At 65.0% G+C, this 53,060-nt stretch carries 49 protein-coding genes and 1 tRNA gene (2 of these 50 only partly in view); 22 read left to right on the top strand and 28 right to left on the bottom strand.

Annotated features, from left to right (window positions below):
* The 4 genes in view from pqqB to pqqE are tightly spaced (at most 8 nt apart) and all read left to right on the top strand, a layout consistent with a single transcriptional unit that may run on beyond the window.
* Positions 1–219: the 3' end of a pyrroloquinoline quinone biosynthesis protein PqqB gene (pqqB, locus tag HN018_RS00265; RefSeq protein WP_171834292.1), read on the top strand. The gene continues 708 nt to the left of window position 1, outside the view; the window shows 219 of its 927 coding nt (coding positions 709–927); its start codon lies off the left edge, out of view; its stop codon occupies positions 217–219.
* A gap of 8 nt (positions 220–227) precedes the next feature.
* Positions 228–944, top strand: a complete 717-nt coding sequence (gene pqqC / locus HN018_RS00270; protein ID WP_171834293.1) for a pyrroloquinoline-quinone synthase PqqC — start codon at positions 228–230, stop codon at positions 942–944.
* A 4-nt stretch (positions 945–948) separates the two neighbouring features.
* Positions 949–1,218: a pyrroloquinoline quinone biosynthesis peptide chaperone PqqD gene (pqqD, locus tag HN018_RS00275; RefSeq protein ID WP_171834294.1), complete on the top strand. Its 270-nt coding sequence runs from the start codon at positions 949–951 to the stop codon at positions 1,216–1,218.
* Complete coding sequence (gene pqqE, locus HN018_RS00280; protein WP_171834295.1) at positions 1,215–2,312, top strand: pyrroloquinoline quinone biosynthesis protein PqqE; 1,098 nt, start codon at positions 1,215–1,217, stop codon at positions 2,310–2,312. Before pqqD ends, pqqE begins: the two co-directional genes overlap by 4 nt.
* Positions 2,313–2,381: 69 nt before the next feature.
* On the opposite strand, the gene HN018_RS00285 is transcribed toward pqqE, so the two are convergent.
* From HN018_RS00285 to HN018_RS00295, 3 genes are all read right to left on the bottom strand, one after another.
* Positions 2,382–2,528 carry a hypothetical protein gene (locus HN018_RS00285; protein WP_171834296.1) on the bottom strand — a complete coding sequence of 49 codons (147 nt, stop codon included), beginning with the start codon at positions 2,526–2,528 and terminating at the stop codon, positions 2,382–2,384.
* A 129-nt stretch (positions 2,529–2,657) separates the two neighbouring features.
* Positions 2,658–2,951: a hypothetical protein gene (locus HN018_RS00290; RefSeq protein WP_171834297.1), complete on the bottom strand. Its 294-nt coding sequence runs from the start codon at positions 2,949–2,951 to the stop codon at positions 2,658–2,660.
* Between the two features lie 30 nt (positions 2,952–2,981).
* Positions 2,982–3,338, bottom strand: coding sequence for a hypothetical protein (locus tag HN018_RS00295; RefSeq protein WP_171834298.1), 357 nt, complete (start codon positions 3,336–3,338; stop codon positions 2,982–2,984).
* 298 nt (positions 3,339–3,636) lie between these two features.
* On the opposite strand from HN018_RS00295, the gene HN018_RS00300 reads away from it, so the two are divergent.
* A complete protein-coding gene (locus HN018_RS00300; RefSeq protein WP_171834299.1) occupies positions 3,637–3,783 on the top strand; it encodes a hypothetical protein in 147 nt (48 codons plus the stop codon).
* Between the two features lie 337 nt (positions 3,784–4,120).
* Here the strand turns inward: HN018_RS00300 and HN018_RS00305 are convergent, their stop codons facing one another.
* Complete coding sequence (locus tag HN018_RS00305) at positions 4,121–4,873, bottom strand: bestrophin-like domain (protein ID WP_171834300.1); 753 nt, start codon at positions 4,871–4,873, stop codon at positions 4,121–4,123.
* Positions 4,874–5,176: 303 nt separating this feature from the next.
* On the opposite strand from HN018_RS00305, the gene HN018_RS00310 reads away from it, so the two are divergent.
* Positions 5,177–6,388 carry an acyltransferase family protein gene (locus tag HN018_RS00310; protein ID WP_171834301.1) on the top strand — a complete coding sequence of 404 codons (1,212 nt, stop codon included), beginning with the start codon at positions 5,177–5,179 and terminating at the stop codon, positions 6,386–6,388.
* A 51-nt stretch (positions 6,389–6,439) separates the two neighbouring features.
* On the opposite strand, the gene HN018_RS00315 is transcribed toward HN018_RS00310, so the two are convergent.
* Complete coding sequence (locus HN018_RS00315; protein ID WP_172443410.1) at positions 6,440–7,768, bottom strand: ATP-grasp domain-containing protein; 1,329 nt, start codon at positions 7,766–7,768, stop codon at positions 6,440–6,442.
* A gap of 183 nt (positions 7,769–7,951) precedes the next feature.
* Here HN018_RS00315 and HN018_RS00320 point away from each other — a divergent pair, with 183 nt between their 5' ends.
* On the top strand, positions 7,952–9,145 hold the full coding sequence (locus HN018_RS00320; protein ID WP_172443411.1) for an NAD(P)-binding domain-containing protein: 1,194 nt from the start codon (positions 7,952–7,954) through the stop codon (positions 9,143–9,145).
* Positions 9,146–9,487: 342 nt separating this feature from the next.
* Here HN018_RS00320 and HN018_RS00325 read toward each other — a convergent pair whose 3' ends face one another.
* Positions 9,488–10,894: an ATP-grasp domain-containing protein gene (locus HN018_RS00325; RefSeq protein ID WP_172443412.1), complete on the bottom strand. Its 1,407-nt coding sequence runs from the start codon at positions 10,892–10,894 to the stop codon at positions 9,488–9,490.
* A gap of 180 nt (positions 10,895–11,074) precedes the next feature.
* On the opposite strand from HN018_RS00325, the gene HN018_RS00330 reads away from it, so the two are divergent.
* Together HN018_RS00330 and HN018_RS00335 are read left to right on the top strand one after the other, a co-directional pair.
* A complete protein-coding gene (locus tag HN018_RS00330) occupies positions 11,075–12,268 on the top strand; it encodes an NAD(P)-binding domain-containing protein (protein ID WP_172443411.1) in 1,194 nt (397 codons plus the stop codon).
* A 354-nt stretch (positions 12,269–12,622) separates the two neighbouring features.
* Positions 12,623–13,762, top strand: coding sequence for a glycosyltransferase (locus HN018_RS00335; RefSeq protein WP_171837194.1), 1,140 nt, complete (start codon positions 12,623–12,625; stop codon positions 13,760–13,762).
* A gap of 145 nt (positions 13,763–13,907) precedes the next feature.
* On the opposite strand, the gene HN018_RS00340 is transcribed toward HN018_RS00335, so the two are convergent.
* Complete coding sequence (locus HN018_RS00340) at positions 13,908–14,303, bottom strand: YidB family protein (protein WP_171837193.1); 396 nt, start codon at positions 14,301–14,303, stop codon at positions 13,908–13,910.
* 486 nt (positions 14,304–14,789) lie between these two features.
* On the opposite strand from HN018_RS00340, the gene HN018_RS00345 reads away from it, so the two are divergent.
* Both HN018_RS00345 and HN018_RS00350 read left to right on the top strand, forming a co-directional pair.
* Positions 14,790–19,751, top strand: coding sequence for an alpha-2-macroglobulin family protein (locus tag HN018_RS00345; RefSeq protein ID WP_171837192.1), 4,962 nt, complete (start codon positions 14,790–14,792; stop codon positions 19,749–19,751).
* Positions 19,748–21,721, top strand: coding sequence for a transglycosylase domain-containing protein (locus tag HN018_RS00350; RefSeq protein ID WP_171837191.1), 1,974 nt, complete (start codon positions 19,748–19,750; stop codon positions 21,719–21,721). Before HN018_RS00345 ends, HN018_RS00350 begins: the two co-directional genes overlap by 4 nt.
* Positions 21,722–21,990: 269 nt before the next feature.
* Here HN018_RS00350 and HN018_RS00355 read toward each other — a convergent pair.
* The 6 genes from HN018_RS00355 to HN018_RS00380 form a co-directional block, all read right to left on the bottom strand.
* A tRNA-Leu gene (locus tag HN018_RS00355) sits at positions 21,991–22,076 on the bottom strand.
* Positions 22,077–22,112: 36 nt separating this feature from the next.
* Entirely contained in the window at positions 22,113–22,889 is a 777-nt protein-coding gene (locus HN018_RS00360) for a M48 family metallopeptidase (protein ID WP_239478902.1), read from the bottom strand.
* Entirely contained in the window at positions 22,886–23,422 is a 537-nt protein-coding gene (locus HN018_RS00365; RefSeq protein ID WP_171837189.1) for a YcgN family cysteine cluster protein, read from the bottom strand. The genes HN018_RS00360 and HN018_RS00365 overlap by 4 nt, the downstream gene beginning before the upstream one ends.
* A 48-nt stretch (positions 23,423–23,470) precedes the next feature.
* Positions 23,471–23,944: an ABC transporter permease subunit gene (locus HN018_RS00370; RefSeq protein WP_171837188.1), complete on the bottom strand. Its 474-nt coding sequence runs from the start codon at positions 23,942–23,944 to the stop codon at positions 23,471–23,473.
* Positions 23,945–23,951: 7 nt separating this feature from the next.
* Complete coding sequence (locus HN018_RS00375; RefSeq protein ID WP_171837187.1) at positions 23,952–25,034, bottom strand: extracellular solute-binding protein; 1,083 nt, start codon at positions 25,032–25,034, stop codon at positions 23,952–23,954.
* A 305-nt stretch (positions 25,035–25,339) separates the two neighbouring features.
* Entirely contained in the window at positions 25,340–26,440 is a 1,101-nt protein-coding gene (locus HN018_RS00380) for an ABC transporter ATP-binding protein (protein WP_171837186.1), read from the bottom strand.
* Positions 26,441–26,527: 87 nt separating this feature from the next.
* On the opposite strand from HN018_RS00380, the gene HN018_RS00385 reads away from it, so the two are divergent.
* Positions 26,528–26,809, top strand: a complete 282-nt coding sequence (locus HN018_RS00385) for a DUF883 family protein (RefSeq protein WP_171837185.1) — start codon at positions 26,528–26,530, stop codon at positions 26,807–26,809.
* Between the two features lie 73 nt (positions 26,810–26,882).
* Positions 26,883–27,266 (top strand): phage holin family protein, encoded by a 384-nt coding sequence (locus HN018_RS00390; protein ID WP_171837184.1) that lies wholly within the window; start codon positions 26,883–26,885, stop codon positions 27,264–27,266.
* A 46-nt stretch (positions 27,267–27,312) separates the two neighbouring features.
* Here HN018_RS00390 and HN018_RS00395 read toward each other — a convergent pair whose 3' ends face one another.
* Together HN018_RS00395 and fliI are read right to left on the bottom strand one after the other, a co-directional pair.
* Entirely contained in the window at positions 27,313–27,735 is a 423-nt protein-coding gene (locus HN018_RS00395; RefSeq protein ID WP_171837183.1) for a flagellar export protein FliJ, read from the bottom strand.
* Entirely contained in the window at positions 27,732–29,102 is a 1,371-nt protein-coding gene (gene fliI, locus HN018_RS00400) for a flagellar protein export ATPase FliI (protein ID WP_408886814.1), read from the bottom strand. Before fliI ends, HN018_RS00395 begins: the two co-directional genes overlap by 4 nt.
* Positions 29,103–29,287: 185 nt before the next feature.
* On the opposite strand from fliI, the gene HN018_RS00405 reads away from it, so the two are divergent.
* Positions 29,288–30,028, top strand: a complete 741-nt coding sequence (locus tag HN018_RS00405; RefSeq protein WP_171837182.1) for a response regulator transcription factor — start codon at positions 29,288–29,290, stop codon at positions 30,026–30,028.
* A 192-nt stretch (positions 30,029–30,220) separates the two neighbouring features.
* Here HN018_RS00405 and HN018_RS00410 read toward each other — a convergent pair whose 3' ends face one another.
* The 13 genes from HN018_RS00410 to HN018_RS00470 all read right to left on the bottom strand — a co-directional run bounded on the left by HN018_RS00410 (position 30,221) and on the right by HN018_RS00470 (position 43,305).
* The gene (locus tag HN018_RS00410; protein WP_171837195.1) at positions 30,221–30,982 is read right to left on the bottom strand and encodes an NAD kinase; all 762 of its coding nucleotides are present in this window, start codon (positions 30,980–30,982) and stop codon (positions 30,221–30,223) included.
* 56 nt (positions 30,983–31,038) lie between these two features.
* On the bottom strand, positions 31,039–31,887 hold the full coding sequence (locus HN018_RS00415) for a carbon-nitrogen hydrolase family protein (RefSeq protein WP_171837181.1): 849 nt from the start codon (positions 31,885–31,887) through the stop codon (positions 31,039–31,041).
* A 76-nt stretch (positions 31,888–31,963) separates the two neighbouring features.
* Positions 31,964–32,101, bottom strand: a complete 138-nt coding sequence (locus tag HN018_RS00420) for a NepR family anti-sigma factor (protein WP_172443413.1) — start codon at positions 32,099–32,101, stop codon at positions 31,964–31,966.
* A gap of 141 nt (positions 32,102–32,242) precedes the next feature.
* The gene (locus tag HN018_RS00425; protein ID WP_171837180.1) at positions 32,243–33,088 is read right to left on the bottom strand and encodes a nucleotide-binding protein; all 846 of its coding nucleotides are present in this window, start codon (positions 33,086–33,088) and stop codon (positions 32,243–32,245) included.
* Positions 33,085–34,149, bottom strand: coding sequence for a flagellar biosynthesis protein FlhF (locus HN018_RS00430; protein WP_171837179.1), 1,065 nt, complete (start codon positions 34,147–34,149; stop codon positions 33,085–33,087). Before HN018_RS00430 ends, HN018_RS00425 begins: the two co-directional genes overlap by 4 nt.
* Before the next feature lie 42 nt (positions 34,150–34,191).
* Positions 34,192–36,306: a flagellar biosynthesis protein FlhA gene (gene flhA, locus HN018_RS00435; RefSeq protein ID WP_171837178.1), complete on the bottom strand. Its 2,115-nt coding sequence runs from the start codon at positions 36,304–36,306 to the stop codon at positions 34,192–34,194.
* Positions 36,307–36,309: 3 nt separating this feature from the next.
* A complete protein-coding gene (locus HN018_RS00440; protein ID WP_171837177.1) occupies positions 36,310–37,692 on the bottom strand; it encodes a sigma-54-dependent transcriptional regulator in 1,383 nt (460 codons plus the stop codon).
* A gap of 40 nt (positions 37,693–37,732) precedes the next feature.
* Positions 37,733–38,056, bottom strand: a complete 324-nt coding sequence (gene fliN / locus HN018_RS00445) for a flagellar motor switch protein FliN (RefSeq protein ID WP_239479365.1) — start codon at positions 38,054–38,056, stop codon at positions 37,733–37,735.
* Positions 38,046–38,732 carry a FliH/SctL family protein gene (locus HN018_RS00450; protein WP_171837175.1) on the bottom strand — a complete coding sequence of 229 codons (687 nt, stop codon included), beginning with the start codon at positions 38,730–38,732 and terminating at the stop codon, positions 38,046–38,048. The genes fliN and HN018_RS00450 overlap by 11 nt, the downstream gene beginning before the upstream one ends.
* 1 nt (position 38,733) lies before the next feature.
* Positions 38,734–39,735 carry a flagellar motor switch protein FliG gene (fliG, locus tag HN018_RS00455; RefSeq protein WP_171837174.1) on the bottom strand — a complete coding sequence of 334 codons (1,002 nt, stop codon included), beginning with the start codon at positions 39,733–39,735 and terminating at the stop codon, positions 38,734–38,736.
* Complete coding sequence (gene fliF / locus HN018_RS00460; protein WP_171837173.1) at positions 39,735–41,378, bottom strand: flagellar basal-body MS-ring/collar protein FliF; 1,644 nt, start codon at positions 41,376–41,378, stop codon at positions 39,735–39,737. Before fliF ends, fliG begins: the two co-directional genes overlap by 1 nt.
* A gap of 145 nt (positions 41,379–41,523) precedes the next feature.
* Positions 41,524–42,273: a flagellar hook assembly protein FlgD gene (locus tag HN018_RS00465; protein WP_171837172.1), complete on the bottom strand. Its 750-nt coding sequence runs from the start codon at positions 42,271–42,273 to the stop codon at positions 41,524–41,526.
* An 18-nt stretch (positions 42,274–42,291) separates the two neighbouring features.
* The gene (locus HN018_RS00470) at positions 42,292–43,305 is read right to left on the bottom strand and encodes a flagellar hook-length control protein FliK (protein WP_239479366.1); all 1,014 of its coding nucleotides are present in this window, start codon (positions 43,303–43,305) and stop codon (positions 42,292–42,294) included.
* 1,089 nt (positions 43,306–44,394) lie between these two features.
* Here HN018_RS00470 and HN018_RS00475 point away from each other — a divergent pair.
* From HN018_RS00475 to clpB, 8 genes are all read left to right on the top strand, one after another.
* Positions 44,395–45,720 (top strand): flagellar hook protein FlgE, encoded by a 1,326-nt coding sequence (locus HN018_RS00475; RefSeq protein ID WP_171837170.1) that lies wholly within the window; start codon positions 44,395–44,397, stop codon positions 45,718–45,720.
* Positions 45,721–45,800: 80 nt separating this feature from the next.
* A complete protein-coding gene (locus HN018_RS00480) occupies positions 45,801–47,336 on the top strand; it encodes a flagellar hook-associated protein FlgK (RefSeq protein ID WP_171837169.1) in 1,536 nt (511 codons plus the stop codon).
* A gap of 7 nt (positions 47,337–47,343) precedes the next feature.
* Complete coding sequence (locus HN018_RS00485; RefSeq protein WP_171837168.1) at positions 47,344–48,417, top strand: flagellin; 1,074 nt, start codon at positions 47,344–47,346, stop codon at positions 48,415–48,417.
* 84 nt (positions 48,418–48,501) lie between these two features.
* Positions 48,502–48,906 carry a flagellar biosynthesis repressor FlbT gene (locus HN018_RS00490; protein WP_172443414.1) on the top strand — a complete coding sequence of 135 codons (405 nt, stop codon included), beginning with the start codon at positions 48,502–48,504 and terminating at the stop codon, positions 48,904–48,906.
* A gap of 60 nt (positions 48,907–48,966) precedes the next feature.
* Positions 48,967–50,253 (top strand): flagellin, encoded by a 1,287-nt coding sequence (locus HN018_RS00495; protein ID WP_171837166.1) that lies wholly within the window; start codon positions 48,967–48,969, stop codon positions 50,251–50,253.
* A 67-nt stretch (positions 50,254–50,320) separates the two neighbouring features.
* A complete protein-coding gene (locus HN018_RS00500; RefSeq protein WP_171837165.1) occupies positions 50,321–50,713 on the top strand; it encodes a flagellar biosynthesis regulator FlaF in 393 nt (130 codons plus the stop codon).
* Between the two features lie 87 nt (positions 50,714–50,800).
* Entirely contained in the window at positions 50,801–51,919 is a 1,119-nt protein-coding gene (locus HN018_RS00505) for a redoxin domain-containing protein (RefSeq protein ID WP_171837164.1), read from the top strand.
* A gap of 288 nt (positions 51,920–52,207) precedes the next feature.
* Positions 52,208–53,060 carry the beginning of an ATP-dependent chaperone ClpB gene (gene clpB / locus HN018_RS00510; RefSeq protein ID WP_171837163.1) on the top strand. It continues 1,745 nt past the right edge of the window, so 853 of the gene's 2,598 nt are visible here — the first part of the coding sequence; the start codon lies at positions 52,208–52,210; the stop codon falls past the right edge of the window.

Genomic DNA, 53,060 nt, shown 5'->3' on the forward strand with positions numbered 1-53,060 from the left:
GCCGGGCTCGGGGTGAAAACCGGACGGCGCATGGGCCATATGTCCATCAGCGGAGCTGGCGGCGTGTTCGACAGTTTCCGCGGCCTGGCGATCGAGCGGAAGATCCTGATCCATATGAACAACTCGAATCCGGTGCTGCTGTCCGACTCTGCTGAGCGCCGGTCCGCCCACGACCACGGTTGGGATGTGGCGCATGACGGCATGGTCGTCAGTCTGTGACTCCCGCGATGTCGCCGGACCAGCTCGAGGCGGCACTTCGACAGATCGGCGCCGAGCGCTACCACAACCTGCATCCGTTCCACCGCGCCCTGCATGACGGACGGCTCGACCGGATCCAGGTTCAGGCCTGGGCGCTGAACCGCTACTATTACCAGAGTCGAATCCCGGCGAAGGACGCCACCCTGCTGGCGCGGCTGCCGACCCCGGAGCTGCGCCGCGAATGGCGGTTGCGGCTGATCGACCACGATGGCGATGCGCCGGGAACCGGTGGCGTAACCCGCTGGCTGGCGCTGACCGACGGGCTCGGCCTCGACCGCGACCTGGTGGTGTCGCTGGATGCGCTGTTGCCGGCGACACGTTTCGCGGTTGATGCCTACGTGTCGTTCGTGCGCGAGCGGTCGATCCTGGAAGCCATTGCCTCGTCGCTGACCGAGCTGTTCTCGTCCAGCATCATCAGCGAGCGCGTGGCCGGCATGTTGCGCCACTATGACTTCGTGAGCCCCGAGACCCTGTCCTATTTCACCCCGCGCCTGCTCCAGGCACCGCGGGATTCGGATTTCGCCCTGGCCTATGTCCGCGAGCATGCCCGCACGTCCGAGCAGCAGGCGGCGGTGCTGGACGCGTTGAGGTTCAAGTGCTCGGTGCTGTGGTCGATGCTGGATGCGCTCGAACATGCCTACGTCACGCCCGGCCATGTTCCCCCCGGCGCATTCCGGCCGACGTGAAGCGATGAACGAGACCAGCATCCCGGTGTTCGTGCGCGGCACGCGCTTCCAGCAGGACAAGGTGCGTGACCAGTGGGTGGTACTGGCGCCGGAGAAGGCTTTCCTGCCCGACCCGATCGCCGTCGAGATCCTGAAGCTGGTGGATGGCAGCCGCAGCATCGGCGACATCATCGACACGCTGACGGCACGGTTCGAGGCACCGCGCGCGACCATCGCCACCGACGTGATCGACCTGGCGATCGATCTGGCGCGCCGGCGGTTGCTGAAGGCATGAACGCGTTCGCTGGCACGCCGCCGGCGCCTATGAGCCTGCTGGCGGAGCTCACCCATCGCTGCCCGCTGCAGTGCCCGTACTGTTCCAATCCGGTGGCACTCGATCGACGCGAGACCGAGCTGGAGACGTCGGAGTGGCTGCGCGTCCTGGATGAGGCAGCGGCGCTCGGGGTGCTGCAGGTGCATTTCTCCGGCGGCGAGCCGATGGCGCGCGCCGACCTTGCCGAGCTGGTGAGGCATGCCGCGGGGCTCGGGCTCTACACGAACCTGATCACTTCCGGCGTCATGATGGATGCGGTCTCGCTGGCGGCGCTGGTGGCGGCAGGCCTAGACCACGTGCAGCTCTCGTTCCAGGATGTCGATCCGGCCGGTGCGGAGCGTATCGGCGGATTGCGCGGCGGCCAGGCGCGCAAGCTCGAGGCAGCCCGGCTGATGGCGGCGGACGGGATACCGCTCACCATCAATTTCGTCATCCACCGGCAGAACTGTGACCGGGTGACGGACATGATCGCGCTTGCCCACAAGCTCGGAGCCGCCCGGGTGGAGATCGCGCATGTGCAGTATCATGGCTGGGCGCAGGTCAATCGCGACGCATTGCTGCCGAATCGCGACCAGCTCGATGCCGCGACGCTGGCGGTGCAGCAGGCCCGGACGCTGTATGGCGATGCGCTGGCGATCGACTACGTGACCCCCGATTATCATGGCACGCGGCCGAAGCCCTGCATGGGCGGATGGGGGCAGCGCTTCCTCAACGTCACGCCGGCCGGAGAGGTGCTGCCGTGCCATGCGGCGCAGAGCATTCCCGGCATGGTGTTCCCGTCGGTCCGGCACGCAGGCCTGCGGGCGATCTGGGAGAGCGCGCCCGCCTTCCAGCGCTTCAGGGGCACAGACTGGATGTCTGAAACCTGCCGGTCCTGCGCCCTGAAGGAGGTTGATTGGGGCGGCTGCCGCTGCCAGGCCATGGCCCTGACCGGCGATCCATCGGCGACCGATCCGGTGTGCAGCCGGTCACCTGCACGCGAGGTGGTCGATCGTATCCTGGCCGGTGTCCCGGATCAGGCGCCCGAACTCGCGTATCGACGGTTCCTCAGCTGAGAAGCCGGTACCTGGCACGCGCAGGGTAGCGTATCGGCTCGCCGCCCCGGCAGCCTCATCGACCATTGCTCAGATAATGCTGATCCAGTGCCGGTCCTCGTCCGTCAACCGCAGCTCCTCCTCGATTTCCGCATCGAGCCGGAAGATCAGCAGGGCGAACAACCCACCCAGCATCGCGACACCGCCGGTGATTGCGGCAACCATCCAGAACGACATCGTGCTTCCTCCGGTACAGAAGCGCCAAGGTAGGGGGAGATGTCCGGAACCGCTCGATCCATCGAGGCTCGTTGTGTTGCGAAGTGCCGCAACGACGTTACCGATCGATAGATCCGGCGATCAGGGGCCTCAGTAGCCAGCCGGGCCACCGAGCGAGGCAGCGCCGCCTGTCGAGCCTGAGAACCCGTTGATGCCGCCGGCTGGTGCGTTATCGCGGAAACCGGGCTCGTTGCCCTGCCCGCCGTCGCCATGCCGGCCACCATTGCCACGCAAGGCCTGATCGGATGATGCCGGAGCCGAACCACGGCTGGCGGGGGCCAGATCGAACGGGCTGCTCGGATGCGGCGGCGCCGGGGAGCAGGCCGCGACGAACCCGAGCGTGCAGAGCCCGAACAGGCTGCGGGCAATCGTTTTCGAGCTCATAGTTCGACTCCAGGACGCTGCGCCGGCCGCTTATTTCCAGCACTTGTGCTGCAGGTAGATAGCCGGATCAATGCCACCGATCAGCAGCGCATTCGGGCCGAACGTGTCGCCGCTCAAATCATCCCGGACGCCATTCACGCTGAAGGTGGCGCCGGGACGTCCGGTAAAGACCTGATCGGCGATTCGGGCGAAGTCGTCGCAGGCAGCGACCACGCCATCGGGCTTCACACCGAGGACCGCAGGCTTGACCGCTGCTATGGGTGACCCTGTCCGCGCCACCAGGGCGAGTGTGAACAGACCCGTTTGAAACCAGCTCATATATTCCTCTGCGCGATCCAGGTCGCGCGATGCGGCATAGCGAATGGTGCCTCCGCTGGAGGCCGTCATGAGCAGTCAACGATCGGGCTGTGGCACCAATTTGCAGTTTTGGACACGAAATGTATCTCGTGCCGAAAGCCGGTATCCGCTCGCCCCATCATACGCCGCTGCCGGCCCAAAGGGGTTAATAATCGTTCAGCTGATCTCCGGAGCAACCTGCCCGGCGTGCCGTCGTTCATGCTGGGCAACGCCGCGGCGAGCTCCAATGCCGGGCTTGAACGAGACGTCGAGGCGTATTCCGGATCGGGCTGTAGCCGAAACCTAAATCGGCTAACATCGAGATGGGATTGAACCATAGGAGAGCCGGATGAACAGGATAATGATCGCAGTCTTATTGCTGGGATCTACGCTGGCGATGTCGGGGTGCGACGTCACGGGTCACGCGAAGCCGATGGGCGCCAGTGCCGCTCAACCGGGGGTCCAACTCGGCTCGCCGGGTAACGGCGCTCCCTGACCCCGTTGCAGGTCGTCTGTCGTATCAGATGAGACAAGGCGGGTCGGCGTTGCTGCGGAGGTTCGTCCAGGCTGGGATCCTCCTCCGTCGCAGGCTGCCTGGGTGGTCCGGCTCGTGCGGGCGGCCGTCTCCGCGTCTTTGATCATCCATCGATGCCGCATCGTCCGACCATTGAATCGGACGGTTGGCAACTCTTCATCCTTCGTTCAATCTCTGCAGTAGCATCAGCGCTTCGTAGATAAGTGGCGACTGGTTCGCGTGTCGGCGCACTCCTGACGTCGCCAGAGTCTATCTGAGCGCGATGCATGAAGCGTCCGCAGAACCGGCGCCTGGAACCTCAATCGTGAAGGCAATGAACGACGAGGTAATTGATCTTGTCTGCTACAGCAATAAAATCGGTCGGGCGCAGGGCAAGCGCACCCTCGAACGGATAATCGAGAAGCCGCGCAATCACCAGAATGCTGACAATGCTTCCGACGAAGCAGGCCGACAGGGCTATGGACATACCCTTGTGCTCGATCGCCGAAAACGCGACGAACAGGCTCAGGATGCAGGTAATTCCGATGAGAACATCCCACAAGGGAACTGGAATACCGTTCGTTGCCTGAAAGATACGTGTTTCCCGTTCCTCGTGAGCCTTGGACAGAAGCGACAGCATCTCGCTTTTCTTGCCGTCGTCCTGGGCGGAGCCGAGCGTCAGGTTCGCAGCTTCCGTGACCAGTGCCGTCAAGCGATCGTCGGTCGTATGGCTCTCCCTGCGCTGCTCGGCCATGACAGGCCATTCATGATCTATGACCGACTTCAGATAGGAGCGCTCGGATTCCAGGATTGTCCTGGCCTGCTCGTGCGGCAGCGTCGCGGCGATCATGGCGGCCCCGTGCATGGCACCGACTTCGAGGTCGATCGCCTGGGCCGCCGCATTGTATTCGTCCCATGCCTCGCTGAACACGAAAGCGAGCAGCACCGCGAACACGACGCCGAGCTGCAGGAAAACGACGGAACCGACATCGTGATGACGGCGGCGAAAAGCGGCAGGAACGTGGCGCTGGATTAGAACAGTGATGATCACGCTCAGGATGGTGGCGACCATGATGACGGCAACGGAAGACGTGTAGCTCATCGATGACCGATCATCCTGGGTGCGATCCGAGGCTATAGTTGAACGTTCGACATCGTTAAGGATTGTCTTGTCGGCAGTCTATCAAGCGAACCGACGAATGGGATCCGGAAAGGCAATATCTTTCTTCAGACTGCCGGTATATTGGCCAAAGCGTGAAACATCTAGACGATATTAGACTTTGTATCGAGTAAATAACGATAGAGGTCAAAAGGAGACTATCGCCGGGCAGTGCTCTTCGCGCATTGATGCCTCCGTTTAACGGATCAGAGATCGATGACGAATATGGCCGGCCTTTCCCCTCAGTCGCAGAGGCTGCACGGCCTCGACGCGATGCGGCTGCTGCTGATGCTGCTCGGGATCCCCTACCATGCCGCGCTGATCTACAACGTCGATCCGGGTTGGATCATCCACTCCAGAGATACGTCGTCGCTGCTGACCAACGTGTCGATCGTGCTGCACAGCTTCCGGCTCGGGGCCTTCTTCATTCTCGCCGGCTTCTTCGCGTCGATCGTCGAGGTCCGGCAGGGTTCCGGCGTCTGGCTCAAGGCAAAGATGATCCAACTGGGTGTTCCGCTGCTGGCCTGTGCGTTGCTCTTGACGCCGCCGCAAATCTTCATCGCCGCGCTGGCTACCCAGAATCAACCGATGCAGCACCTGCGCGAGGCGCTGGATGCGGTCCTGGTGGTGGCATCGCACCCGAGCAAGCTATGGGTGCTGCATCTGTGGTTCCTGATCGATCTGCTGCTGATCTGCGCGGCGTTCGGCTTGTGTGCCCGGGCGGTGGCCTCACGGCCGGTGGCACGCTGGCTGGACTCGGCGGAGCGTTTCGCCGTCCGCCACCCGTCAGCAACGCTGGCAGCACTCCTGTGCGTGTTCCTGGCCATGACGCTCGGCATCCAGCTGTTCCACATGGCGCTGCACGTCCATGAGGTCAGCTTGTTGTCCGGGCTGATCCAGGTCCAGTCCACGCTCTACTACGGTGCTTTCTTCTTGCTCGGCGTCGCCCTGCAGCGCCGGCGGGGTTTGCTGAACTGGTTCCAGAGCTTCAGCGCGGCCAACCTGGTGGTTGCGATCGTCGCGCCGGTGCTGTGCGTCATGGCGGCGCGTAGTGCGTCGCATCTTGCGCAGACCAGCCTGATGTTCTTTCAGTCGATCAGCGCAATCTGCATTGCCCGGGTGCTGTTCTGGGCTGCCATGCGGTTCATGCAGCAGCCGAACCGTGGCATCAAGCGCGGCGCGGATGCCGCCTTCACCGTCTACCTGATCCATCACCCCATCGTCGCGGCACTTGGATTTCTCTGCCTGTGGATGCAGTTCCCTCCCTTGCTGGCGTGGAGCGGTATCGTCGTTCTCACGACCATCCTGTCGCTCGGTTTCCACGACCTCGTGGTGACGCGCAGCAAAATCCTCGGCTTTCTGCTCAATGGCAGGTGGGCGGGGCGTGGCCTCGGTGCAGCTGTCGGTCGGGTCGTCGCCGTGGGGTAAACCCGGACAAACTCCGGGCCGGCAATTCGCGGCTTGAAACCCGGCGACGATCTAGATGGGTGATGCCGGTCTGCGGCCGATGCGATCGGACCGGTCCATTGGTTGGCTTGCGAGTTTTGCGAGCAGGGTTTCGGCCCTGCGCTGGCTGAGGACTTTCCCGTTGGCGTCGTTGTCGCGGAGCCAGCCTTCGATGCGTGCGAGCGGGCTGCGCTTGGTCCAGGGCCGGCGCAGCAGTTCGGCCGTCAGCTGCGGCTGGTCGATGGGGACGTCGATGCGGGTGCGGTTGCGTTCCAGCCAGTCGGCCTCGAAGCGGAGCGCCTGCGGGAACAGGGCGACCACCTGGTCCTCGTCGGTCGGGGTGGCGACGATCCTGGGGGTGCCGCCCAGGGCCGCGACCAGTGCTGCAGCAAGGTCGCGTCCGCGGCGGGCCAGGTGGCCGAGCTGGGTGGCGCGCGGGTTCATCTCGATCAGGTAGTAGAGCCCGGTCGCGGTCTCGATCATGAAGTCGAGGCCGAACAGGCCCGAGGCGCCGACCCGGCGGGCGACGATGGCGGCGGCGGCCTCCATCTCGGGGCAGTCCACCATCCTGACCACGGTGGCGGCGCCGATGCCGTTCTGCGCCCTGAGCACGTCGACGCTGAGTGTGTCCAGCAGGTGTCCGTCCCGGCAGGCGGCCATGATGTTGGCCTGCCTTCCCTCGATGAAGGCCTGCACGGTGACGGTGCGGCGCTCGCGGCGCAGGCACTGCACGAACGGGAACGGGTCGCCGTCGAACAGCAGGATGCGCACGGCGCGGCGCAGGGTCAGCGGCTGCGACATGGCGAGGAAGGCGGCCTCGGCGTCGGCCAGGGTATGCACGACGCTGACCCCGGAGCCGCCCCAGCTGCCCTCGGTCTTGATCACGCAGCGGCCCGGGCGTGCGGCGAACCAGGCGCGCAGGTCGTCCACGCCAGCGATCGAGCGTCCGGCGGGCACGCGGACGCCGTCGGCCTGCACGGCCTGCAGCAGGCGGTCGCGGGTGCCGCTCAGCGAGAAGCCGGCGGGCGCGCCGAGCGAGCGCTCGATCAGCGCGCGCAACGCGATGCTGTCGGGATCGTGGGCGGTGGCGGAGGCGTGCAGCGCATGCAGGTGCGCGACGACGCGATCGTCGGTGGGGACGATGAGATCAGGGGTTTCCTGGCGGATGGCACGTGCCAGCGTGTCGAGCGGGGCGAGGGCGGAATAAGCGTGGACGGCGCGCAGGCTGCGCAGCACCCGCATCGGGTGACCGTGCGGACAGATCGCCGACACCAGGGCACCGTGGCCATGGAACGCCACCGCCAGGCGCGCCGCCGACGGCCACCACGTGGTCGTCGCGATAAGGACCCTGAGCTGGTTCATGGGTGCTGGGTAAGCCTCGGCAACAGTCGGCATCTGAAGTTTCAAGACAAAGGGTCAGCACAAACAAGTGAGTGTTAATCATTAAGTCGTTAAAAAAAGAATTGATGCAGAACATTAGTATTCGACGATGATTTAGATATAATCCAACCCAGTTTACTCGTTCCGACATTGAGAGACCATGCCATGGAGCGCAAGACCGACATCGCCATCATTGGTGCGGGGCCCTACGGATTATCGATTGCGGCCCACCTCAAGGCGAAGGGGGTGGATTTCCGGATCTTCGGAACATCGATGGGTGTGTGGCGTGACAACATGCCGCACGGCATGTTCCTCAAGTCCGAGGGGTTCGCCTCCGACCTGTTCGACCCGAAGGGCGAACTGACGCTCGAGAAATACTGCAAGGCGCACGGATATCCCTACGCCCATATCGGCGTGCCGGTGTCTCGTGAGCTGTTCTGCGAGTATGGCTTGGCGTTCCAGCAGCGGTTCGCGCCCGACCTGGATGCACGCCACGTGATCGAGGTGCAGCCGGCCGAGGGCGGCTTTGTGCTTCGTCTCGAGAATGGCGAGACGGTGCAGGCCGGCCGCGTGATCGTGGCGGTCGGCATCAGCCACTATGCCTATGTCCCGCCCGAGCTTGCCAAGCTTCCGGCCAACGTCATGCGCCACAGCTCGCAGCAGCAGGCGCTTGCCAACTATGCCGGGCAGACGGTGGCGGTGATCGGTGCGGGATCGTCCGCGGTCGACATGGCTGGGCTTCTGCACCAGGCCGGCGCCAGCACGAAACTGCTGACGCGGCGTGCCAAGATCTGGTTCCACCATCCGCCGGTGAAGCTGGGCGGGCTCAAGCGCGTGACCTCGAAGATCACCCGCCCGCGCTCGGGCCTCGGCTTTGGCTGGCGCTCGCGGCTGGCCTGCGACATGCCGATCATCTTCCACCACATGCCGTCGCGGTTCAGGATCCGCGTCACGCGCGGCCATCTGGGGCCATCCGCGAGCTGGATGACCCGCCGGCTGGTGGAGGACAAGGTCGATGTCCGGCTCGAGATGACGCTGCAGGACGCCACGGTCCGCGACGGCCGGCCGGTGCTGACGTTCGGCAAGACCGATGGCCAGGTCGAGGAAGTGGTGGTGGATCACGTCGTCGCCGGCACCGGCTACAAGGTCGATGTCGAGCGCCTGGGCTTTCTCGATGACAGCATCCGGGCCCGCATCACGCAGGAACAGAAGACGCCGGTGCTGACGCGGAACTTCGAGTCGTCCTACCCCGGTCTGTATTTCGTCGGCGTGTCAGCGGCGAACAGCTTCGGGCCGCTGCTGCGCTTTGCCTGGGGCGCACGCTTCACCGCACGCCGCCTCGCCGCTCACCTCGCGTAGGATACAGAGCTACTCGATTCTACATCGGGCTTGTGCTCGCCCCTGAATCACGGAGTGCGTCATCTGGAGAAGTGAACTGATCCAGATGACGCAGACCCGGACATAATTCGTCCATAATCGTCTGGCCTAGTAATCTAATAAGGCTACGGGACAACACGTGTGATCCGCACGGGACGTAAGTATTACGTCGGAAGACTTGCTTTCGGCTGGTGAGCCGATCGAACACTGGTGAATTTACAGTCGTTTCAATGTCTGCGCGAGCCAAGGGTGGACGGTGATGTCATATTTGTCGGTTATCACCTAACGAAGTGGTCAGCAGCTACAGCAGCTACAGCAGGTAGTCTAGGATGTGAATCCACCCTTTTGAGACGAACGCCAACGAGGGATCGAGATCACTGCGCCGCAGGATGACACTGCGTTTCGCCAGCGACGACCCGATATGGTGGTGGAATTACCAGACGCTTCCATTGGTTGGCTTGCGAGTTTTGCGAGCAGGGTTTCGGCCCTGCGCTGGCTGAGGACTTTCCCGTTGGCGTCGTTGTCGCGGAGCCAGCCTTCGATGCGTGCGAGCGGGCTGCGCTTGGTCCAGGGCCGGCGCAGCAGTTCGGCCGTCAGCTGCGGCTGGTCGATGGGGACGTCGATGCGGGTGCGGTTGCGTTCCAGCCAGTCGGCCTCGAAGCGGAGCGCCTGCGGGAACAGGGCGACCACCTGGTCCTCGTCGGTCGGGGTGGCGACGATCCTGGGGGTGCCGCCCAGGGCCGCGACCAGTGCTGCAGCAAGGTCGCGTCCGCGGCGGGCCAGGTGGCCGAGCTGGGTGGCGCGCGGGTTCATCTCGATCAGGTAGTAGAGCCCGGTCGCGGTCTCGATCATGAAGTCGAGGCCGAACAGGCCCGAGGCGCCGACCCGGCGGGCGACGATGGCGGCGGCGGCCTCCATCTCGGGGCAGTCCACCATCCTGACCACGGTGGCGGCGCCGATGCCGTTCTGCGCCCTGAGCACGTCGACGCTGAGTGTGTCCAGCAGGTGTCCGTCCCGGCAGGCGGCCATGATGTTGGCCTGCCTTCCCTCGATGAAGGCCTGCACGGTGACGGTGCGGCGCTCGCGGCGCAGGCACTGCACGAACGGGAACGGGTCGCCGTCGAACAGCAGGATGCGCACGGCGCGGCGCAGGGTCAGCGGCTGCGACATGGCGAGGAAGGCGGCCTCGGCGTCGGCCAGGGTATGCACGACGCTGACCCCGGAGCCGCCCCAGCTGCCCTCGGTCTTGATCACGCAGCGGCCCGGGCGTGCGGCGAACCAGGCGCGCAGGTCGTCCACGCCAGCGATCGAGCGTCCGGCGGGCACGCGGACGCCGTCGGCCTGCACGGCCTGCAGCAGGCGGTCGCGGGTGCCGCTCAGCGAGAAGCCGGCGGGCGCGCCGAGCGAGCGCTCGATCAGCGCACGCAACGCGATGCTGTCGGGATCGTGGGCGGTGGCGGATGCGTGCAGCGCATGCAGGTGCGCGACGACGCGATCGTCGGTGGGGACGATGAGATCGGGGGTTTCCTGGCGGATGGCACGTGCCAGCGTGTCGAGCGGGGCGAGGGCGGAATAAGCGTGGACGGCGCGCAGGCTGCGCAGCACCCGCATCGGGTGACCGTGCGGGCAGATCGCCGACACCGCGGCACCGTGGCCATGGAACGCCACCGCCAGGCGCGCCGCCGACGGCCACCACGTGGTCGTCGCGATGAAGATTTTAAGTTGACCCATTTATCGTGAGTAAACCTGAGGGCGATAATTTCCTAGACATTCAACTGTAAAGTTTAGGTTATCCAACAATAGCAGTATTAAGCCGTTAATCGTGGCCTGATGGTGAGAATATTCTCGTCGTCTACAATCTGTAGTAGTATCGTGCTTGGCCTGGACGCTGAGACATTGAGAGACCATGCCATGGAGCGCAAGACCGACATCGCCATCATTGGTGCGGGGCCCTACGGATTATCGATTGCGGCCCACCTCAAGGCGAAGGGGGTGGATTTCCGGATCTTCGGAACATCGATGGGTGTGTGGCGTGACAACATGCCGCACGGCATGTTCCTCAAGTCCGAGGGGTTCGCCTCCGACCTGTTCGACCCGAAGGGCGAACTGACGCTCGAGAAATACTGCAAGGCGCACGGATATCCCTACGCCCATATCGGCGTGCCGGTGTCTCGTGAGCTGTTCTGCGAGTATGGCTTGGCGTTCCAGCAGCGGTTCGCGCCCGACCTGGATGCACGCCACGTGATCGAGGTGCAGCCGGCCGAGGGCGGCTTTGTGCTTCGTCTCGAGAATGGCGAGACGGTGCAGGCCGGCCGCGTGATCGTGGCGGTCGGCATCAGCCACTATGCCTATGTCCCGCCCGAGCTTGCCAAGCTTCCGGCCAACGTCATGCGCCACAGCTCGCAGCAGCAGGCGCTTGCCAACTATGCCGGGCAGACGGTGGCGGTGATCGGTGCGGGATCGTCCGCGGTCGACATGGCTGGGCTTCTGCACCAGGCCGGCGCCAGCACGAAACTGCTGACGCGGCGTGCCAAGATCTGGTTCCACCATCCGCCGGTGAAGCTGGGCGGGCTCAAGCGCGTGACCTCGAAGATCACCCGCCCGCGCTCGGGCCTCGGCTTTGGCTGGCGCTCGCGGCTGGCCTGCGACATGCCGATCATCTTCCACCACATGCCGTCGCGGTTCAGGATCCGCGTCACGCGCGGCCATCTGGGGCCATCCGCGAGCTGGATGACCCGCCGGCTGGTGGAGGACAAGGTCGATGTCCGGCTCGAGATGACGCTGCAGGACGCCACGGTCCGCGACGGCCGGCCGGTGCTGACGTTCGGCAAGACCGATGGCCAGGTCGAGGAAGTGGTGGTGGATCACGTCGTCGCCGGCACCGGCTACAAGGTCGATGTCGAGCGCCTGGGCTTTCTCGATGACAGCATCCGGGCCCGCATCACGCAGGAACAGAAGACGCCGGTGCTGACGCGGAACTTCGAGTCGTCCTACCCCGGTCTGTATTTCGTCGGCGTGTCGGCGGCGAACAGCTTCGGGCCGCTGCTGCGCTTTGCCTGGGGCGCACGCTTCACCGCACGCCGCCTCGCCGCTCACCTCGCGTAGAATACAGAGCTTACGATCGAGGAAGAATGGTGCCGACTGGCCTGTTCTTCCTCAACGGGAGCGGGTGATTTCCAGCCGGAACCCGGAACGGCCTGACTCGCTTACGTTCGCTACGGTTTTCAGGATGCACGTGTGAAGACCACATACGGCGTTCCGGACACAGGCTGTCATGCGTTCAGCATGCTGCCGTCCTGACCGGCACGGCATTGCGTGAAGTAGTTTGTAATATTCGATAGATCCTCGCTGGCCCGGCTTGGACGTTATACTTTCCTGGAGCGACCGCGTGCACCGCATTCTTGATCTGGTCGGCCTTGTGGATACCTGCCTGTGAACCTTGTCCAATCGCGTCCCCTAATGGCAGTCGACCGTGCGCTCGTACATGGCGTTTCGGTGGCTCTCGCCACCTACAACGGTGCGCACTACCTCAAGGAGCAGCTGGATAGTCTGGCTGACCAGACATACCTCCCGTCGGAGCTCGTGGTAACCGATGACGGTTCCAGCGACGAGACTCTCGAGATGCTTGCCGAATTCGCCACGACCGCTCCGTTCCCGGTACGGATACACCGGAATCCGGTAAGGCTAGGCTACCGCGCCAATTTCATGCATGCGGCCAGCCTGTGCAGTGGCAGTCTGATCAGCTTCTGCGACCAGGACGATGTCTGGCGGCGGGACAATTTAGAACAGGTGGTGGCCGGGTTCGACGATCCGGATGTGTTGCTGGTGTTTCATAACGCCCTCCTGGTGAAGGCGGACCGCCAGCCGATCTCTCCGTTCTATGCGACCCCGCCCGTAGCGGGCTGCGCGCCGATCCTGACCCTCAATCCCTGGATGTTTGCCTGGGGCTTCATGCAGACCTTCCGGGCAGACCTGAAGAACGCGATGCCCGAATGGGAGCAGGCTCAGTGCCATCTTTTCCCCGGCGAGGTGCTTGGGCACGACATGTTCTTCTTTCTTCTCGCCGCATCGCTTGGAAAGGTTCGCTACCTCGACGAGATGCTGACTGAGTATCGCCAACATGACAACAACACGGTCGGTTCGAAGAAGCGGACTCCGCCGACGCTGATCGAGCGCTGGCGATATCGCTTCGAGGATAGGTCGGAAACCTATGGCCATCTCGCACATGTCGCGACCATCAACGCCGACTTGCTGGGCCAGTTGTCGCGTTCGGACGCCATGCCGGAGACGTTGAAGTCTGCCGCCGGCACGGCTGCGCAAGCCTGGCTGCCGATCGCCCGACTATATGGCGACCGGGCGCGATGCTGCAGGGGCGGTGCGATCGGGCGCCTCAAGGCGTTCCTGAGGCTTTGGCGAGCAGGGTTCTATGGCGAATCCAGTTTCTGGACCCTGGGCAGGAACGCCATGCTAAAGGATTTCGTGCTTGGCGTCATTTGCGCACCGCTGATTCTGCGCATCGGTGCCCGCTCGTCCCTAACCGATCGTACCTGCAGACGAGGACTAAGGACATTGGGACAAGCGCAGACGGCGAGCCGATAAAGGTATAGGCGCTTGGGAAGGGGGCGGCGCCGACCCACGGCGAGTCACCAAATGATAAGGATTAACGCTAAGGTTTATGGTGCCAATCCAGCTCTGCTCCGGGACATTTCAGGCGTCCCGAGCATTGTCCGAAACCATGAGTTGTTTAAGTGTCCTTTACCTGCTCGACGGCTTCATGAGCAGCCTGCTGCGGGCCTTCTTGCTGTTTAGCCATTTTGCTGATTGCGATCGGCAACAACTTGGCGATCACCGGTAGAAGCGGTGCCAAAGGCAGTCCGGTACAGCTCGCCAGGAACTTTACCTGATCGCTGGTCAGGACACGCTGTACTTCTTCCGTGGTCAACGGCTGTGGCGGGCCGTTGCCCGTCCAGGACCGTGCCTTGTCACCTAGTCCGACATTATCGAACTGCTTGACGATGTGGGCGACACCCGCCTGACCGCCTTGTGATTCGAGCATTTTCGCCAACAGGCCTGCGATAGCATCTTCGCCGCCAGCCAATGCCATCGCCTTGGCTTTGAGGCCGCTTAAAAAGCCGCTCATGCTGCAACTCCAAAATTATGGACAGTAAGCAATAAAAAAGAACTCAAGCCTGAAGTCATAGCCGCGAATGAAGCCGTCATTGAATCCATGCCATCTCGATTTATTGGTGTTGAAGCATAAAACCGATCGGTCGCTGACATGTTGTCTCCAGCTCCGATCGCGAGCCGAGTTCTCTGATAAGCCCGAGCCTTATAAGAGCGTCATCTAAGCAAGACAACACAGTCCTGCCCTGGTCGGACATGGGCCGTCATACCGGGTCGTCGGCTCAGGCATCCAGACGAGCTTCGGAGACAACATTACATTCTCTGGCCAAAACTAATATTTCTGGCTATTGAGGACAAAGCCTACCATTCGGGATCAGATGGAATGACGCGCGTGGATCGCGCCGGAAACTAGTCGTGTAAGCGAGCCGGCCCGGTTTGCTCGCCGTGTCGTCTCGGCCGATATTCAATCGTTTCCGTTCGAATCGAGCGAGGGCGTTCCTGCATGATCCGTCGTCTCCTTGGGTTGTTCCTGATGTTCGCCGTGTCCAGCGCGGTCGGTCAGACGGTAATTTCTTCACGGCACCCGGCTGCAGCGCAGGTGGCCGAGGATAAGGGTGGCGCACCACCAGCTCCGGCGCCGGTAACGCCCGACGCTCTCGAATTTCAGCGCCTGTTGCTCAATACCGGGGGAAACAACGCGGAGGCCTGTCTCCGGTTCGGTGCGAAGCTGGATGATCGCAAAGCGGCGGATTACGCAGCGCGCCTGTCTCTCGTCCCGGCGGCAAAGCCGTCGGTCAGGATCGAAGGCAGCGATCTCTGCATAGGCGGCCTGGGTTTCGGCACCCGGCATGCCTTGACGGTGTCGGCGGGACTAGTCGGTGCGCAGGGCGAACGGCTCCGGACCGACCTGCATCTCACCGTGACCCTCGCCGACCGCCCCGCAACCGTTGCGATCGCGGGAGATGGCTACGTGCTCCCCAGGACGACGGCGACCGGCATCGAGATACAGACAGTCAATGTGAAGCGGGTCCGGCTGCGGGTTCTTCGGATGTCGCAGCAGCACGCGGTGGCGAGGACTGGGTCTGAGAGCGGCTACGGCAATGACCCCGTCAACCTGTCCACGACGTCCATGCACGGTTACGAGCTGGATGCGCTGCTGCAATCCGACCTGGTGCCGATCTGGCAGGGCATGATGGACGTGGACGGCGATCCGAACAAAACGGTCGTCACGGCCTTTCCGGTTGCCGGCGTGATCCACGATCAGCGCGCCGGGCTGTACCTCGTCACGGCCGAGGATGGCGATGCGCCCGCATCCCGCCTGGCCACCCGTCCCGACATCGCCGCACATTGGGTCAACGTCAGCGACATCGGGCTCAGCACGATCGAGGGACGGGATGGGTTGCATGTCGTCGCCCGCTCACTCGCCACCGCCTTGCCGATGCAGGGAGTGCGGATCGCGCTGAACGCGCATGGTGGCGACGTGCTGGGCGTCGCGGTCACGGATCGCGACGGCTCTGCTTCGTTTGCACCGGGGCTTGTCCGGGGCAAGGGTCCGGAAGCACCCGATACGATCGTCGCGACCGGCCTGTCGAACGACTTCGCGTCGATCCGACTCGGGACCTGGTTCGACTTCTCCGACCGCGGCGCGGAGGGGCATGCCGTCGCGGGGCCGGAACAGGCGATCGTCATGACGGAACGCGGCGTCTATCGGCCGGGCGAGATGGTGCAGACGACCTCCCTGCTGCGTAACCATCTTGGCGCCGCGATCGGCGACCAGCCGCTCGTGCTCGAACTCGACCGGCCGGACGGGATCGAGGAGCGGCGGATGACCCTGCCGGCGGCGGCGGAAGGCGGCTTCGTGGTGCCCGTCCCGCTGACAGGCAGCGCACCGCTCGGAACCTGGACGCTCCGCGCCTACGCCGATCCGACATCCCCCAGCATCGGCTCCGCCACCTTCGAGGTGCAGGATTTCGTGCCGCAGGTGCTCGGTGTCGAACTGGTGGCCGACCAGCCGGCGCTCCTGCCCGGCAGCACCGCCTCGGCGACGCTGACCGGACGATTCCTGTACGGGGCACCGGCTGCCGGATTGCATGGGGACGGCAGCATGCGCGTGCTGGTGGACCCATCACCGGTCCCGGGCGTGACCGGATACGCGTTCGGCCTGGCGTCCGAGACCCTGCCCGGCAAGGAGCAGAAGCTCGAGGTGCCGGACGCGGACGCGCTGGGGAAGTCGAAAATCGCAGTGTCGCCGACCGTGCCGGCGGGACTGTCGCTGCCGATGACGATTTCGGTAGAGGCCGGGATGCAGGATCCCGGCGGACGGTCGGTCACCAAGCGGATCATGATCCCTGTCAGGCGGACGCGCCCCCTCATCGGGTTGAAGGGGCACGATGCCGGCGGCGACGCGGTGCAGCAGACGGCAAAGGTCGAGATCGCGACCTTCGATCCGGAGGGCAAGCCCGTCGCCGTGCCGCACATGGCGTGGAGGGTCATCCGCGAAAACGACGTGTATGACTGGTTCGGCGGTGCGGGCGGATGGTCTTTCCACCAGACCACCATCGACGAGCCTATCTCACAGGGTACCGTCGACACCGGATCCGATGGCCGGGCGACGATTGCGCCGATGCTCGACCAGGCCCGCTATCGCATCGTCGTGACGGACACCGCCTCGGGCGCGGTCACGTCGACCGAGGTTCACGTCGGCTGGTGGGCGCCGGAACAAACGGACGCGGCTCCCGACCGGCTCGACGTGGTGGCGAAGGACAGCACCATCCCGGCCGGCGGCAGTACCGTGATCCACGTCGCGTCCCGCTTCGCCGGCGAAGCCCAGGTGACCATCGCCGGGGATCGCGTGTTCTCGACCCGTACGATCCACATACCGGCCGGCGGCACCGATATTCCGGTCACCGCGGATCCGGGCTGGGAGGGCGGGGCATATGCGCTTGTCACCCTCTACAGACCGCTGAAGCAGCCGGCCCGACCGCATGATCCCGTCCGCGCCGTGGGACTGGCCTGGATCGGCCTCGACGAAGCGTCCCACCGGCTGGATGTCTCGATGCAGGCACCGGACCTGGCGCTGCCGCGGCAACAGCTGCACCTGCCCGTCTCGGTGCGTGGCGCAGGGGCAAGCGGCCATGCACATCTGACGCTGGCTGCCGTCGACGAAGGCGTTCTGGGGATCACCTCCTACAAGCAGGCCGACCCGTTCGACCTGCTGTTCGGCAAGCACCGGCTCGGCATCGACACCACGGACACATACTCGCATCTCCTGGACGGATCGGCGCGGGCCGGACGCATCCGGGAGGGAGGTGACGAGGGATCGGGGCCGACAGGGCTGGCCGTCACCAGCACGCGGGTCGTGTCGCTGTTCTCCGGCGATGTGCTGCTGGACGCTATGGGACGCGGCGTGGTGACCCTGGACGTTCCGGATTTCGAGGGACGGTTGCGCCTGATGGCGACGGCCTGGTCGGCCGACGGCGTCGGATCGGCAACCGGCGGGACGACGATCCGTGATCCGGTAATCCCGGACGTCTCGCTGCCGCGCTTCCTCGCCCCGGGGGATACGGCGCGTGACACGGTCTCGATCGCCGACACCGACGGTGCCGATGGCACCTATGAGCTAGCCCTGGCCGCCACGGGAAGCGTGCGGATCGACGGAGCATCGACGTTCAAGACCGATCTTCGGCGCGGGCAGCGCCGGGAGTTCGCGATCGGGCTCGCCGGCACGACGGCGGGGATAGGCAGGGTGGTGGCGACACTGACCGGACCGGGCCTTCACCGGCACCCGCTCGTACGGGACTGGAGCATCGAGGTTCGCCCGGCCCATCTGCCGACGACGACCTCCACCATCGTTACGCAGGCCCCGGGCAAATCGTATCGCGCGGATCCCACGCTGCTTGCCGGCTACGACCCGGGCAGCACGACGATGACCATCGGATATTCCGGCTTCGGCGGGATCGATACGATCGGCTTGCTCCAGTCGCTCGAGGTCGGCGGCTGGGGCTCGTCCGAGGACCTCGCCGCGCAGGCATGGCCGCTCATCCATTTCAGGCAGCCGGGGCTGATGGGCCGGCTGCCGATACCGGGAGGTGCCACGGGCCGCGTCCAGACCGCGGTGGATACGCTCCTCGACCGCGAGGATGCCGGCGGCCGTATCGGCGAGTGGCACCTGAACGATGGCGGCACCCTGCCATGGACGCAGATCTACCTGGTCGATTTCCTGGGCCGGGCGAAGGAGGCCGGGTTCAGCGTTTCCAGGCCTGCGCTCGACCGCGCGCTGGACTGGCTGGAAGAGTCTCAGTTGCAAGGCGGCGTGCGGCAGAGCGACGACGACGCCGTGACACCGGCAACCCGCGCCTATGCCTTGTTCGTGCTGGCGCGCGCCGGACGCCTGGACGCCGGGGCGATCCGGACGATGCACGACGACCTGGCGTCCGGCTTGGGCAACGACAGAACGATGTTCGTCTGGGGCAGCCCGGGGGCGGAGGCGACGATCGCCGAACCGCTGGCACTCGGTCACATGAGTGCGGCGCTGGCATTGGCCGACCAGCATGATGCCAGCCGGGAGGGCTTCGGCTGGGCGGTCGCCAACCTCGGACCGGCGCGTGTCGGTCCGCCGCAGCTCCTGGACGGGGCCTACTGGATCTATGTGCGCGACCTTGCCGGGGTGACCGCACTAGCGGCCGATGCCCGTGACGACGAACTCGCCCAGCGGCTCGTCCAGCAATTCAACTTGATGGACTTGTCTCCGCCGCAGCTGAACGACCAGGAAAAAGCCGGCCTGCTCGGCGTCGCCGCAGCGATGGACCGGGATGATCCGGCGGTGCGCATCGCCGTGAACGGCAAGGAAGTGGCCGATCCGGTGCATCTCCCGCAGGCATTCACGCCGGACACGGACGACATCGCCAAGGGCTATACCGTGTCCAACACGGGGACCAGGCCGCTATGGCTGACGACCACGGTGACCGGAACGCCGACCCAGGCGCCACCGGCGACCGATACGGGCTATTCGGTTCGCGCCGAAGCGCTGACGATGTCGGGCGACCGCTTCGACACCAGGCACCTGCGCCAGAACGACAGGTTCATCGTCCTGGTCTCGGGCAGCGCCGATGGAGGAGATGTCCATCGCACGATCCTGGTGAGCATGCTGCCGGCCGGATGGGAAATCGAGAGCACGATCACCGATGGCCAGGACGGGTTCGACTTCCTGGGCGAGCTGACGCACGCGAAATCCGAGCAGGCCCAGGACGATCGCTTCGTGGCGATCTTCGGGACCGATCCGGATAAGGCCCGGGATACCGGTGTTTCTAAATCGCTGGGGCAAAATGAATACCGCCTGGCGTACGTGGTCCGGGCGGTGACACCGGGTTCGTTCATTCTGCCGGAGACGGTGGTGACGGATCGATATCGACCGACCATCACCGGACGGACCGCGGCCTCGAGGACGGAGGTGGCGCCCCGGTGAAATGGCGGGCCATCACGTCGGCGCTGACGGTCTGCACGCTGGGAGTCGTGGCACTGGATCGGGTGTTCCCACCCGACCTTTCGCGCTACCGCGCGGCATCGTTGTTCCTGCTCGACGACGAGGACCGGCTTCTGGACGGGCGTGTGTCGTCCGACGGCGCCTGGCGCATCCCGACGCGCCGTGCCGACATCGACCCGGGCTATGTCACGCTGCTGCTGCGAACCGAGGATCATCGGTTCGCGGACCATCCAGGCATCGATCCCTTCGCACTCGCCCGCGCGGCATACCAGTTGGCGGTGCGGTGGCGGATCGTGTCCGGGGGGTCGACCCTGGCGATGCAGACGGCGCGATTGCTGTCGCCGCATCCGCACGATGTCGCTGGAAAGATCAGCGACCTGGTGCGTGCCCTGCAGCTGGAGGCGCGTTACGGCCGCGCCGGCATGCTGGACATCTACCTCACGCTGGCACCGGAAGGCGGCAACGTCGAAGGGATCCGCGCAGCCTCCTTGCTCTATTTCGGCCATGAGCCGCAGCACCTGACCCTGCAGGAGGCGGCGCTGCTGGTAGCAATACCACGACGACCGGGAGCGCTGCGCCCGGACCGGCATCCCGACGCCGCAATCGCTGCGGCCGCCCGCGTCCTCGAGCGCTCCGGCCTGACCTGGGGCGGCGACACCGATCCGATCGGGCGCAGGCCGGTCTCGCACGACGCGCAAGCGCTGCTCGGCCATGAATGGTCGCTCGGCCGTCGAGGTATCGTGCGCACCACCATAGACGGCGGCCTGCAGCGCACCGCGAGGCGGATCATCCAGTCGATGGTTCCGCCGCCGAGAGGCGAGTTCGCGGCGCTGGTGACGAGGCGCAATCGCACCGTCGCCATCTGGATCGGCGGAGCCGGTCCGGCCGGCGACTGTCCGGGCTGCAGCGTCGACATGGTGACGGCCCGCCGGTCGCCGGGTTCGACCCTGAAACCGTTCGCCTACGGGATGGCGTTCGACCAGGGCACCCTCACCCCGGGCACCATCCTTCGGGACGAACGGATGGGGTTCTCCGGCTACACGCCGAGGAACTACGACCGGCTTTTCCACGGCGGCACCACTGCCACGGTCGCCCTTCAGCAATCGTATAACCTGCCGGCGGTCCAGGTGCTGCGCCTCGTCGGCCCGGCCCGGTTCGTCAGCACGCTTGCGAGCTGCGGCATTCATCTGGTTCTGCCGCGCGGCACGACCGCACCCGGCCTGCCGGTGATCCTGGGCGGGGCCGCGATCAGCATGCTGGACCTTGCCAGCCTCTACGGGGCGCTGGCGGAACACGGCATGGTCGAACCGGTCCGGGTCGAGCCAGGTCCCGCCGGCATCGGAAGGCCCGTCATGGGGCCGCGCGCCGCACGCCAGATCGTTGCAATCCTGCGTGGCACGCCGCCGCCGCCCGGCGTCACCGACTGGAGATCCCGCGGCATTGCGTTCAAGACCGGCACCTCCTACGGCCAGCGCGATGCCTGGGCCGCCGCCGCGACCCCGGACTGGACGGTGGTAACCTGGGCCGGGCGACCCGACGGCACGGCTTCGCCCGGCATCACCGGGCGGGAGACCGCGGCTCCGCTGATGGCACGCCTGCTCGACGTGCTTACCCTCGCCGATGGGAGAATTGCGGAAGCGGGTGCGCCTGTGGAGCGCCTGGGGGACCTCTCGCCTGCCTTGCAGCGGCTCGGCCAGGATGACCGGCCGCGGATCCTGGCGCCGTCGCCGGGATCGAGTGTCGAGGGCAGCGGCGATGGTGGACGCATGCAGCCGGTCGGACTGGAAGCGTCTGGCGGCACGCCCCCCTATCGCTGGATCGTCGACGGATCCCCGGTCGTGGTGCTGCCGGGTGGAATGCCCGCCTGGCGACCGGACGGACCCGGCTTCGCCCACGTGGCGGTCATCGACGCGAACGGACGCAGCGGTGCAGCCAACGTGCGGGTGAGATAGGGCGATCGGGTGAATGCGTCTTACCCGCACTCAGATGCGGCGGTTGAAGAGGGTGACGGGTTCCCGCAGACGATAGAGCCTGGCCTTCCGGCCGCCGGTCTCCGAGGTTTCGTCGATAGCAACTCCAGGCCGGTCACCTTGCGTCGGAACGAGCTGACATCGATCGATGGCACGCCGAGTGCAATCTCTAGGTCTCGCGCAGTTCTGTCAGGGTAAATCGATCAGGCAGGAAGCGGGCGGGCAACGTCGACTAGGTGAACCCACCTCAGTGGTGCCCACCGCCGGACTCGAACCGGCACGCTCGTACGAACTGCGGATTTTAAGTCCGCTGCGTCTACCATTCCGCCAGGCGGGCAGCCGGCGCGTAGACTAATCGGATCCCGGCCTCAGGTCATCCCGTCCGCAGCAACGCGGGACCATTCTGCTTGAGCCAGGCCTCGGCGTGAGCGCGATGCGGGGTCAGCAGTTCGACCAGTGCCCAGAAGCCGCGCCCATGATCGAGGTGGCGCAGATGGGCCAGCTCGTGCGCCACGACGTAGTGCTGGATCTCGGGGGGCGCCATCACCAAGCGCCAGCTGAACATCACCACCTTGTCCGACGAGCAGCTGCCCCAGCGTGTCGAGGTATCCTTGATGGCCAGCCGGCTCGGGATCAGGTCGGTGCCGGCATCGGGTCCGGCGCCAATGACGGCCGCGAGTTTCGCCAGGCGCAGGCGGGCCTCGGCGCGCAGGAAATCGCTTAGGCGCCGCGGCAGGAACGCGTGTTCCCCGCTGATCCGGATCTCGTCCGCCTCGACCCAGACGCCGCGCCTGGCCTCCGGGGAGTGCCTGATCACGTGCGGCCGGCCATCGAGCAGGACCACGGCGCCCTCGTCGAACGCAACCACCTTGGGCAACGCCGCGAGGCGGCCGGCAACCCACTCGGCATGGATGCGCAGGAGCGCCAGCCCGCCCTCGCGGCTCGCCCGCGGCGGCAGCGTGACCACCACCATGCCGGCGCGAGGGTCGATCCGCAGCGAGATGCGCCCTGCGGTGCGGCATCGGCGCCAGCGCACGGGCAGGTCGCCGGTGGGGAAACGGAGCAGTTCCAGCTGGGGTGGTGGTGCCACGGCAGCCCGGCTGCGCGGCTGCGCCGCCTGGAAGGGACGGCGCGTCGAGGCGGCCGTCACCGCTTGCCGCTGTTCGAGCCGGAGGCGACGATGGTGAAGCGCGGCTGGACCGCAGGTGCCCCCGACGACGCAGGCCGGACCGGCCGGGGGGCACGACCCGGCCATTCGACCACATGGTCCTCGAGCGGGCCGGCCTTGCGCTCGTCGATGGCGCGCCCGCGCACCGAGACGCCGGCCTCGTGCACGGTATCCGGCCGTCCGGACACCAGCGGATGCCACCAGGCAAGCCCGCGACCTTCGGCCACCCGGCGATACCCACACGATGGCGGCAGCCAGTCGATCTCATGGACCGCGGCGGGTGTCAGCTGGACACAATCGGGAACCTTGGTCTGCCGGCGGGGATAGTCGGCGCACCCGCAGCTATTGGTGTCGAGCAGGCGGCAGGCGACGTTGGTGTGGAGGATCTCGTCGGTATCCTCGTCGCGCAGCTTGTGCAGGCAGCAACGACCACAGCCGTCGCACAGGGATTCCCACTCGACGGTGGTCATCTCCTCGAGGGGCTTGGTCTTCCAGAACGGCGCCGGCGCTCGCATGGCCTCAAGCTTACGTGGTCCCGGCTCGATAAGGAAGCAGCCGGACGCCTATGCCAGTCGCAGCAGAGCTGCCAGGTCGATCGCCGCCGTCAGCAGCCAGCCCAGCATCAGAGGCGGCCCGAGCTGAGGCAGCCAGACCAGGCGCAGCATGGCAGACCGTCCGGCGCCGAGACCCGCCGCCGCCCGCACCTGTCCAGCCGGCATGCGGATCAGGGCAGCCAGCACCGGCAGAAGCATGACCGGCAGCGTTCCGCCGATGAGCCGCGCGACGATGCGCAGCGCGTGCCATCCGGCGCCCGGATGCAGCCCGGGCAGCAGGACGAGGAGCAGCCTGGGCCAGATCGCCAGCGCTGCGGCCGGGAGCAGCAATGCGAGCGCCACCTGGCGGACCAGGATCAACGATCGCCGTGGTGCGCCGGCGAGGGATGCCGCGACGACGATCCCGAGGACAGCTGAGCCCGCCAGTGCTGCGGGCAGGATACCGTCGAAGCCGGGGCGGTGCAGGAAGACAAGCCAGTGCATCCCTGGTTCAGCTGTCGATCCAGGCGTCGAAGCGGCTCTTGATCTGGTCGAGGTGCGTCGCCCAGAAACTGTCATCCTCGACCAGCGCGTTGCGGAGATGCTCCGTCGTGGCGGGACTATCGTCGGGCAGGGCCTGGTCCGGCGGAAATATGCCCTGGACGACGCTCACTGCCGGGTAGCGCCCGACAAAGTCCGCCTGTCGGGACGGATCGTTCATGAAGCCGAGCAACTGCCGGACGCGGCCGAGGCGATCGACCGAGGCCTGGGTATCCGGGGCAGAACCGGCCGCGCCGGCGGGCTGTGGCCGGCCGGGAATGGCCCAGCTCAGCATCATGCTGATGCTCTGTTGCCACTGGATCCCGAAGTCGCGATGCCCGACCAGGTTGGCGGCAGCAACCTCGCTGTTCGGCGCGCTGGTCATCAGAACGGCGCCGGATTCGATGATCTGCACGGCCTGGGCCGGGGTGTCCCACCAGACCACGTACGGTTTGAGCTGGTCGAGCTTGCGGAAGGCGCGATCCACCCCGTCCGACGTCGCGAGCGTGCGATAGATGTCGTCCGGTGCCACGCCGTCGGCCAGCAACGCGATTTCGAGCGTGCCACGCGGGTCGCGCCGGAGTCCGCGCTTGCCGGGCCGGCGGGCGACGTCCCAGAACTCCGCCCAGCTCGGCGCGGTGTCGATCCTGCTCTTGTCCCAGGCCAGCACCTGGTCGGTCCGCAGCGCGCCCATCCCGCACTGGCTGACGGCATCGCCGGTCAGCCGGTTATGGTCGGTGGGCGACAAGCCGGCGATTCCGCCCGGGTCGATCGGCAGGAACAGGCCCTGCTGGCAGGCGATCAAAACCGAGCTGTTCTCCATCAGGACGAGATCGCCGAGGGACGAGGTGGTTCCGAGCCGCGCCCGGTTCTGCAGGGTCGTCAGCAGCCCGTCCCAGCTGTTGAGCCGGATGCCGATGTGGCTCGCGGTCGTGAAGGGCGCGAAGAACGCCTTCTGCTGTGCGTCCTGGAGGGCGCCGGCCAGCGACGCGATCACCAGAGGCCGCACCGCCGGCTCCTTCTGGCGGTCCGCGGCATGCGCTACGCCGGCCATGCAGGCCACCAGACAGAAGCCGGCATGAAGCAGGGTTCGCCCAGTGCTGGCACGCCAAATCCTGGTGCGCAGGGCAAGAATCGGGGCTATCCTCGCGACGAAGCGTCCAATGCGGTCATCTGCGGAGGCGATATCAGTCAGGGATCTGTCTCGGCACGGACGTGGTGATGACCGGATCGTCAGTGGATGGGCTCCGGCTGAAGCCTCGATGACCACACCGCGTGGGCGCCGGGCATGGCAGACACAATCCTAGAACAATATGTGACTGGCTGGAACAGCGGCCCGTCCCGATGGCGCAAGACGGGCTAGGCCGAGGGAGCCAGGAAGACCGTCGCCTGGTGCGGCTGCCAGGCCAGCATCGCCGGACGATCGGGTCGCAATTCCGTGGCCAGTGCTGCCGGCGGACGCCGAACCAGCACCTCGCTTCCATCCTCGAGCCTGAAGCGCAGGCGCAAATGGTCGCCGAGATGGACGGCTTCCAGCAGGGTCGCAGGCAGCGAGGCGGTCCCGATCTCGAGGCCGGGGCGGCTCAGGAAGGCGGTGGCAATTCGCTCCGGCCGCACGCACAGCACGCAGGCAGCACCCTCCTGCAAGGGCTCGCCCGGTTCGCCTTCCATCTCGTAGCCCGAACTGAGCCGCACCATGGCGCCTTCGTCATCGACCCGGATCACCCGTCCGGTCAGCAGGTTGGCGTCGCCCATGCGGCTTGCCACCGTCGGGTCGGCCGGGCGATCGAGCAGCGTGACGGCGGTGCCGACCTGATGCAGGCTGCCATCATCCAGCACGCCGATCTCGTCGCCGAGCAACAGTGCTTCCTCGCGGTCGCCGGTGGTCAGCAGGACGGTCAGCGAGCGGGCGCGCACGAGCCGTCGCAGCATGCGTTGCAGCGCCTGGCGAGGCTCCGGTTCCAGGGCAGCGAACGGATCCGTCAGCAGCAGCAGGCGCGGGTCGAACACCAGGGCGCGCGCGATCATCGTGCGGACGCGGGCGGCCTGGTCCAGATGCGCCGTTCGAAGATCCGCCAGCGCCTCGAGACCGAGCAGCGCCAGGGCCTGATCGACCTTGCCGGATCGCTCGCCGGAGCTCATGCCGCGGACACGGAGTGGGAATCCGATATTGCCCCGCACGCTGAGGTGCGGGAACAATGGATGTTCGATCGAAACGATACCGAGGCGTCGTTCGAGAGTGGTCATGCTGCCGGCATCCAGTCCGTCCAGCAGGATGCGGCCGCTGCTGGGGGTCGTGGTGCCACCGATGACGTCGAGCAGGAGCGAGCCACCGGCGTTGCGGGTGCCGAGCAGCGCAAGGCATTGCCCCGGAAGCAGCGTCAGCGTGACCTCACGAAGCAGGCCGCCCTGGCGACCGGGTGCGAGCACGCTGACGCTATCGACCTGCAGACGCGGCATGGAGTTGTCAGCCGGCCGGATCATTGACGTAATGCAACTTGCCGGGCTGCACTACGTTCGTCAGCCCTGTCACGGAAGGATACGGCCATGAGTTTCTCCAAGAAGGTCTCGGACAAGGTGAAAGATGTCTCTGGAGATACCCAGGACCAGCTACAGAGTCTGCGGGAGCAGGTGGAACAACTCCTGAACGACCGTGTCACCCCGGCAATCGCCGGCGCCGCGGGCAAGGCTGAGTACGCTGTCCATTCTGCCAAGGACCTTACCAATACACAGGTCGAAAACGTTTCGGCACAGGTTCGTAGCCAGCCGCTGATCGCGATCGGGATTGCCGCCGGCGTCGGTTACCTGCTGGGGCGGATCGCACGATGAGTGCGCCCGAATGAGGGCCGTCGATCTTACGAAGATCGCTGCCTCGGCAGAGGCCTTGCGGCTGCGACGACACATGTTCCGCCTCGTTCGGCAGGCAGGCTTCCTCGCGATTGCAGGCATATTCGGCTTTTTTGCCCTGATCTCCCTGCACGTGGTGCTGTGGACGTTATGTTACGGCCCCTGGGGCACGGGCAAGGTGTGGGCATCGGTCATCGTTCTTGCGGTGGACGTGATCGTGGCCGGCATCCTGTTGATGTTCGGCCGTGGCAAGCTTCCCGATCCGATCGAAGTCGAGGCCCGCATCACGCGTGACCGCTCGCTTTCGGAGCTTCGAAGTGCACTGGCCATGACCGCCCTGGCCGGGACCGTTACCGGGCCTGCAGGCCGCCTGGCTGGCCGGACGGCTTGGAAGGCTTTTCGTGGCTTGCTTCCCGGCAGCAAGCGTCGTCGCAGATAATTGATAGGCATGCCTGGTTCGTTACCGTGAGCCAGGCATGCCGCCTTCATGAGTAGTGCTTCCGGGCCCCTGCCTCGTCCAGCAGGCGTTGTTCACGACGGTCGAATTGCTGCCTGATCAACTGGTCACGTTGATCGATCAGGGTCTCCACGGTGCGGACACCCGAACGCGCCAGGTTCAGAATGGCGCGGGCGTGATCGAGCGTGGTGGTCGCATCGTGCTGCACCTGATGGGCCTGCCTGATGGCGTGCCGTCCGAGCGGTAGCCACCGCGCGAACGTCTCGACCGCATCGTCGCCACCCTCCAATTTCATTGCCAATCGCATCTCGTTTGCAAGCACATCGCCAGCCTGCTCGGTGCGATCTGAGGCCTGACGCTCTACCCGGTAGGCTTCGGCGACCGCCTTCCTGGCATCGTCCAGCGTGGCTTGACGGACACGTAGCAGCGTCCCGAGCGGATCGGGTTTCATACCGGGTCCTTCATCGTCATCGCATCCGCCAGGGCGTCAAAGCTATCCTCGATCGACGTATGGTCGTTGCGGGACTGGTGCAGCACTGCCTCTATCCGCGGAGCCAGTGCCACCGCCTCGTCCACGGCCGGATCGTTGCCGGCCTTGTAGGCACCGAGCCGGACCATGTCCGCCATGTCGGCGTAGAGGGCCAGCAGCGCCCGGGCCCGTCGTGTCAGGGCGTTCTCGGCATCGCTGTTGCAGCCTGGCACTGACCGGGAGAGCGAACGCAGCACGTCGATCGCCGGATAGCGGCCGGTTTCGCCGATCCGGCGATCCATGACCACGTGGCCGTCCAGTATGCCACGCACGGCATCGGCCACCGGTTCGTTGTGGTCGTCGCCCTCGACCAGCACGGTGAACAGCGCCGTGATATGGCCGGGCGGCCGGTCCGGCAGCAAGGGACCGGGCCCGGCTCGTTCCAGCATGCGGGGGAGCTCGGCGAACACGCTGGGCGGATAGCCTCGCGTGGCAGGTGGTTCACCGGCGGAGAGGCCGATCTCCCGGAGTGCCAGGCAGAAGCGGGTGACGCTGTCCATCAGCAGCAGGACGGACTTGCCCTCGTCGCGGAAATGCTCGGCGATCGTCATCGCGGCATAGGCGGCTTCGCGGCGCATCAACGGCGGACTGTCCGAGGTCGCGACCACCACCACTGAACGTGCAAGCCCGGCTGCACCCAGATCGTCCTCGAGGAATTCGCGCACCTCGCGACCGCGTTCACCGACCAGGGAAATCACTGCCACATCGCACGCTGTATGGCGCGCAAGCATGGACAGCAGGGTCGACTTGCCGACGCCCGAACCGGCGAACAGGCCGAGCCGCTGCCCGGTGCGACAGGTCGTGAAGCTGTTCAGCACCCTGACGCCGAGATCGAGGCGTGGCCCGAGCCTGGCCCTCGTCGTGGCTTCGGGTGGGGCTGCACGCAGCGGTCGCGGGTGCGGGCCGGGTGGCAACGGTCCCTTGCCGTCGAGCGCCTGTCCCAGCGGATCGATCACCCGGCCGAGCCACGCAGCGGAGACGGCAAGACTGCCCCCGGCCGATATGTTGGTGCCGCCGAAGCCGATATCGGCGGAGCTTCCCGGCCCCAGACCTTCAAGATCCCCGAACACCATGGCGGTGGAACGACCGTTGCGAAAGCCGACGATTTCCGCCGCGACGGTTCGTCCACCGCGTGCGCAGAGCTCGATTCGGTCGCCGACCGCGACATGTGGATCCAGCCCCGCCAGTTCGACCGACAGACCAGAGACCCCCGCCACCCGGCCCCGGATGTAGGCCGGTGGCATGGACGCCAAGCCATTCCGGATGGATTCGAGATAGTGCGCCATCATCAGCATGCGTACTCCGTGGCTTGCCTGTCGATCGTTCGTAAAAAGCGATGCTCCGACAGGATTCCAGCACAGGAACATTAACGAGACGTCTACCCCGGGATTAATGCGTGATCGTAATAGAAAGAGCTTGTGTTAATACACGTATAGGTAGTAATGGTTGTTAACCAAAACCTGGAGTAGTGAACATGAGGATCCTCCTCGTCGAAAGCGATGCTAACGCTGCGCAGAGCCTGACCCGCCTTCTGCAAAATGCCGGCTTCATGGTCGACCAGACGGACCTGGGCGAAGAGGCGCTAGAGATGCTCCGCCATTACGATTACGATCTGGCCTTGCTGGACCTGTCCCTGCCGGACATGGACGGCAGCGAACTCGTTCGTCGCATGCGCCACGCCCGCTACCCAATCCCGGCCCTCGTGCTTGCCAACACGACGCAGCCCTCGGCACGGATCCGCGCATTCGCCGCCGGGGCCGACGATGTGGTCAGCAAGCCTTATGACCAGGGTGAGCTCATCGCACGTGTGCAGGCTATCCTGCGCCGAAGCCGGGGACACAGCTCGCCGTTCCTGCAGATCTCCAACCTGCGGCTCAATCTCGACAGTCGCGAGGTCAGTGTCGGTGGCCGTGCGGTCCACTTGACCGGAAAAGAGTATGCAATCCTGGAGCTCCTGGTTCTGCGCAAGGGCTCGGTCCTGACCAAGGATGCATTCCTCAATCACCTGTATGGCGGCATGGACGAGCCGGAGATGAAGATCATCGATGTGTTCATCTGCAAGCTTCGCAAGAAGCTACAGCTGGCCGGCGCGGGCAACCTGATCGGCACGATCTGGGGAAGAGGCTACATCCTTCGGGACGATATCGCCGCCACGACCGTCCCCGCCGTCGAATCGCTTGCCCTGATGGGATCGGCCATCCTGTCCGCAGCCTGAGACGGCGGCTGGGGGACATGGCTGCCGTGCCATCGATCCAGCCGGCTACGACTTGCGCGGCAGCCGCTGGTCTTACACATGAGCGGTAGTCGGCGTCTGCGCGTGCAACCCTCAGGCGTCGACCAGGCTGGTCGACGTGGGGCGGACGAACATCGTCACCCTGCGCCGGCCATCCGATCCTGCGCGGACATGTCAGACGGTGAATTGCTCGACGATGATGCGTTCGGACAGGCTCTGATCCGGGTCGAATAGAACGATGGTTTTGAGGCTTCGGTCTTCGCTGACGGCGACCGACACCACGTCGCGCACCTCGGTAAAATCGGCCACCGCCGCCACCGGGCGTTTGTCGCCCTCGAGGATCTGGAACTCGACATCGGCTGAACTCGGCAGCAAGGCGCCACGCCAGCGTCTTGGCCTGAAGGCGCTGATCGGGGTCAGGGGCAGCAGCTCGGCGGAAAGCGGCACGATCGGGCCATGTGCCGACAGATTATAGGCCGTCGATCCGGCCGGGGTCGAAATCAGCACGCCGTCGCAGACAAGTTCGGGAAGCCGGACGCGTCCATCGACGATGATGCGGATCTTGGCCGCCTGCCGGGTCTGGCGGAACAGGAAGACGTCGTTCAGCGCGAGCGCTTCCTCGACCAGGCCGGACTGCGTTACCGCATGCATCCGGAGCGGGTGCAGCACGGCTGCCTGTGTACGAACCAGCCGGGCGGGAAGATCATCCTCGATCAGCGGGTTCATCAGGAACCCGACCGAACCACAATTGATACCGTAGACCGGCGTATTGGTCAGCAGAACCGTGTGCAGTGTCTCGAGCATGAAGCCGTCGCCGCCTAAACAAACCACGACTTCCGCCGAGGTCACCGGAACGTTGCCATAGCGGCTGACGAACCGCGCGAGGCATTCCTGCGACAGCTGGTTCGGTGCCGCGACGAACGCGATCCGGGACAGGATCGTCTCTGGCGACCAGAGCGCCGCTCGCGGTTCGGTGGACCAGACAGGCTGGCTCACAGCAGGCGCCGATGGTCCATGACGGGTATTCCGGCGCGGACGCGTGCGGTGCGATCCTGATCCACGGAGCCGGTCGTCCAGCCGATCCCGGTGGAGGCCTGGGCCGTCACGGTACCCCAAGGATCGACGATCATCGAATGCCCATGGGTCAGGCGCGTGTGGCCGTCCGCGTCGTGATGTGCCCCGACGGTTCCCGCAGCGGCCAGCCAGCATTGCGTCTCGATGGCGCGCGCCCGGAGCAGCGTTTCCCAGTGCGCCTCGCCCGTCTCGGCGGTGAATGCGGCCGGCAGGATGATCAGCTCCGCGCCTTCCTGCCGGAGACGGTGGAACAGTTCGCCGAACCGGATGTCGTAGCAGATCGCCAGACCAAGCCGCAGCTCGCCGAAGCTGCCGGCGAGCGGGACCGTCACCACGTCGTTTCCCGCCAGGTAGGTGTCGCTCTCGCGATAGCCGACCCCGGAAGGCGTAATGATGTCGAACAGATGGATCTTGCTGTAACGGGCAATCAGCCGCCCTTCAGGATCGAACAGCAGGCTGGTGTTCAGGAGCTTCCCACCGGCGCGTTCGCCGATCGAGCCGCCGTGGACATGAATGCGATTGGTGATCGCGACCTGTCTCAGGAACCGGAACGCGTCGCCACCCTCTTGGTCGGACCCCGGACCGGGGATGATCTCCGCTGCCTCGAACTTCGTGTCGCGACTGCCGCCCAGGCAGGTCCAGATCTCAGGCAATACGATCAGATCGGGCCGGTCGCTGGCGATGCACTCGGCGATCAAATGGCTCGCCTGCGCGATATTCTCGGATTTGACGTGACCGGGCGACATTTGGATGACGCTGATGCGCACGGACCTTGGCTCCTCGACATGCCGACTGCGGGAGTGACCCTGATCCGCGCGACTATGCGTCACCCTGCATGCGAGCTCAATCGGGCAGCTTGTCCGTAGGCTGCGGAACCAGGTCCAGCAGATCGTCCGGCACGGGTTCACTTAGGGCATCTTCGTACCGGCGCTGCAGGGTCGTCTGCAGCCATACGTCGAACAGCGGAGCCAAGGGGATCACGCTGCCCCTGTTCTCCCCAATACAGCCATGTGCCGATGTCATCATGCGAAGAGAGCGCGTTTGGACAGTCATGGTTTCAGCATGGGAGCAATACAAAATCCCGTGCAGAATAGCCGTGACGGCAACCGTGAGTTCAGGAGGTCAGCTGGACAGGGCCCTGGCGATCCGATCGACATCTTCCGCTGCCGGCGTGTTGGGATGCCGGGTCAGCAGCGTCGTTTGCCGGCGTATCGCATCGGCGACGTGGCCATCCCGCCTGATGATGCCGGCCAGCACCGGCGCATGGCCGAGAAAAATGGTGCAAGCCCGGGCAAGTGCCTCGTATGTCCGACGGCCGCTGGCCTGGCTTCCGGCCTGGTTGATGACAAGGCGCACGTCCGCCGGGGTGGGCATCGGTCCGGCGGACGAATCGTTAGTGTAACGAGTTGCCCGGTCTCGCGCCTGCAGTTTCAGGACCGCATAGGCGTCGGTCAGCGCGGTCGGCTCATCGGTCGACAGGACCACCAGCGTGTCCACGAAAGCTGCCATGAACCGCGCGATCGGATCGATGCCGGCACCCAGGTCCAGCAGCACCGTATCGTAGCTGTGCAACTGGCGGACGGAACGGAGCAGCCGATCCAGCAATCCGAGGTCCAGCGTGGCGAGCGATGCGGCACCGGAGCGTCCGGGCAGGATGTCGAACGCGGCGTCCGGGCGTTCGGCCGATCGATGGCGGACGATGACCTGCGCCAGCTGCATTCGCCCGGACAGGACCGCCGACAGATCGTGCTTCGGGGTCAGGCCAAGCTGGATGTCGACGTTCGCCAACCCCAGGTCGCCGTCGACCAGCAGCACCTTGTGGCCGCGAAGCGCCATGCTCTGAGCCAGGGAGATCGCCAGCCAGGTCTTCCCGACCCCGCCTTTTCCGGATGCGATGGCAATCAGGTGGGGTAAAGACCTGTGTGGCCGACCAGCGTCCTGCACCGGGAGCTGCAGCATTGCCGTCATGGGTTCGTCTTCCATTGGGACAGGCGGCTCGTGCCTGCCTGTGCAGCGATGTGCAGTGCGAGTGCACTTCCGATTGGCTCGTCCCGGATGGCCCGAAGAGGTGCCTGGACGAAAACAGAGGGTGCCGAAGCGGCCTGCGTCATGAATTTGTCCGGTGCGATCGCACCGAGGCGCGCGGCGATCAGCGCGGGCGTGAACCGGGTCAATCCGTCGGCGATCCCGCTGCCGATCCCGGCCTCGGTCAGGGCGAGATCGGCCTCGTGGGCGGCGGCGAGCAATCCGCCCAGCCGGCCGTTGCGGTCGAGCCTGGCCGCAACCAGCAGTTCCGCGCCGATCCTCGCGTGCGCCACGGCGATCTCGGCCGCCTCCGCGTAATCGAGGCCTGCAGGCAGCACCAGTCCGATCCGTGCACCGGACGCGGCGACCAGTCCGACCAGCAGTTCTTCCTGCACCGGATCCAGCAGATCGAGCCCGGGTGCATCGATCAGCACCGGCGAAAGCGGTTCGCGGCGGCTCAGGGCGCGCTCGATCATGTCCGGCCGGCCTGCCGCGATCAGGGTCAGCCCGAGCAACCGGGTGAAGGCAGCGAGCTGCTCGACAGCACCGGCCCGCTGCTCGTCGGCGGTGATGACGAGCGGCCGATGCCCTTCCATAACCAGGCGTGCCGCGAGCTTGGCGATCGTGAGCGTCTTGCCTGCGCCAGGCGGACCCGCCAGCAGCAGGGGCGGCGCGTCCGCATCGAGCGGCAGCCTGGTGAAACGGAACAGGCGGCTGCAGCTGGTTTCCAGCGGAGCCTGCCGAAGTGCGGTGAGCAGGAACGGCGGCAGGCCATGCCGGCCGAGCCCGTCGCCTGGGTGCATCCCGATGACGGGATCGGGCTGAAGCTCCATCCTCGACGACACCGGAAGGTCCGGCTCGTCCTCCGGTTCGAGAGCCGCGGTGACATGGACGAGACCGTCTTCGCTCCTGGTGCCGAGGATCAGCGCATCGAGCCCGAGTTCGCTGCGCACCTGTGCCATCGCAGCCGCCAGCGTCGGTGCCCGGAATATCCTAATATGCACGGAGATTGCTCCAGCATGTCGGGATCAGGCGGTGCACGATGCTCATATCGTCCCGATCGTCCGGATCCGTGCACGCGGGAAGATCTCGGACTGGGCCAGCACCGGTGTCGCCGGGCGCAGCCGTTCGACGATCGCGCGGACCGGTGCGCGTATGCCGCTGCTGGTGAGCACGACGGGAGATTCGCCGACCGATGCCGCAGCATCGAGTGCGGCACGCAGGCGAACGATGAACTCGTTCAGCCTGCTGGGTGGCATGGCCAGCTGCCGATCCTCCGCCGGTCCGACGAGGCTGTTCAGGAACGTCTCTTCCCACTCGATCGACAGCGAGATCAGCGGGATGTAGCCGCCACTGCCGATCAGCGCGTCGCTGATCTGCCGCGCGAGCCGCACACGTACATGCGCCACCACCGACGGAATCGCCCTCAGCCCGGCGCCACATGCCTCCTGGATGCCCTCGAGGATGGTCGGCAGGTCGCGGATCGAGATCCGTTCCGACAGCAGCGCCTGCAGGATGCGCTGCACCGCGCCCATCGAGATCTGCGAGGGGATGAGGTCGGCGACCAGCTTCTGTTGCTCACGCGGCAGATCGTCGAGCAGCTTCTGGGTTTCCGAATAGGACAACAGCTCGGCCATGGTTTCGCGAACCGTCTCGGTCAGGTGCGTGGTCAGGACGCTGACCGGATCGACCACGGTGCAGCCACGGAACATCGCTTCCTCGCGGTGTGCGGCATCGATCCACAGTGCGGCCAGCCCGAATGCCGGCTCGGTGGTTTTTTCTCCCGGCAGATCGGGCACGCCGCCGCGCGGGTCCATCACCAGAAAGCGCGTCGGCCGTAACTCGCCCTTGCCGGCCTCGATCTCCTTGATCCGGATCGAGTAGCCATCCGAGCCGAGCTGCATGTTGTCCTGGATACGCACCGGCGGCAGCACGAACCCCATTTCCGTGGCGATGGTGCGGCGGAGCGCGCGGATCTGCTCGGTCAGCCTGGGCTGGTCGCCACCGGCGAGCGGCAGCAGGCCGTAGCCGAGCTCGAGCCGGATCATGTCGATCCGCATCGCCTCGGCGATCGGCGGCTCGGACGGCGCGGTGGTCACGATCGCCGCCGCCTCGTCCTCGGCGTCGGTGCGGATCGGATTGCGATGGCGCATCCAGGCCGCACCGCCGGCCAGCCCGCCAAGCACCAGGAACGGCAGCGCCGGCAGTCCCGGCATCAGCGCCAGTACCGCCGCAGCGCCCGCTGCCATGGCCATCGGCTTCGGGTTGCCACCGAGCTGGCGGACCAGGGCGACGTCGGCGGCACCCTCGGTTCCGCCCTTGGTCACCACGATGCCGGAGGCGGTCGAGACCAGCAGGGCCGGGATCTGCGACACGAGCCCGTCGCCGACGGTCAGCGTGGTGAAGGTGGCTGCCGCGTCGCTGAAGGCCATCCCGTGCCGCAGCAGCCCGATCGCCAGCCCGCCGATGATGTTGATGACGGTGATCAGCAGCGAGGCGATCGCGTCGCCGCGCACGAACTTCGCGGCACCGTCCATGGCGCCGTAGAAGCCGCTTTCCTCCTCGAGTTCGCGACGGCGCACACGCGCCACCTTGTCGGTGATGGCGCCGGCGGACAGCTCGGCATCGATTGCCATCTGCTTGCCCGGCATCGCATCAAGGCTGAAGCGGGCTGCGACTTCGGCGATCCGGCCGGAACCCTTGGTGATGACCATGAAGTTCACGATCAGCAGGATGGTGAACAGGATCAGGCCGATCACCACGTCGCCGCCCATCAGGAACCCGCCGAACGCCGCGACGACATGGCCTGCGGCGAGCGGTCCCTCGTTGCCGTGGCTGAGGATGAGGCGGGTGGTCGCGACCTCGAGCGACAGACGCAGCAGCGTGGTCAAAAGCAGCAGCGTCGGAAAGCTGGTGAAATCCAGCGGGCGCTTCAGGAACAGGGCGACCATCAGGACCAGCACCGAGGCGGTCACCGAAAGGGCCAGCCCGAGATCGAGGATGAGGGTCGGCAGCGGCAGGATCAGCACGGACAGCAGCGCCACCACCGCCAGGGCGAGGCCCACGTCGGTCCCGGGCAGATAGCTCCGCCACCGTCCGGACAGGATGGCGAACCTGGGAAGCCACAATGCCGGTCTGCCAGCGGTGGTGGCGTCGCTCATGCGTCAGGCCGCCACGCCGGTATTGACCGGGGCGCCGAGCCCGGCCAGCGGACGCGGCACCGGAACGCCGTGATCGGCGTAGTCGCGCAGCTTGTTGCGCAACGCGCGGATCGAGATGCCGAGAATGGTCGCCGCGTGCGTCCGGTTGCCGGCGGTGCTGTAGAGCGTTTCAAGTATCAGCGCCTGTTCGACGTCGTCCATGCGACGGCCGACCAGGCCGGAGATGCCGCGCGAGGCGTCGAGCGTCTCGGCCTGGTTCGGCAAGGCGGCAGCTTTCGGCTGGCCCGGCAGTGCAGGAAGGCCGAGGTCCGCAGGCTCGATGATCGGCCCCTGGGCCAGCAGAATGGCCCGGTGCATGATGTTCTCCAGTTCGCGAACATTGCCGCGCCAGGAATATGCCACCAGGCAATGCAGCGATGCCTCGGACAGCAGCGGCGGCTCGATGCCGTTGGCCTGGGCATAATGGCGCGCGTAGTGGGCGGCCAGCACCGCAATGTCGCCGGGCCGTGCTCGCAGCGGCGGGATCTCGATTCCAACGACATTGAGGCGGAAATAGAGGTCCTCGCGGAAGCGTCCTGCGGCAGCCTCCGCGGCCAGTTGCCGATTGCTTGTCGCCAGGATGCGGACGTTGACCCGGACCGGGGTCTGGCCGCCGAGCCGGTCGATCTCGCGTTCCTGGATCGCCCGCAGCAACTTGGCCTGCAGCCTGATATCCATTTCGCTGATCTCGTCGAGCAGCAAGGTGCCGCCTTCCGCCGACTCGAACCGGCCGATCCGACGGGCGATGGCACCGCTGAAGGCGCCCTTCTCGTGCCCGAACAGTTCGGATTCCAGCAGATGCTCCGGGATCGCGGCACAGTTCAACGCGATGAACGGACCTTCGGCGCGACGCGAACGGCGATGGATATGCCGGGCCACGATCTCCTTGCCGGTCCCGGATTCACCGGTGATCAGAACCGATGCGTCCGACCGGGCAACCTGCTCGGCGGCACGGACGGTTGCGAGCATCACCGGATCCCGCGCGATCAGCACATGGCTTTCGCCGGATGCCGCTTCCAGCATGGCGGCGATCAGCTCGGGGTCCGGCGGTAGCGGCAGGAAATCCTGTGCCCCGTCCCGTACCGCACGAACCGCCGCATCGGGGTCGTCCTCCGCGCCGCAGGCGATCACCGGCACACTGATGCGTTCACGGATCAGGCCCTGCACCAGGTCCGCAATCGGAAGCCCGAGTTCGCACAGGACGAGCTTGAAGCGCGCATCGCGTCGCAGCCGCGCCAGGCCCGCAACGACATCGTCGGCCTGGTCGAGCTGCGCGCCTCTTGCGGCCGCGATTTGCGCCGCCTTGCCAAGCTCACCGCCCAGCGACCCGATGATCAGGACGCGCATTTCGTCCAGGCGAGGCCGGTGGTTGCGGGAACCGTCATGATCAGAATCCCCGTTCCGACTTGATGATCTCGGTCATCGTCACGCCGAGCCGGTTGTCGTCGACCATGACTACCTCGCCGCGGGCGATCAGGCGGTTATTCACATAGATGTCGATCGCCTCGCCAAGCTTGCGATCCAGTTCGACCACGGCACCGCGGCCCAGCTTGAGCAGCTGGCTCACCTGCATGGTCGACTTTCCCAGGACGGCGCTGACGGTGACCGAGATGTCGTAGACCGCCTCGAGATCCTGCGCGTTTCGGGGGACGCCATTGTCCTGCAGTGCAGGTGACTCCGCGAGCTCGGTCAGATCGAGTTCATTCGCCATCATGGTGTTCCTTGAGCGGTATCGATCGGGGAGAGTCCGCCGGGCGCAGGGCCGGCATGATCAGGTCTCGAACTTTGGCGCACAGGGCGTTCGTGTCGCGCACCATGATGCCGTCCTGCCAGCGCACGCTGACATCGCCGGGCAGCATGCTGTCCGATCCGATCCAGTCGATGACGGCATGCCCGTCCGCGAGCAGGCCGGTTGTATCCTCCGCCAAGGATTCGAGCAGCGATGGATGCACGCGAACGGTCAGGCGCGGCTCGCGGCACATCGCCGGAACCAGCAGGCGCAGCAGAGCCTGCACCTCGTCGTGCCCCTGCGAGGCGGCAAACGACGGCAGTACGGCCGCCACCATGGCAAGGAGCGTATCCGCCGTCGCAGTGGCGGCCTCCGTGGCAATCCGTGACAGATCCGTGCGGGCGGTGCCGAGCGCATCGGCCACCCGGACCAGGGCATCCGCCCTGCGTGCCGTCATGCCGAGCTCGGCGGCATGACGCTCGAGTTCGCGTCCGTCCTGCTCGGCCTTCTCGGTCGCCTGCCGCAGGTCGGTCAGGCTGAAGCTCGGTTCCACGACGACGACGGGCGAGGGCGGTGGTGCCGGCAGTGCAGTCGCGGCAGGCAGCGGAGCATCGAAATCCTCCGCATACAGCACACCGGACAGGGAACGGTGCCTCATCCTAGGTGACCATCTGCTCGTCCTGATGCTCATTCAGCTCGATCTCCCCTTGGCCGCCAAGCTCCTTTGCGATCAGGACGATCTGCGACTGCGCATCGTCGACATCGCGAAGGCGCACCGGCCCGAGCTGGGCGATATCGTCGCGCAGCAGCTTGCCCGCGCGTTCCGACAGGCTGCCGAGGAACAGCGTGCGGATTTCGTCCGAGGCGCCTTTCAACGCGATCGTCAGCTTGTCCTTCTCGACGGCGCGCATGAGCTTCTGCACCGCATCCGGCGTCAGGCGGGCAAGGTCGTCGAAGGTGAACATCAGCGACTTCACCCGTTCCGCCGCCTCCCTGCTGCGCTCTTCCAGCGCCGACATGAACCGGCCTTCCACCTGGCGATCGAGACTGTTGAAGATCTCGGCGATCATCTCGTGGCTGTCGCGGCGCGTGCTGCGTGCCAGGTTCGACATGAACTCGGACCGGAGCGTTTTCTCGACGCTGTCGAGGACATCCTTCTGGACGCTTTCCATGCGCAGCATCCGCATGATCACTTCCATCGCGAAGCTGTCGGGCAACAGGCTCAGAACCCGCGCGGCATGGCTCGCTTTGACTTTCCCCAGCACCACCGCGACCGTCTGCGGATATTCGTTCTTGAGGTAGTTTGCGAGCACGGCTTCATTGACGTTGCCGAGCTTGTCCCACATTGTTCGACCGGCGGGACCGCGGATCTCTTCCATGATCTGCGATGCGCGTTCGCGGGACAGCGACTTCTGCAACAGGCGCTCGGTGCTGTCGAAGCTTCCTACCAGCATGCCGGCCGAACTGATGCTCTGCGAAAATTCGGCGCACAGCGATTCGACCGTGTCGGCATTGACGCTGCCGAGCTGGGCCATGGCCAGCGAGATCTCCTTGATCTCCTCCTCGTGCATCATCGCGAACAGCTGGCTGCACTGCTCCTCGCCGAGAGCCAGCATCAGGATGGCCGCGCGCTGCACGCCGGGAAGCTGGACGGTGCTCATCAGGTCGGCTCCTTTGCCAGCCATCCACGAACGATGGTGAGGCTTTCCTCCGGGTGCCGCCCGGCCAGGTCGACGATCTGCCTGATCGAGGCTGCGCGCAGGCGTCCGTCGATGTTGGCCAGGGTGATCAGGCTTTGATCGGCGAGCATTGCCTGGTCATCGCCCGTCGCGTGGGCCGGCCCGCTCAGCGCCGGACGCAGCATGGGGCCGGCCTCCAGCGCGGTGCCGCCGATGGTCGGGCCGGCGATCAGCGCAGGCACCGTGGTCAGGCGCAGAACCATCGGCCTGACCACCAGGATCAGGGCGAGAAGCATGAAGGTGCCCAGCAGCAGGTTCTGCCCGATATGCACGATGTCCTCACGGTCCAGATGCAGCCCGAGCAGGCCAGCCGGGGCTGGTGCCTCGGGGAGATCGCGAACCGTGAACGGCATGGAGACGACGGTGACGATGTCGCCGCGCTTCGCATCGTAGCCAATCGCGCTTTTCACCAATGTGGAGATCCGGTCGAGCTCGTCCTTGCTCCGGATCTGCCAGGCGGGCTTGCCGTCAGCACCTTTCGAGACGGTGCCGTCTACCATGACGGCGAGGCTGATACGGGTCAGGCGCGGTTGATCCCGGACCAGGGTACGGACGGTCTTGCCGATCTCGTAGTTGTTGGTTTCCTCCTGCCGGTCGCCCTGGCTGCCGGATGGTGTCTGGCCGGCATTCGCGTTCGGCAGGTTGTTCTGGACCGAAGTATTTGTGGCGCCGTCGCTGTTGCGGTTCTTGTCCGACACCGTCTGCTGGCTGCGCAGCACCTGCTGGCTGGGGTCAAAGGTTTCCTGCGTCTCGCGCACCTGATCGCTGGTCATCGTCACCGCGGCCTCGGCGCGCACGTGCTCGGCGCCGAGGGATGGTTCGAGCATCTCCTCGACGGCCCGGGCAAGTCGCAGTTCGGTGGACTGGCGCAGTTCGTCCACGCTTTGCGCAGCACTGCTGCCGGCGATCGGGTTGCCGGCGCGGGCCAGGACGCTGCCGCGATTATCGATGATGGCGATGTTCTGCGGCTTGAGGCCGGGGACGGCGGCGGAGACGAGATTGAGGACGGCCTGCACGCCTTCCGGATCCATGCGGGCGGCTCCGGACATCGACAGCAGCACGCTCGCCTGCGCCGGCATCTGCTCGGACGCGAACGGCTCGCGATGTGGCAGCACGAGATGCACGCGGGCCCCGCGAACGCCGGTGATGAGGCGGATCGAGCGGGCCAGCTCGCCTTCCAGGGCGCGGGTCTGGTTGATCGTCTGCTCGAACTGGGTTGCGGTCAGGTTGTCGCCGCGATCGAAGATCTCGTAACCGACCGAGCCCCCCGATGGCAGGCCACCCTTGGCGAGCAGCAGCCGGGCAGCAGCGACCTGATCCGACGGTACCAGGATGCGATCATCCTGCGAGCCGAGTTCGTGCGGGATGTGCGCCTTCTCCAGCTGCTCCGCCATCTGGCCGGCCTCATGCAGATCGAGATCGCCATACAGCAACGCCATCTGCGGCCGAGCGCCGCCCTGCGACACCAGCACGGCCAGCATCGTCAGGATGCCGATCGCAACGGCCGCCATGGCGGCGAGCTTGGCTGGACCGAGGGCCTTTAGCCCCTCGAGAAGCGGGTTCATGCGGAAGAGACTTTGGTGAGGATGCAGGACCTAGTCATGGTCTCTTTCCAGAAATCGGCCTGTTGCCGACCTGGAAAGAATGACAGCCCATCCTTACCGGGGCCTTAACCGCCCGGCAGTTTTTGCCTGGCGGTGGGACTCGGGATCAGGATGTCGCTTGCGTGCCTGAGCTCGCGGTCGCGGTGCCGAGCAGCGACATCACCTTGCTCATATCCACCGTCGTTCCACCCATCTGGACATTGACGCCGTTGGACGCGTTCTTGGTCACGCCGGTGATGGTGCCGATGACGTTGAATGGAACCGCGCTGCCGTCTGCAGCCACCACCGCAACATCGTAGGTGCCGTTCGCAAGCGCGGTGCCGGAATCGTCCTTACCGTCCCACTTCCAGTCGGTGGTCTGGGCGGTGACATCCAGGCTTTGGGTCCTGACGACGGCGCCTGCGGAGTTGGTGATGGCGATCGCCGTGGAGCCGGCGGCGATCGGGTTCAGCTGGAGTTCCCCGGTGCCGTTCTGCAGCGGTATCTGGGTCGATGCCACGACCGCCTGGCGGCCGACCAGCGACGTGCTCTGGCTGACGGCAGTATCCTGGTTCAGCGACAGCAGCTGGGTCAGGTTGGTGTTGGTCTTGATCTGTTGCTCGACCCCCGCGAACTGGGCGAGCTCGCTGGTGAAGCTGTCGGTCTGCATCGGGCTGGTCGGGTCCTGGTGCGACAATTGTGCCGTTAGCAGGCTCAGGAACTGGTTGTAGTTGCTGGTCAGCGACGAGAGCGCGTCGCCATTATCGTCGGTCGCCGAGCTTGCGGTCGCTGCGGCGGTGTTAGCTGCGTTCGCCTTCTTGGCCGCCAGCTCGGCGGCTTGGATAAGGTCGGTTGCAGATGTAATGGTCGTGCTCATGGCGTGCTCCTTCGCTGGTCAGGCAGTGATGTTGATGCGGCTCGACGATCGCTGGACGAGACCCGGCGATATCGATCCCGTCGGGCCGGGGTCGGTCTCGCCTGCGTCCGGATAAGTGTCGGAAGTCCGGCCGTTTTGGGAAAAGCCACTGGCCGGATCGCGGCCACCACCACCCGCCTGCGCATCGGCGCCCTGAAAGCCCGACATGTCGACGTTCGTTCCGGCATCCGTTTGCGATGCCGACGCCGTGTCCTGTATTCGTTCGATGACCGACGGCGATGCAGGATGACCGGGAGCGGCGGCCGGGACGGCTGCAAGCCCGAGCTCGAAGCTGAGATGGCGGCCCGCCGAAGGGATCGATGCAGCGTCGAGTGCCGCGTGCAGCTGCGCCTGATCGCCCATGAGACTGCGCAGTGTCCCCGCCTCGCTGGCGGTAACGACGATCCGGACCGCTCCGTTCACGGTCCGGTCGAGCTGGATGTGGACTGTCCCAAGTTCCTTCGGATGAAGGGTCAGCGTCATCTGGCTGCTGCCGTCGGGCCCGGTGGCCAGCGTCAGCAGTGAATTCCCGACCTGTGCCGGAGCGCCGGCGCCCCCGCCAGGATCCGTCACATTCGGCTGTGCAAGAGCTTCCGGCCCCGGTGCCGAACCGGGCTGCGGTGCTGTTCCGGATCCGACCGGCATGGTGGTGATCTCGGGCGTGCCCGGTGCGATCAGCGCCATACCGGCCAGGTCCAAGGCTTCCTTCGCAGGCTTGGACTTCAGTGGATCGATCTCGCCTGCTAGATCGAGGTCCGGTGATGAACGCTGCAGTCTTGTCGCGTTCCGTGCAGGGAGTGGGGCATCGACAAGCGGGTTCAGAGGGTCTGCAACTTGATGTCCCGGATCTTGCTCGGCAAGAACGACCGGGTCCGGCGGTGTGGTCGGGGAAGCCGCCATCGGCACGTAGGTCACGGTCAGGGAAATGCCGGCGCCACCGGTTTTCGGCGCCGCATCGTGACGGCCTCCCGGGTCTGCGACGCCGACGGGCATGACGGTCACGGGTGCCGTTGCAGATAGCTCCGTGGGGGTTCGGTTTCCCTGTGGCGATACGAACGGGGTCGACAGATCGAAGGACGATCGGGTTGTGGCCGGCGGGGGCCTATCGCTTGCCGCCTGCAGATGCAGGCTCCGAACATCGCCATCATTGGCCATCGGTGGCGTTGCGGGTAACGTCGTTGGATCAGGCTGGATTTGAGGCGACGCGTTCGACTGGGGCGTCGGCATGGTCGCACTCGATGTCGGGTCGGGCGGTGCCTCAGCGTGGATACGGGACGGTTTTCTGGCCGCCCCGGGCTTCTGATCGACGTCATGTCTCTTGATGTTGTCCGCAACCTTTGCGGTGTTGGCCGGACGAGCCGCCGCCGTCCCGGGATGTTCCAAAACATCGGCAACTGGTTTCGGTGGCGGACCGGACCGTTGATCGTCTGCCGACAGACTCGGGGCCGTTGATTTGTCGGCCGCTGGTGGTTGCAGGCGGCCTGCCTCCGGTTCGAGCCGCGACACGCTCGTATGTCCGCTTGGCTGCGGAGACGGAGTTGCGGAGTCCGTTGTTCCGACAAGTCCGGCTCGGGGTTTCGATGCCTGCATGTATGGGGACGGTACAGCTGGCTCATTAAGATCCAGTGAAGATAAGCCGCCTGGCTTTTCAGGAGGTCCTGTCATGGCGCCCGCGTCCGGGGTTCCAGACCAGATCGCCGAGAGATGCGCGGCGAACCGGGCCGTAGTGTTGTTGGACGTCGCGTTTGTTCCGGCGGGGCTGGAAAGAACGTTGGCGATCCTTGTTGCGATAGAATGAAGCGGATCTGGTTGAGTGGCTGACATGAGACGCTCCTATATCCGGTCGATGTGCAAGACACAGGCCACATCAACATATGCGTCGGCTCAGGCGACGGGGTACATCATAGTGCGCGGGAGGGGCAAGAACTGCCCGGCATAAACTGCCGCCCGGCACGGAATTCGTTTGTTCTTCATGCGGATGAACATGGCAAAACCGCTGCTAGCCGCCCCTTTGACTTGGCACGGTTTCTGCAAATCCAGGGTTGAGCACGCTTCTTGGGGTGCGCAGTTAGGAAACCAGACATGTCGATCATGGGCGCACTCAACACGGCCGTTAGCGGCTTGTCCGCGCAGTCGCACGCATTCACCGATATCAGCAACAATATCTCGAACAGTCAGACCGTCGGCTACAAGGCGACGAACACCAATTTTTCGGACTACGTCCTGACGTCCGGTGCGGCCCAGGGCACGGCCGGAACGGTCCTGGCCACGACCGCTTCGCAGAATGAAGCGCAAGGCACGATCACATCAAGCTCCAATGCTCTGGCACTGGCTGTGTCGGGGCGGGGGTTCTTTTCGGTCAATGAGGAAAGCGGCGACTCGACCACGGGTGTCAAGGCGTTCAAGGATACCGCCTTCTATACAAGGAACGGTGATTTTACCGAGAACAATCTTGGCTACCTGGTCAACTCGTCGAATGAATACCTGAACGGCTACATGGTTGATTCGAAGGGCGTGCTCAACACAAATTCTCTGCAGACCATCAATGTCGCGGACGTTACGTTCCGCCCGACTCAGACCACCACGATAACCGATGCGGCGACTTTACCTGGCTCCGTCGCCGCCGGGGATACGTCAGCGACAAGTAGTGCGGTCAACTCGACGATCTCGGTCTATGACTCGACTGGCACGCCTCATAGCCTCGCGATCAATTGGGCCTATTCACCAGCCGACGCGTCATGGACGGTCTCAGGTACGCTGGATGGCGCGTCAACGCCGAACACTTCGGCGAAGGTCAAGTTCGACGCGAACGGCCTGATCAGCTCGGTTGCGCAGCAGAACAATATCGGCACCTCGCCGGCAACATACGGCGCCGCGACGACGACCAGCGGAGCCGCCGCAACTCTGATGCTACCGGCGACGTTCGGCGGTGTTTCGCAGCCGATGACGATTTCGCTCGGCGCAGTCGGGTCTTCATCCGGCACGACGATGCAGACAAACACGGCCGGGACGGGTGCGGCCGCAACCGTTCGCAGCGATAGTATCACGTCGGGCGTATTCACGAAGATCTCGATGACGTCCGATGGGAATATCCTGGCATCGTTCGATAATAATCAGACTCAACTTGTCGGAAAAGTTCCTCTTGCGATGTTTGCTGACGCAAACGCGCTCTCGGCGTCCGACGGCGAGGCCTTTACCGCGACGTCCGGATCCGGTGCCGCAGTCATCACCCTGGCCGGAAAGAACGGCGCAGGCGATCTCGAGATAGGGTCTGTGGAGAACTCCACCACCAGCCTCGATACCGACCTCACCAAACTCATCACGGCGCAGCAGGCCTACGGTGCGAGTGCCAAGGTGGTGACCACCGCCAACGAGATGCTGCAGACCGTGCTGTCCATGAAGCAATAATTTTTACCGTTCATTAAGGATCGACATGCATCCTGGATACGGTTTCAGGAAGCGCGTGTCGAACCGGTCGAGGATTTTGCATGAGCCTCAGCTCGTCGTTGTCGATTGCTTCAAGCGGCCTGTCGGCGCTTCAGGCGGAATTGGCGGTCGCATCGCAGAATGTCGCGAATGCCGGTACTGCGGGTTATGCGAAGGAGACGGCGTCCGTCTCTTCCCGTACCTCCGGGGGGCAGCCGGGCGGCGTGCTGACCGGGTTGACCGGGAGGGTCGTCGATACTGCGCTGGAGGCCAGCCTGTATGCGCAGAACGCGACAGTGGCGGCCCTGATCGCGACCAACACCAATCTGGCCCCCATTCTGGCGCTGCAGGGCTCGACCAGCTCCCTGCCTGGCATAAGCGGGACACTGTCCGATACCGTCGGTAACCTGCAGACGAGCCTGATCTCGCTGGAAGCGGACCCGACCAATGCGGCCGGGCAGCAGGCGGTGCTGGCAGCTGCGGGATCGCTGGCATCGAACATTCGAACGACCGCGAATGCCTACCAGACCCAGCGCCAGACTGCGCAGGATGCGGCCCTCGATGACGTGGCGACCGCGAATGCCAGTCTCGCGTCGATCGGGTCGTTGTCCGACCGGATCGCCCAGGGCCGGATCACCGGGATCAGCACCGCCGACCTCGAGAACCAGCGCGCGGTGGCCATGACTTCGCTGTCGAATGTCCTGTCCGTTCAGTTCAAGGAGACGGCGAACGGTGACATGCTGGTCAGCACGGCGAACGGTCTCTCCCTGCCCACCCGTTCGACCGAAGGACCGCTTGCGACGTCGGATGCGACCGTCACCGTGTCGAGCGTCTATCCGGATTCGATCCCGGCGATCACCCTCGATGGCCGGGATGTCACCAGCAGCCTGACCGGTGGTGCCCTCGGCGCCAACATCGTGCTCCGGGACACCACGCTGCCGACCATGCAGGCCGAACTGGACTCGTTCTCCCAAACTTTGGCCTCACGGTTCGACAGCCAGGGTCTTACCCTGTTCACCGATGGCAGTGGCAACCTGCCCGGCAGCGGCGGTACGGGACCGTCGCCGGCCGGTCAGGTCGGTTTTGCCAACGTCATCCAGGTCAATCCCGCCGTTTCGGCCAATCCCAGCATCGTGCGCGACGGCAGTCACGACGTCACCGGCACCACCACCGGCGCGTCCGGCTTCACCGTCAATGCCGGCCGCGGGACGGCGGATACGACCCTGATCGACAGGCTGCTCGACTTTACCCTCGGGGCCCAGGTTCAGCTGGGGGTGACACAGCCATCGGCCAGTTCGACCGGTCTCGGGCTGAACGGCGCGTTGTCGTCGCCATACTCCGGTGGCGGGAGCCTGACGTCGCTGGCCTCGACGCTGACCGGCGCGCAGGCGTCGACGATCAACCAGGTCACGACCGGACTGGCTAGCGAGACCGTCATCCAGACCTCGCTCGGTGCCAAGGTGGCGTCGGTATCGGGAGTTTCGGTGGATGACGAGATGTCGTCGATCGTCGCGTTGCAGAATGCGTATGCGGCGAACGCCAAGGTGATTGCAGCGGTTCAGTCGATGTTCTCCGCCCTGCTCAACGCGACGAACTGAGACGATCATGACCATACAGAACGCGGCCACGGCGCCCATGTCGATGTTGCTGCTGACCGAGGCGGTCGATCGACTGACGGCACAGAACGCGTCGCTGCAAGGCCAGCTCACGTCCGGTGTCGTTTCGGACAGCTATGCGGGTCTCGGCGATCAGCGCATCGTGGCGCTCAGCCTGCAACCACAAATCACCAAGGTGGTGGCGTGGCAAGGCAACATCACGTCTGCACAAAACACGCTGAGCGTCACCCAGACAGTGATGTCGCGGATCGCGACGATCACGAGCAATCTGCAGACATCGCTGATCGGCCTGCAGGGCAATACCACCGCGATCAATGTCTCGCTCGCCGCCTCGCAGGCTCGGCAATCCTTGACCGAGCTGGCCTCGCTGCTCAATACGCAGAACGGGTCGCAATATGTGTTTGGCGGCAATGCTTCGGACACGGCGCCTGTTCCAGACCCGTCATCCGTCACCAGCAGCAGCTTCTTCCAGACGATCGCAGCCAGCGTGGCCGGTGTGGCGACCAATGGTGCTGCGGCGACAGAAACTGCAAGCGTGGCGGCGGCCTCCGACAACAGTCCCGGGCAGTCGGTCTTTTCGAGTGCCCTCAGCGTCGATACGACCACGGCTGCCGCGACCGGTCATAGTGTCACGGTGGGGGACCAGCAGCACGTCACGGTGGGGTTCGTTGCCACGCAAGGGGGTGCGGCCAGCGCGACGTCGACAGGCTCTTCCATTCGCGACCTGATGCGAGGACTTGCGGTGGTCGGCAGCCTCGACCAGGCCAACGCATCGAGTAGCGGTTTCTCGACCCTGGTAGCCGATACGGCGTCCCAGATGCAAGCCGTCAGCAGTAGCCTGAACCTCACGGTCGCCTCACTGGGTCAGACACAGGCGCAAATGGCCAGTCAAGGCAATTCGCTCGGGCAGCTCGGCGATGCGCTGACGAAGCAGCTCGGCCTCGTCAAGGATAGCGATCCGGCAGCCCTGTCCGTCCAGTTGACGATGACGCAGAACCAGTTGCAGGCGTCCTATAGCCTGATCGCCGACATGAAGGGCATGTCGCTGGCCGCATATCTCTGAGTTCCAAAAGGGTTTGTTAATCTAATGGGGTCATGGTCCGCCTGCGTCGGCGGCGATCGGGTTGTCGCGAGAATACGGTGCTGCATGTCTCATCTCGTTCTGGAACTACGGCAGGGTGAGATGATGGTCGTCAACGGAGCGACCATACTGTTCCGAAACAAGTGCCGGATCGAGCTGGTGTCCCATGCACGTTTCCTGTTCGGCAAGCAGATCATGGTCGCTCAGGAAGCGGAAACGTCGATGCGGCGTTTGTACTATAAGCTCCAGATTGCCTATGTCGGTCCCGTGGAAGACCGTGCCGGGGCAACCGACGATACCCGCGCCCGGTTGGCCGAGTTGCAGCGGGCGGTGGTTGGCGATGCCGCAATCACGCTGGGCGCTGTCGCGGATGCCTTCGAAGCCGAAGACTTCTATAAGGCGCTGAAGCTCCTGCGGATGATGATACGCGATGAAAAGACGGATACGATCTCTGAATCCGAAAGGTCATAGACACTCCATTAATCTTTTCATGGTGTGCTGATGATCTAGTTATTTACAGGAGACATCACCGTGACATTGTCGATCAATACCAACACGGCCGCGATGGCGGCGCTCGAATCCTTGTCGGCGACGACCGCCGCATTGAACGCCACCGAAAGCCAGGTCTCAACCGGCAAGAAGGTCTCCTCCGCATCCGACAACCCGGCGATTTATGCAATCTCGCAGTCGATGATGGGTAATATTTCCGGCCTCTCGGCTGTATCCGACAGCCTTGCTTTCGGCTCTCAGGTCGTGAACACGGCCAGCAAGGCGTCTGCCGACATCATCGCGACGTTACAGACACTGCAAGCTTCCGTCACCACGGCCAGTACGACCGGTATTTCGCTCTCGACGATGCAGAGCCAAGTGTCCAATGCGTTGAACCAGATCAATGACTACGCGCGAAACTCGACCTTCAACGGCATCAACCTTCTGACCTCGGCGTCTGACGCCGGGAGCACGGTTACGAATGCAAACCTGAACGTCGTGACAGGGTTGCAAGGCAATGTGCTTACCGTCGCCAATCAGGCAACGGCGACGACACCTAATGCGGTGACTCTGACTGATGCACTCGGGCTAACGACCGGAATGTCGGCGAATGGCACGGTGATCGCAAACGGAACGGCCGCAGCCGGACAGACAGCCCAGTCGATCCTCACTGGCGCCGCCACGGGTCTGAATATCAGCACCAGCCCCGATCTGGCCGCCACCGATTTCGCAGCTGGGAACAACGTCGTCCTGACCAACGGCGATGGGACGACGACGACGTTCGAATTCGGCGACGGCACAACCGCTGCGCAGTCTGTGGAAACATCCGGAGCGACCGCGAATCATGTCGTGGTGGTGCTGGTCGATGCAACCACCCAGTCGACAAGTACGATGCTGGGTAGCCTAGTGTCGGCGATGAATAATAATGGCTATAATGCGGTTACCCAGAGCAATGGGTCGATCGACGTGACTGGTCAGGGGGTTACCGCTTCCAAAAGCAACCTGGCAGCTGGCGGTGCCACCAGCATCGATGATGGAACGGCGCTGAGTGCCAGCGAGGCCGTGATCACCACAATCCAGAGTGCGATTACCAAGATGACCGGCATCAGTGGCAACCTGGGCGCGACGACGCAGCAGATCACCGGGATGCAGAGTTTCACCAGCGATCTCAGCGATGCGTTGACGTCGGGCGTCGGTGCTTTGACCGATGCGGACCTGTCGGCGACAAGCGCCAGGCTGACATCGCTGCAGACGAAGCAGCAGTTGGCGATCCAGTCGCTGTCGATCGCGAATTCGCAGTCCTCGTCTATCCTCTCGCTGTTCCGCTAGCTGCTCTGCAACGGGCCGGGCGTTCGGCGCTCGGCCTGTCCCTGCCATCGAATGAACGGGTTCATCCATGAAGTACGGCGCCAGCCAGTATCGACGATCGGAAGGTGGCGCGCTATCGCCGCGAGAGACCGAGGCGGCGGCTTTCGTCTTCGTGAACCGGATGCTGTCGGAACATGGTGACGCTCTCACGCGCATGCGGGCCCTGGCCAAGAACCAGCAGCTCTGGTCGATGCTGCTGAAGGATATCGGCAGCTCTAGCAATGGCTTGCCGGACATCCTCAAGGCGGACCTTGCCACGGTCGGCTTCTGGGCGGTCCGGACCAGTATAGCCTCCATGGGTGACGATCGCCCGGTCACCGCGCTCTTGCAGGTCAACGAGGACATGATCGCAGGACTTCGCACCGCTCGGGAGGATTCGGGCCCTGTCCCCGCCCATATGAGGCTTGTTATGGCTGGCTAGGCACGTCGCCCCGATTTGCCTGGCCATCCTCGCCGGGGGCATAATAGGTGGGCCGCACTTCAGGCGGTGCCACAGGAAGTGCCCGACATGACCAGTTACGCGTCGCTGTTTGTGGGTGATCCGGCGCCCTGGTTCCGGCAGCGCTGCACGACCCATCACGGTGACTACACGTTCGACATGACCGGTGGTCGTTACATAGTGCTCTACCTGTTCGTCTCGTCGGGCGATCCACTGACGCACGCTGCATTGCGGGTCATCACCGAAAATCGCCAGTTGTTCGATGACAGGCAGGCAAGCTTCTTTGGGGTCAGCGCCGATCCTGCAGACGAGAGCCAGGCGAGGCTTCAGGCGGATCTGCCCGGCATCCGGTATTTTTTCGATCATGACGGACTGGTTGGGCGGCTGTACGGTAGCCGTTCGGTTCAGCAGGCTGGGCCTGACGCGGATGGCGAGGGCCGTAACCTCTGGTACGTGCTCGATCCGCTGCTCAGGGTCCGTGGGGTTTTCGTGGATGACCCGGACGCGGCGGTTCGGATCGTCGAACTGTTGGGGCGTCTGCCGTCGCTCGATGTGCCGACACCTGAACAGCCGGTTCCGGTGCTGATGCTGCCGGACGTGTTCGAGCCTGAGTTTTGCAGCAGGTTGATCGACTACTACGAGACGTCCGAGAGCCAGCCGTCCGGGGTGTTCACCCAGGGCGCAGACGGCCCGTCCCGGATAGTGACCGATACCGGCTTCAAGCGCCGGCGGGATTGTCAGGTTCGTCACCGTGGCCTGGTCGAACAGATACAGGCGCGGATCGTTCGGAGGGTGGTACCCGAGATCCGAAAAGCCTATCAGTTCGAGGCGACCGAACTCGAGCGGCTGATCCTGGCATCCTATGATTCCAGCGATCGTGGATGCTTCGGGGCGCACCGGGATAACACCGTCAAAGCGACCGAGCATCGCCGCTTTGCCGTGTCGATCAACCTGAACGAAGGCTTTGAAGGCGGTGAGCTTGTGTTTCCCGAGTTCAGTCGACGCGGGTTCAAGCCGGGTACCGGCGGCGCGATCATCTTCGCCTGTTCGCTCATGCACCTGGTCACGCCGGTAACAGCCGGTCGGCGGCTGGCTTGCCTGCCATTCGTCTATGACGCGGAAGCGGCGAAGCTGAAGAAGGCAAATCGGGCGCTGGCGGCTCGTGCTGCTGAAAGTCCGGTCGCGTAGCCCCAGTGCTCCATCCTTCCGGTATTCGGATGCCGTTGCACACCCGAAATGTCGGGCGACATCAAGGCCGATCGAGCGTGGATGACCGTCCTCCCCTGCATATGGCGGCCACACAGTCGGGCTGGCTTTCGGAGGCGTTTCGCAAGCGAAGCGCTGCTCCCACTCTTGAGCACGCATTTGCAATCACCATCTAAATTCCTATGCATTGGTCCAGCCGGCGTTGCCTCTTGAGGGACGCCATTCAGGCTGGTCCGCGAAACCAGTCGCCTGAGAAAGAGGGACAGGGCCATGGAATTGGAAAAGTTTACCGAGCGGTCACGCGGCTTCCTGCAGGCTGCGCAGACGATCGCGCTACGAGAGTACCACCAGAAGCTGACGCCGGAGCACCTGCTGAAGGCGCTGCTGGACGATGAGGAGGGTGCCGCCGCCGGGCTGATCCGGGCTGCCGGCGGTGATCCGCAGGCAGCCCGGTTGTCGGTCGAGGCGGAGATGGGACGGCTGCCGAAGGTGCAGGGGGCCGGTGCCGGCCATCCACAGGCCACTCCCGAACTCGTACGCATCCTCGATACTGCCCAACAGGATGCCCAGAAGGCGGGCGATAGCTTCGTTGCCCAGGACCGGTTGCTGGTGGCACTTGCCGGTTCCGATCAGCCCGCTGGCCGGGCACTGGTCCAGGCCGGCGTGCCCAAGCAGGCGCTCGAGCGGTCGTTGGCCGAGATGCGCAAGGGCCGCAAGGTGACCAGCGAGAACGCCGAGGCAGGCTTCGACGCATTGAAGAAGTATGCCCGCGACGTGACCGAGATCGCCCGCAGCGGCAAGCTCGACCCGGTGATCGGTCGCGACGAGGAGATCCGTCGCGCCATCCAGGTGCTGGCGCGTCGCACCAAGAACAACCCGGTGCTCATTGGCGAGCCTGGAGTTGGCAAGACGGCGATCGTGGAGGGGCTGGCCCTCCGGATCGTCAACGGAGACGTGCCCGAGGCGCTGAAAGGCAAGCGCATCCTCGGCCTCGACTTGGGGGCACTCGTGGCCGGAGCCAAGTTCCGCGGCGAGTTCGAGGAGCGGCTGAAGGCGGTCCTGAAGGAGATCGAGACGGCGGCCGGCGAGGTCATCCTGTTCATCGACGAGATGCACACGCTGG

Source organism: Lichenicola cladoniae (genome assembly GCF_013201075.1).
Taxonomy (GTDB): Bacteria; Pseudomonadota; Alphaproteobacteria; order Acetobacterales; family Acetobacteraceae; genus Lichenicola; species Lichenicola cladoniae.

Coding starts and splice junctions, on each gene's coding strand:
- pqqC (WP_171834293.1), top strand. CDS start 228: ATGTCGCCGGACCAGCTCGAGGCGGCACTTCGACAGATCGGCGCCGAG.
- pqqD (WP_171834294.1), top strand. CDS start 949: ATGAACGAGACCAGCATCCCGGTGTTCGTGCGCGGCACGCGCTTCCAG.
- pqqE (WP_171834295.1), top strand. CDS start 1,215: ATGAACGCGTTCGCTGGCACGCCGCCGGCGCCTATGAGCCTGCTGGCG.
- HN018_RS00285 (WP_171834296.1), bottom strand. CDS start 2,528: ATGTCGTTCTGGATGGTTGCCGCAATCACCGGCGGTGTCGCGATGCTG.
- HN018_RS00290 (WP_171834297.1), bottom strand. CDS start 2,951: ATGAGCTCGAAAACGATTGCCCGCAGCCTGTTCGGGCTCTGCACGCTC.
- HN018_RS00295 (WP_171834298.1), bottom strand. CDS start 3,338: ATGACGGCCTCCAGCGGAGGCACCATTCGCTATGCCGCATCGCGCGAC.
- HN018_RS00300 (WP_171834299.1), top strand. CDS start 3,637: ATGAACAGGATAATGATCGCAGTCTTATTGCTGGGATCTACGCTGGCG.
- HN018_RS00305 (WP_171834300.1), bottom strand. CDS start 4,873: ATGGTCGCCACCATCCTGAGCGTGATCATCACTGTTCTAATCCAGCGC.
- HN018_RS00310 (WP_171834301.1), top strand. CDS start 5,177: ATGACGAATATGGCCGGCCTTTCCCCTCAGTCGCAGAGGCTGCACGGC.
- HN018_RS00315 (WP_172443410.1), bottom strand. CDS start 7,768: ATGAACCAGCTCAGGGTCCTTATCGCGACGACCACGTGGTGGCCGTCG.
- HN018_RS00320 (WP_172443411.1), top strand. CDS start 7,952: ATGGAGCGCAAGACCGACATCGCCATCATTGGTGCGGGGCCCTACGGA.
- HN018_RS00325 (WP_172443412.1), bottom strand. CDS start 10,894: ATGGGTCAACTTAAAATCTTCATCGCGACGACCACGTGGTGGCCGTCG.
- HN018_RS00330 (WP_172443411.1), top strand. CDS start 11,075: ATGGAGCGCAAGACCGACATCGCCATCATTGGTGCGGGGCCCTACGGA.
- HN018_RS00335 (WP_171837194.1), top strand. CDS start 12,623: ATGGCAGTCGACCGTGCGCTCGTACATGGCGTTTCGGTGGCTCTCGCC.
- HN018_RS00340 (WP_171837193.1), bottom strand. CDS start 14,303: ATGAGCGGCTTTTTAAGCGGCCTCAAAGCCAAGGCGATGGCATTGGCT.
- HN018_RS00345 (WP_171837192.1), top strand. CDS start 14,790: ATGATCCGTCGTCTCCTTGGGTTGTTCCTGATGTTCGCCGTGTCCAGC.
- HN018_RS00365 (WP_171837189.1), bottom strand. CDS start 23,422: ATGCGAGCGCCGGCGCCGTTCTGGAAGACCAAGCCCCTCGAGGAGATG.
- HN018_RS00370 (WP_171837188.1), bottom strand. CDS start 23,944: ATGCACTGGCTTGTCTTCCTGCACCGCCCCGGCTTCGACGGTATCCTG.
- HN018_RS00375 (WP_171837187.1), bottom strand. CDS start 25,034: ATGGCCGGCGTAGCGCATGCCGCGGACCGCCAGAAGGAGCCGGCGGTG.
- HN018_RS00380 (WP_171837186.1), bottom strand. CDS start 26,440: ATGCCGCGTCTGCAGGTCGATAGCGTCAGCGTGCTCGCACCCGGTCGC.
- HN018_RS00385 (WP_171837185.1), top strand. CDS start 26,528: ATGAGTTTCTCCAAGAAGGTCTCGGACAAGGTGAAAGATGTCTCTGGA.
- HN018_RS00390 (WP_171837184.1), top strand. CDS start 26,883: ATGTTCCGCCTCGTTCGGCAGGCAGGCTTCCTCGCGATTGCAGGCATA.
- HN018_RS00395 (WP_171837183.1), bottom strand. CDS start 27,735: ATGAAACCCGATCCGCTCGGGACGCTGCTACGTGTCCGTCAAGCCACG.
- fliI (WP_408886814.1), bottom strand. CDS start 29,102: ATGATGGCGCACTATCTCGAATCCATCCGGAATGGCTTGGCGTCCATG.
- HN018_RS00405 (WP_171837182.1), top strand. CDS start 29,288: ATGAGGATCCTCCTCGTCGAAAGCGATGCTAACGCTGCGCAGAGCCTG.
- HN018_RS00425 (WP_171837180.1), bottom strand. CDS start 33,088: ATGACGGCAATGCTGCAGCTCCCGGTGCAGGACGCTGGTCGGCCACAC.
- flhA (WP_171837178.1), bottom strand. CDS start 36,306: ATGAGCGACGCCACCACCGCTGGCAGACCGGCATTGTGGCTTCCCAGG.
- HN018_RS00440 (WP_171837177.1), bottom strand. CDS start 37,692: ATGCGCGTCCTGATCATCGGGTCGCTGGGCGGTGAGCTTGGCAAGGCG.
- fliN (WP_239479365.1), bottom strand. CDS start 38,056: ATGGCGAATGAACTCGATCTGACCGAGCTCGCGGAGTCACCTGCACTG.
- HN018_RS00450 (WP_171837175.1), bottom strand. CDS start 38,732: ATGAGGCACCGTTCCCTGTCCGGTGTGCTGTATGCGGAGGATTTCGAT.
- fliG (WP_171837174.1), bottom strand. CDS start 39,735: ATGAGCACCGTCCAGCTTCCCGGCGTGCAGCGCGCGGCCATCCTGATG.
- fliF (WP_171837173.1), bottom strand. CDS start 41,378: ATGAACCCGCTTCTCGAGGGGCTAAAGGCCCTCGGTCCAGCCAAGCTC.
- HN018_RS00465 (WP_171837172.1), bottom strand. CDS start 42,273: ATGAGCACGACCATTACATCTGCAACCGACCTTATCCAAGCCGCCGAG.
- HN018_RS00470 (WP_239479366.1), bottom strand. CDS start 43,305: ATGCCCGTCGGCGTCGCAGACCCGGGAGGCCGTCACGATGCGGCGCCG.
- HN018_RS00475 (WP_171837170.1), top strand. CDS start 44,395: ATGTCGATCATGGGCGCACTCAACACGGCCGTTAGCGGCTTGTCCGCG.
- HN018_RS00480 (WP_171837169.1), top strand. CDS start 45,801: ATGAGCCTCAGCTCGTCGTTGTCGATTGCTTCAAGCGGCCTGTCGGCG.
- HN018_RS00485 (WP_171837168.1), top strand. CDS start 47,344: ATGACCATACAGAACGCGGCCACGGCGCCCATGTCGATGTTGCTGCTG.
- HN018_RS00490 (WP_172443414.1), top strand. CDS start 48,502: ATGTCTCATCTCGTTCTGGAACTACGGCAGGGTGAGATGATGGTCGTC.
- HN018_RS00500 (WP_171837165.1), top strand. CDS start 50,321: ATGAAGTACGGCGCCAGCCAGTATCGACGATCGGAAGGTGGCGCGCTA.
- HN018_RS00505 (WP_171837164.1), top strand. CDS start 50,801: ATGACCAGTTACGCGTCGCTGTTTGTGGGTGATCCGGCGCCCTGGTTC.